The sequence below is a fragment of the Haloarcula sp. JP-L23 genome, assembly GCF_011602445.1.
In the GTDB taxonomy this organism is placed as follows: domain Archaea; phylum Halobacteriota; class Halobacteria; order Halobacteriales; family Haloarculaceae; genus Haloarcula; species Haloarcula pellucida.
Window position 1 is genome coordinate 57,672 of record NZ_CP050018.1, and the last position, 55,027, is coordinate 112,698.

The window sequence follows — 55,027 nt, forward strand, 5'->3', positions numbered from 1 at the left end:
TCGTGGTGCGGAGGGTCGTGAGTCGACCGTAGAGGACAGCATGAACGCCCTCTGTATCTTCAACGCGGACAAAGGAATGTTAGAACGACTGTTCTCGACGCATCCTCCCACGGAGAACCGAATCCAGCGACTCCGAAACTAATCCGTCCCGGATTTTGACTGCGAACACCAGTTCCGATTGAGAGACTGACCACACCGTTGTAGCTTGGCCGGTTATGCATTGATTTTCATTGGTTTCGACAGCGTCCAGGCAGTTGTGACATCAGCGGCGCCCCCTGCCAATACCAGTCTGATTAGTCAATAAGCCCGTTCATTGACCAGGTGATTCGACGAATCCAGTGTGGATACAACAGATCATCCTTGCTGAATAGTTGCTCTGTATCTCGCACGGCGTTCTTGACAGGTAGTGAGTGATTCAACGGACTGATTGATACGTCAGTCCCCTGTATCGTGCGAAGAGATAGAGTCAACTGCCCCGCGCACGGTGGCGCGGGGCTTGTCCGTGAACTCAGCCTCGAACCCGTCAGGGTGGGCGGTGAATCCGCCGTTCGGCGTCGCGGTTCCAGACTTCAGGGCGAGTTGACTGTCGCCCGTCCGCCGAGACGACTGTTGGCCCCGACGGACATACCGCATCTCGATGTTCTTCGCTGCATTGTAATCGGCGTTCGCTTCGTCCCCGCACTTCTGACACCGGAAGTCGTAGCGAGTCTGTCGATTCTTGCCCGCCGTGAAACCACACTCAGCGCACCGCTTCGACGTGTATGCCGACCCAACCGCTTCATTCGTTCCTTGAGGAAGTTGAGACTACACCTGGTTTAGCGGGGTTGTAGTGCGTGGTTTCGGCTGAATCGACGAGTAGAAACTGCTTCAGATCACTCTCTGAACGGCCATTCTTATCATATTTCCAATCAGACGGGCGAATTTCGTCGACTCCCAACAGTGTTACCACTCAGACGCCGCGAAAACCGCGACTGAGGACTTCATTACCCGATTCCAGTCTCCTTCTTCAGCAGCGTCAGCGTATTGTCGGCTGTCACGATCGGCGAGTGCTCGTACTCCCCAGTCAATTCAACCTGGACGAGCAGATCGACTGCCCGCCAGATCGAGTACAGCAGACACGCGAACGCGAAGTAGAAGAACCGAAGCCCGAAATTCTTCGACGTAGTGGCAGCCATGAATCGCTTTATCGACCTGTAGCAACTCTCGATTTCCCACCTGTAGCCATACTCCGTGAGGTGGCCACTGGCCCCATTCGTCATGAACACCGAGTACTGCCGATGATCGTCGTGTTCAGAGTTCTCTTTGCGTCGGTAGATCAGCGTCGTCTCGTGCCACTCGTTCTTCCCGAGATGTAGTTTGCGGTCAGTCTCGTACCGGTCTTGATCGCGCTGGAGCAACCGCTTGGCCTGGGCTTTCTCGCTGGTCTGCATCCGCTTCGGCACGACGTACAACAGCCCACGTCGGCTGATCATCTCCAGAACGTGCTGGCTATCGAACTCCCGGTCCATCAGCACGTTATCGACATGGACGAGCTCTTCAGCCGAATCCAGCAAATCCTCGACGATTTCCAGTCGTGACTCGCCTTTCCGTACCGGGTGGGCATCGAGGACGAGTGGGACAGCGTTACCGACCAGCTGGACTGTCGCCCACTGGTAGGCGTACTCGTCGTTCTTCTCCTTCGTCCCGATGATCTCCTCTTCGTGGCCGGTGCGGTCGCCCGTAAAGGGGTCGGCCTCAGTGATATCGATAGCGACGATGCCTGCGCGGAAGAACTCCTCAGTCTCTGCGACCTCGTCAATGAGTTGCCGAATCGCCTGGCGGTACATCTCGCGAATCTCCGGGATAGAGAGGTCGCGGATGTGGGCGCGATGAGCATGTCCGAGTGGTGTCCGCTCCCGCGTCGACTCGTGGACGAAGCTCCGAGCGCCCTCGTTGGCGGCCAAGTTCTCTCGGAGGCCGAGATAGGTCTGTAAGCTCCAGTAGGCGTTCTCGTGTATCTCACACCCGTCTCCGCGATTGAGCGAGAACGCGGGGAAGACGATACGGCTGGTGTGTTCTGTGATCGGTTCAGTTTTGTGGAGTATGGCTTGATTGTCTGGAGTCGATCCATCCGCGTCATCGTCACGACGTGGGAGGTGGCGTTCTAGTTCGCGGGGGACAGTGACGTCCGCATGATGCGCTTTGATAAGAATCGTTCGAGCCGCTATTTCGACTGTCTCGCGGAGCTCTACGGTAAAGCGCTTGTTCCAACTGCGCCACAGAGTCGACTGGTCTGGAATTATCTCGAAACCCAGCTGCTCGCAGAGGTCAGCGTGGTGGTTGAGATACTTGACGAGGGCTGTTTCGTGTTTCCACCCGTGGATTTCTTTGAGTATGAATACGCGGAACAGCTGTTCCATTTCGTACCGAGTCGGCGAGGAATAGCAGTCATGCGGAGTAAAGTCGAAATAGGCCAACGGAAGCTCACAAACGGAATCTTCTACCGAGTCGTGAGCATCGTGTTCGAACCATACGCTCGCTATAATCCGAATATCTTCCTTGACAGCACCCAGTGAGCTTCTGTCATAGAGTGGTGTTGAATCGTAAGTTGGCCAGGCAGAAGATGGGAGTTGTGCAACGTGGCGGAATACAGACCGCTGTGATGTCCGTGTTGCTGTCACGGCGAAATCCTAAATACTGCGTTTTCAAGAAAACATTCCGGAGTGAAACAGAATTTCGCTATACAGTTCACCGGGATGAATCTGGACACACCATCACAATCAATACGAGGCGAGACAGTCGTTATAGTCGAAAAGAATGCCGGCACGCTCGCGTTATGTGCTTCTGTCTCTCGTTCTTCTTACAGTCGTGTCCACCTCTGTTCTCGTCGACTGGCAGGCAGATAACGTAGAGCAATCACTGAGACCCGACAATACGGCGCTCGTCAGCCCCGACGGGGCGGACAGTTACGTGTGGCCATACACCAGTCGAAGCCGGTCTGTGTCGGGGCGAACCCTTGCGCTCAACGTCGTCGTTCTCGGCGATTCCGAACAGGTCCGACGAGTCCTCGTGACGAGATCGGATGCCGACTGGAATACGACGGAGCCAAACACGACCATCCGAATTTCACCCTGGCGACCAACCCACGGATCCGTCCGGTATACGTACGTGTCGTCCAGTCGGAACACATCGGGCCAATGGGTTCCTCCAGATTACCAGCTACACGTGGGAACGTACTTCGGACAGCGAACCCACCTCAGAGCCTATTCGAGTCGGTCCGGCAATTGGACGGCGATACAGGCCCACACCGAGTACTGGGACTGGTTCCGCGTCCGTCACACAGTCACCGGCGTGCCATCCGGAGCCCGGTTCGTCGAGGAAGACCTGCGCGATGAACCGTTCGTTACCAACGCCACCCGGACCTACCACGGGCATCGAAGTGGTGGCAGTAGTGGTTGGTGGACGGTTATCGGCCTCGCGCCGGCGCTCGTCATAGCTGGCAGCACTATCCGAGGGATTGGCAGATGGACGTTCGGCGATATCGCACTCCCTGGGGGACTTCTCGGCATCGTCTTGGGAGTTCGTGGCTGGGGGCTCGCTACCGAAGCCGTGTTTCCCAGCGTGACACCGAAGTTGTTCGTTGCGATCGGATATCCGATATTAGCAGGTGCCCCACCAGCACTCGTTTCCGTCCTTTCAGCCGACCGCCCAGCTAAGCGTGCCGGGTTACTCACTGCACTCGGGTTCGGCACGGCTCTCGTCTTCGATTTGGCGTTCGTCGGCGTCCGGCAGATCCCGACACAGCACGTCTATCATCGCGTCGCGCTGACATCTGCCATCGTCGTGATCGCGGTCGGTTCTGCACGCGGGCGTAGACGCCTCGTCGGAGTAGGCGTCGTGGCGTGGCTGGCCCTGCTCGCTGCACCACTCCTGGGAATCGCCTAAGTGCTCTGTCGGATGCTCGGTACCCCAGCAGCTCGTGGTTTTCGGATGGCGCGGCATCCGAGTCGCTCACCGCTGCAGGTCGGTCCGCCGAGGTAGACGGTCGAACTGGCGACCGCCAGTGGGGGCGTGAACTCCGGAACAGCTGAATCAGGACGGCTACAGACGGGGATCGCGATGGGACAGTCGAACGGTACGTCGGCCGATCCGGCCGACTCTTCGCGCTTGCCGCATAGGTGAGGGACACCGAGTGGCTAATGACGGTCTCACCGGTCGAGGGGATTGGGCGCATCCGGTCCGGCTGGCGCGCCAGCATTCCCCCCTCAATCAACCGTCGATTATCCGTCCCGTCTGGCGATGGGGGTACGGAGGTGGTAGCCACGCCAGCGGAGTTCGATGCCCGCCCACACCGTCGCCGTACAAGCCAACGCGAACGTGGCGGCCAGTTCCCGCACGCCGAACCACGGTGGCAGGACGTACAGGAGCCCGTTGACGACGACGCTCGGCAGGATTCCTTCGAGAACGGCGAGAGAGCCCTTCGGTACGGCACGAGGTTCAGGGACCACGTCTCGGGCGGCATCGTTCCCCCCATCGCTCGACGCGAGGCCAAGTCTGGTCGCCGTCTCGACTCCCTTGCGGTCCGCTCGTGCGTCGAACCGTTCGACGTCGTAGGCGCCCTTTATTGCCACCGACCAGACGATGTCGTTGTCCTGGTCGAGTTCGAGCACGTGCGCGCCGTTCGAGTCGACGACCATCGTGTGCCCGTTCGAGAGGCGGTCGGCGTCCCGCGGCCAGCGCAGTTCCGCATCCGACCATGACCACGTCTCGCGCCACTCGCCGCCCTGCCGCTCGTACTCGACGATTCGGTTATTCTCCGAGTCGGCGACTAGGACCGCCGGCCCACCGCCTGCGGACGGGATGTAATCGGGATTGTGTTGTTCGTACAGCACCGAGTGGTCGTCATCGGCCCCGAGCGTCCAGCTGCGCTGGAGGCCGTCATCGGGGTCGATGAAGACGATCTGGTCCTGGTTGCGCAGACTGATCATCACCCGCCCGTCCGGCAAAGCCTCGACGTCGTTGAGGTGGGTCCAGTCACCGGGGTAGACACCGCCGCCGGAGCGGTCGAAGTCCGACTGGGCTTCCCACTCCCACTCGATCATCTCCGTCTCCGTGTCGAGGACGAACACGCGGTCGTACGCGATGTCGCCGACCGCAACGTGCCGGTCGTCGACCAGCGCGATAGCGTGCCACTGGTTGCGGTCGCGGGGGTTCGTCCGTTCGTACAGGAGTTCGCGCTCGCCCGTCGTCAGGTTGAGGCGCTCTATGACGTTCCGGTTACACGGCTCGGTGGCGTGACACTCGGCGCGGTCCAGTCGCTCGGTCGCGACGTAGACGATTGATTCAGTCCCTGGGACGCGCTCGACTTCGTTGTAGAAGGCGTACCGGCCGTCGTAGTAGGCGACGGTCCCGTCGGGGTCGAACGCGACGAGGAAGTTGTTGCCGTGCTGGCTGGTCGTGATCACGGTCGTATCGCCCGGCGGGTCGACGGCACGCTCGCCTACCTCGAACGCGTCCGCTGGATCGGTTGCGGTGTCCTCCGCGGCGGCGAACGCCCCGGCGACAGTCGCGAACGAGGAGAGGATCACCGCCAGCATCAGCGCTCTGAGGCCGAGTCGGACGTTCACGACTATCACTGCCGTCCACGGAGCGGGCGACCATAACCGTTCACCTTCATCGCAGTCAACACATGCGACGGCTCAATCGGACGCCCGATACACCACCACACCGTCGTTTTCGTACGCCCGCGCCCACGACGACGATTGCTCGAACGACCGCTCAAGTGTCCCAAACTGTGCGGTCGATTCCCCGCGAATCGTGTACTGACCCTTCGGGACGTATACGTACTCCGGCGAGGCGGAAACCGAGGCTGCCACCGATTCGACACAGGTAACACTTTGACATTGCGAGACCGACTCGTAGGCCGTCAACTGTCTGTCGTACATCCCCGAATCACGCCATTCGACGCCCCATGGGCCGACCAACAGTGTCCGATCCGTCAGTGCCGGCAGCCACTCGGCGGCGTCTCCGAGGACGACGAACGTGGCATCCGATGGCGTCTCATCGGCGACCCACGTCATCGCATCGAGATCGTCGGAATCGAGAAATTGCGGCGTCGACGGATCCGTAGTGAGCGTCATCTCGTGGGCGAGATACGCGCCACCGACAGTGGTCCCGACGACGAGACAGGCCGCCGCGAGAGCCGCTTTCCTGTCGATGGCCTCGCTCACGTATCCGTCAAGCAGTTCTACCCGACGCCCAAGGTCAACTCCGACGGCAGCGACGACGAGCGCACCAGCGAGAAAGACGAATCGAGGCTGAGCGAACAATAGTTCAGCGGCGACGGTCCACGCCAGAAGGAACACGTCTCGGCGTGCGACGTAGAGGTACACTGCACCGGCGAGCGGCAGGAGGGTGAACGAGGCACCATCGAGAATCGTTGGGATGCCACCGCCGATCCCGCCGTGAGTTCCGCCTGCAGCAACGAACACGTCGACACCGTGAGTCGTGATGGCCCAGACGAGCCACGGAGATGCGATAACGGCGCCGCCGACGCCGACGATAGCGCCTGCGACGAACCCCGATTTCGAACGACCGCGGAGTACCCACAGGAGCAGATAGCTGACGACGACGAACAGTGCGTACGTCGGGTGTGCGAGTACCGTTGCACCGAAGGCGACGGTCCCGACAGCGAGCGCACGTTTCGAGCCTGTCTCAAAAACCCGATAGCCGGCATAGAGGGCTGTCAGCGCGTACAGGAGGGCAAATGCGCGAACGACACCGCCGGCCGAGAGGTGCCACTGGAGCAGCTGAGGGTTCACCGCCACGACGACGCTCGCGGCGGCGCCGGCCGGTCGGGAGTCCGTATAGTCACGGCCGAGCAAATACACCGGAACGAGTAACGCAAGGTATCCGACCGAGGGGAGCCACCGCGCCAGCACCACGGGATCGGCACCAAGATCGAGCAGCACCGCGAGTACGTAGAACTGCAACGGTGGATAGGCGAACGGGACACCGTCCGCGGTGTACCCGGGGATCCACGCGGGAAGCCCGTATCCGTGCGCGCTGATCTCGGTGGCGATCTGCACGTAGAGACCAGCACCGTACGCCGGGTACGGGTTCGTCGCAAGGTAGACTGCCACAGCGAGCAGTCCTGCACCCAGCCCGATTCCGAGCCACCGCAGGTCCTCGCGGTCAATTGGGACCCAGCGTCCGAGCACCATTCGCACCTCGCGAGGGGAGAGCTCTCCCGTCTCGGTCGGCGTGGATTCCTCGGTCATGGTCGCTTCACGGTGAGCGGCGAACGAAGTCCGATACGGCCGTCCCACCAGCGGTATTCGAGGACGGCCCAACAGATGCTACTTCCTAGGAGGAGTATGAGCGAGACCAGTTCGATGGAACCAACCCACCGTGGGAACAGATAGGAAATCGCATTCGCTAGTTTCGGTGGAAGTCGAACCGCGAGCGTGCTGTCAGCCAAGTTTTCAGCTGAACCGGGGCCTTTCGCGGGGAGTTCGAGCGAGGCAGCGCTGTGTCCGCCGGCGCTCTCGTCTCCCGTACCGAGCCGTTCGGCCTCGTAGGGAAATCCGATCGACGCGGTCCAGACGACCTCACCGTCACGGTCTACCTCGAAGACACGGTCGCCGTTGGAGTCAGTGACGAGCGTGTGGCCGTTCGGCAGCCGGTCGGCGTCGCGAGGCCATTGCAGTCGCTCGTCGGCCCACGTCCACGACTGGACCCAGTCCCCGTTCTCGCGCTGGTACTCTACCACACGCCCGTTCTCCGAGTCGGCGACCAGCAACGCCGGTCCCCCACGTTCGGGCGGGATGTAGTCGGGGTTGTGCTGTTCGTAAAGGGTGTCATGGTCGCCATCGCTTCCGAGGGTCCACGCCTCGCGGAGGCCACGTTCGATGTCGATAAAGACGACCTGATCCTGGTTCCGGAGGCTCACCATCACCGTTTCCCGACCGTCAATTTCGACGTACTCGACGTCGTTGAGGTGGGTCCAGTCGTCAGGAAACGGGCCGCCACTGTCGATGGCGTAGTCGGATTGTGCGTCCCACTCCCACTCGACAAGCTCGGTCGTCGTATTGACGATGAATACGCGGTCGCGGGCGATATCGGCGACGAGGAGTCGGTCGTCGTCGATCCGGTCGACGTCGTGCCATCGGGTCGAGTGTTTGCCGGGTGTAATCCGGCTATAGACGGTTATTCGCTCACCGGTCGTGAGATTCACCTGCTCGATGCCGTTACGGGTGCAGACTGTCCCGTCACATTCTCCGGGATCAAGATGGTCCGCAAAGACGAACTCGACGGTCGCGTTGGTCCCTGCGACGGGGTCGATATCCCAGTACCGCGTGTGCTCGTTTTCGTAGTAATAGATGCTCCCGTCGGGTGCGAACGCGACGAGTTCCGCTTGCGCCCGCGGCGCATCGTTCTCGTCGGTGACGAACGCGTTCGAGTCGGTCACGATGACGGTCATAGACTCCCGTGACCCGACGACGGGGGACTGGTTCCCCTCTCGAAACGCTTGTTCGACCGACGGGTCACCTGTCACGCGGTCGGCTGTTCGAGTGGCCTCCACGTACCCAGTGACGAGTGCTGCCGCTGAAGAGAGGACGACGAGCGCGAGAACGATGCGAACGGTTCGCCGCGGAGGATCCATTACCGGAGGGTGTCTGTCCCCCGTCTAAAACCTACTGTGTTGTCCCATCACGAGACCTTCGCCGTCGGACGAGAATGACTGTACAGCAGAGCCAAAGCAGCAGGCTGGCTTCGAAGCCGTGGATCTCGGCATCAACCCCGAGTCGGACTGTCGACATCGGATATAACCACGGGACCCCACTGACAGTGAACGAATCCAGAAGAAGGTGGGAACCGTATCCGAACAGAAGCGCCGTTGGTAGTCCCCTATCGTCTGAAATCGGGAGTGACTGTTGGCCTGATGTCCACTTTGTTCCCAGCCAGATGACACCGGTGATCACTGCACCACAAAGGGGAGTGTGAGTAAGCCCACGGTGGACGAAGGGAAATGACCAAGCTGGCGCGAACAGGAGATCGATATCCGGAAGAATTGCACCGACAAGACCTGCTAACGGAGGAGAAGCATCCAGTAGAGATATGAATGCGTATCCGACCAACGCGTGTGTCAACACGGCTGCGAGGACGTACAGGCGGTGTTCGAGCCCAGCTCCGTGAAACGACACGGGCTCAGTTGAACCTGTGACTGTATGAATCCCGGCGTTCCCGTGACGGGGAGAGATTAGTCCCATCGACAGCGGGAATCGAATAGTCGGAATCGATTTATGAACAGGCACACGAATCACAGCGAAGACGAGTGATCAAGGGATGACCCACCTAACTACTCGCCGCCGGGCACTTCTTGGCGCTCTCGGTAGCGGTACGGTCGCTCTCACGGGAGGGTGTTTGCGCCACGTCCGGTCGCTCACTGGGTGGGAATCGTCCCAACAGGTACGGCTTCACATCAAGACGGTACCTGACGATGCTGATCCCTACGCACTGACGCTCGCACGGGCTGTCGCCGACTGGTTCCGTGCCGCCGGAATCGACACGCGGATTACGCCGATGTCGGAGCAAGAGCTGCACCGACAGACGCTGCTGCGCAACGAGTTCGACTTGTGCCTCATGCGTCTCCCCCCTCGATTCAACGACCCGGACGCCCTCTACACGCTTCTCCACTCCCGGTTCGCCGAGGATCCCGGATGGCAGAACCCCTTTGGCTACGCGAATCTCGACGTCGACGACCGTCTGGAAACGCAACGTCGGACGAACGGCTCGCAGCGCCGAAACGCTCTCAGACAACTGCAACTCACAGTCGCGCGAACCCAGCCGTTCACGCTACTGACCGTTCCCGACGACGTTCGTGCGGTTCGAACGACTAACTACTCGAACTGGCGGGCAGCGAGTCTCGGTTCATCCCTGGGCTATCTCTCACTCGACCGCTCGGACGACCTCGACAGTGAAGCCGACGGAACACTCCGAGTGGCCATTACCGATCGACGTGCGACGATAAACCTGAATCCGTTATCCGTCGAATTTCGCCGGACGGGCACGTTGACCGGGCTTGTGTACGACCCCCTTGGATACGTATTCGAGGACCGGCTGATGCCTTGGCTTGCGGAAACGTGGGAGTTCTCTGACGACAGGTCCCCCACTGCACGAGTCACGATCAGAGAGGGAGCGATGTGGCACGACGGCAAAACACTCACCGCAGACGACGTGGCATTCACGTATCGGCTGCTCTCGGATACAACGCTCGGCGTGGATTCAGACGAGGAGACTGCCCCGCTCCCGTCGCCACGCTACCGTGGTCGTAGCAGCCTCGTCGCAAATGTGGACCCGATAGGAGATCGAACGGTCGAATTTCAGTTCGCGGACGTCACACCAAGCGTCGCTCGCCGCGCGTTCACCGTCCCGATCCTCCCCGAACACATCTGGGAAGAGCGGACAGATGTCGCCTCAATCGCAGGCATCCAGACTGGATCGGTCACCGAGGCCCTCGTCACGAATAACATCCCTCCTGTTGGGAGTGGCCCGCTCCAGTTCGTGCGAAACACACCGCGAGAAGAGGTCGTTTTCGAACGGTTCGATGACCACGTGCTGCGCCGGGTAGACAGCCCGACGAACGATCTCGTCGATCAGGCTGGCGACGTAGCGTTCGACACACTCTCCATACAAGTCGTGGGGTCGGACGTGACCGCCGCTGAAATGGTGACCGATGACACTGCCGACGTAACTGGAACGCCCGTGGGATCCGATGTAATCCCCCGTATTGGGCGCAGCTCCGAGTCCGAACTCCTCGTACAACGGTCATCCTCAGCGTACGTCCTGGGGTACAACACGCGTAACCAGCACCTGAATAATCCCCGATTTCGACACACGTTAGCTCGATTGATCGATGGTGAGTATATCACGGATGCCATCGTTGACGGATACGGACGTCCTGCAGTTGGTCCACTCTGGGATACAGAGTGGTACCCCTCGGAGCTTCAGTGGGAGGAAAGGAATCCTATCGCTAACTTCCTGGGATCAGAGGGCGAGATAGATGTCGCACGGGCACGGTCTGCATTCCGCGAGGCAGGGTATCGGTACGAAGACGGAAAGCTCGTCGGAGGGAGAACATGACACTTCTCCACGTCGTTCTGCAGGTGGTCGTCGTCGTTGCACTCCTGCACATCATCGGGCTGTACACCTTCGCACCAGTGCGAGAGTTCCGAAGCCTGCTCGTCGATGCGCAGACAAATGCCCGAGACGTTGCTCCAACAGCGCTGATACTCGGCATCGTACTCCTCGCGAACGGTCTCATCCGGAATGCCGGCGTAGAGCTCTCCTGGCTCATCGGTGTGAACATCACTGGAAGTATCCACGCACTCGAGGGACAGTTCGTCGCGACCGTCCAGTCGTTCGCGACACCGGAACTTACGATGCTGTTTAGTTTCGCGTACATCTTTGGGTACGTGTTCATTCTGACGTTCCCCGTCGTGCTGTACGTCCTCCACGACACGGAACCACTAATGACGACGCTGGTCGCCTACAGCCTGAACTACGCGATTGGTCTCGTGAGCTACGTCCTGTTCGTCGCCTACGGGCCACGAAATTACATACCTGAGATGGTCGAATCGCTCCTGTACACGAGCTGGCCACAGGCGCAGCTCTTGACCAGCCAAGTGAACGTCAATACGAACGTGTTCCCGTCGCTTCACGCTTCACTAGCCGTGACTGTTGCACTGATCGCCTATCGATTCCGGGGCAGGTACGGGAGGTGGCACAACGTAGCTATCGCTCTCGCGACGCTAATTGCGGTGTCCACTATGTATCTGGGCATCCACTGGCTAACCGATGTGATCGGCGGCGTCGTCCTCGCCGTGCTCAGTGTTTCGATAGCTACACGAATAGTAGACGGTAACCGAGATAGAACCGCCATCCGCCCACGTATTCGTCGGCGGCTCCGACGATTATGAGACCATAGCCACGGTTGCCCTCCGTATTCAATCGAGCAGTCAGCGTTACTTGTTTCTGATAGCCGCTGTCGGTTTAGTATGGCCATGGGCGTTCTTGAGTCTCTCCACCAAGCGCTCGTGGATACTACGAACTCCAGGGAAGAATCGCAGGAGACGTTCGAATACAGATGCGTACCGTGCGGAAACACGTTCACTGAACCAAAAACTCGGATGACTCGCGTCACCTGCCCCGAGTGCGGGAGTGCAGATCTTCAACTGGGTGAGTGAATGAACTATTGATCGAGAGTTCATTTGACGTCCCGAGAGCGGCGTTCTGATTGAACACGGTTTATTGCGAGATCCCAAAGGGTTCGATTCCCAAACGCGGTGTGCCGCCAGTAATTCTCTTGGCTGGTGATATTCACGTATGAGGAGTTCTCTACAAGACGTTCAACGATGTGGGTGGCAAGTGATGACAACCTATAGCGACGGCTGTCAGAGAAATATATGACTTGATGGATTTCTCGCGTATCCTCCGTTATTCGACACCGCCAAAAATCCGGGTCGTCCAGGTCTCGTAGCATCGCCTCGGTAACAGGAGTGTTCGTCCGTAGCAGTTCCTTATTCACTACTAACGTATCTCCCGGAACTAACACCTCCCGCTCAAACAGTGTCTCAAGTGTTGTCTGGGGCATAGAACCTAGTTTACTGGTCTGTGAGAGATTGTGTTCTGGTAGTCGTGTGTGATTTGTAATAAATTCTGGAGTCACACGGGTAAGAGAGTTGACCGATCTGCGGGGCGCGGACAGCGACTGTGACAGCTACAATCGAGTATCACCATGAGGTTTCAATGCTTGCACGCCCTCCAGCAGCCGCGAAGTGGGAATCATCCGAGTAGGAAGAGACCCATGCATTGAGACGACCAGTCTCAACTAATCTTCCTTGAGGAAGGGGACTCCGCACTACCGCATCAGTTGAAAAGACAACAGGTCAGACGTTCGCAGCAATCCGTTCCAGATAGTTGTACTCTTGTTCAACGTTCGTAATGACTCGGACGTCTTCCAACGTAGTCGGATCGTATTCAGAAATTAGTTCACAGATGATATGTGCGCCTTCCTTGAACTCGAAGCCGGCAGTCCCAGTCCCGATGACTGGCAGCACCAATGACTCACAGTCGAGCCGCTCAGCTTCAGCGAGGGCAGCACTGGTCGCAGCCCGAATACTCGCAGCCGATGCCTGTCCACTCCCGTAACTCGGCGTCGCAGCCGCGTGAATGAGATAGGCTGCATTGAGGCCGGGAGCATCCGTCACAGCGATGGCTCCGAGAGGCAATGGCGCTTCAGATGCAGCAGTGTCAGCAATCGATCCGGTCGCAGCCGATCGAAGTGCGTCAGCGACAGCACCCTCCATCTGAAGACTGGTTTCCGCCGCACTCACCAGTGAATCAGCCTCCTGTTGAGCGATATCATCGAAAACAATGGAGAACTCCATACAGTTCAGTCATAATTCGGTGTGGGTATAGGTTTGCAACTCTCCGTGATATCCAATTAGACGGAGAGCATCTCGGTACGCTGTCGGTCAGTCAAATCAGAACCGGTTTTTGTTTGCCCTCCCAATTTGTGGATATCCTACTCAAGAACAGCCAGCAGCTGAGTACTCCGATCTCTTCGCAGCAGACGACATGAGTTACATAGTTCGTATCATTGGTGGCGGGCAAGTGGGCCAGCAGATTGCCGACCGGCTCGAATACCGTGGTGACGATGTCTGTATCGTCGAAGAAGACGAGCAACGAGTCGCACTACTCAACGCCGAAGGCTATCAAGTCATACATGGAGACGGGACAGATCTCAGCGTTCTTCGGGCGAGTGACATAGACCGGGCCGATATCGTCATCGCTGCAACGGGCGACGACGACACGAACCTACTCACGACGCAGTTAGTGAAGACGAAGTTCGACGTCGAGACGATTCTTGCGAGAGTGAACGAGCCATCGAACGAAGAACCCTTCGAGGAACTCGGTATACAGACGATTTCCCGTTCGATTGCGACAGCACGGCTCATTGACGGCTATATCGAATCACCGGCACTGACACGCTGGACAGAGGGCCTCGGACGAGAGGGAGATCTCCAGGAAGTCCCGGTGACGAACGACGCGCTCGTCGGGAACACGATCGCAGAGATCGATTCAGAGCTGCCCGATCGGTGTTTCGTGATAGTGGTCGGTGCGGAAGGGGGTGCACACTTCCCTGATCTCGACGAAGTCATCGACAGAGGCCAACACCTGACATTGCTAGGAGACCGCGACGCCGTTCGTAAGGGAATGAAACTCCTCGACCCAGAGCCAAGTACAACAACCGTCTGATGACTCTTGCAACCAGAGTGGACGCTGGTGACTGAACCTCATCCCGATTTGTGCTGCTCGACACGCCGAACGTTCTGGGCGTACTCCCGGTCGGAGTCGTACAGCGGGTCGTTGGGGAACAGCTGCTCGCCCTCGGGAACGGTGACCGTCGGCCACTCGGTGTCGTCGACGGTCGTCTCCAGTTGGTCGACCCACTCGGCGTACACACCCCGCTTTTGCATGTCCTGTAGCCGCTCGAACACGGGGTCGAGGTCTGACAGGTAGTTGTTCCACTCGGCCAGCCAGTCCTCCAGCGTGTCGACGTCGTCGGGCACGCCGGCGTCGGTCAGCGACTCGACGAGCGTCTCGCGCACCTCGTCGACCCACCCACCGAGCGCGTGCCGGTTCTGTGCGTGGAGATCGTCGGCGCGATACGGCGCGATAGCCTCGCGGACGATGTGCTTGTACAGGTCCGGGATCTGTTCGAGCGTGTTCAACTCGCAGGCCCCGGTGCCTTTCCGCTGTTCCCACTCGTCGACGAGCGTGTCGTAGGCCTTCCCACCGGTCCCGGTCTTGTCGGACTCGCTGATGGGCTTGCGTGGCAGGCCGAACTGGTCGACCTGTTCTTTCGTGACGGCCACCTGCTCGATGCACACCCGGTGGTCGAGGTCGCCGCGCTGGTTCAGCCACGCTACCTTTCCGGCCATCGCCGAGGACATGTTGTCGCCCTTCGGGTCGAAATCGGAGAGGTAGCAGATGATGGCCGGTTTGCCGGCGTCGTTGACCCGCTGGACGAACTCGTGGGCGATGGTCAGCGAGAGGTCGCCCTCGCCCTCGACGATGACGTTCGCGCTGAGGTCCGCACACAGCGCGTGGATGTAGTCCGGCAGGCCCTTCTCACACCACAGTTCGACGTGGAAGGGCTGCTGGCTGGCCGTATCGAACTCGATTTGCTCCGCGAGCGACCGGGCGATATCGTCGGCGATGTACTCCGCGACGTCCTCGGGGCCGTCAAAGGAGAGTTCCCCACGGTCGCCGGGCTCGGGCAGCGTCGGGAGGTCGACGCCCGACGGGATGGTCACGTCGCCGACGTCCGCGGTTTCGCGATGCTCGCCGTACTGTGTGATGGTTCGCTGGGCGTGCTTGTTGTCGTAGATGCCACCCAGCGGAATGTAGCCGAGGATGCGCGCGAGCGTGCCCGCCGATTCGAGATAGTCGTAGCACTGGTCCGTGTTCTGGTAGACGTCCCACGAGCAGTTCGTCGGCGGCTCGACCGGGCCCTGGAGGCGGTCCAGTTCGCCGGCGTCGAACTCGACGGGGAGCTGGTCGAGATTGAGTCGAGACTCCTCAGTCGTCGACATGACGATGTAGTAGTGGACGCCACGGATGTGGATGCGGTCCGCATCACGGCCGGCGACGGCCTGCTGCCAGAGGTCCGCGAACCACTCGGCTTTGGCGTGGTCGGCGTCGGTCCCCTTGTACATCGGGTCACGACGCCGGCTTTGGATGAGGAGGTCGTCAGGGTCGACGCCGAGCGCGTCGGCGCGTTGTTTCACGCGCTGGCGCAGCGACGTCGGGTCGTCGCTCACCATCGGTGGACCGGCGACGTCGGTTTTCTCAAAGCGATGCAGCGCATACGCCAATTATCGGGAGAGACGGCATTAAAGCTCCCGACAGTGGGGGTTTGCGGGAGTATCGACTGCTTGGCATCATTGACAAGCTAACCAACAGTCGGGTAGGTGTGGGTAGTTTCGTTGGTTAGTGTCGTGGTCTCGCCGCTGTACAACCGTTTCGACGACACGATTATGCCAGTGACTGGCAGCCCCGGCATCGAGAGAAGGTGGTCGCTGCTCAATATCGACTCGTCGGCGTGTGTCGGCGGTATTCGGCTTCGGAATTACTATTTACCAAAATCAGCGTTCGAATTTACTAATGATCGGTTTCAAAAGAGATAATAGAAGAAATGTTGCGAACCCTCCAACAACTATATGCATTGATTGAGAAATACAGATGCGGGCTGCGAGCCCGTGCCTCTGACAGCTCACGCCACCGTCCGCGTTTCGCCGCTGGCCGTCGGCTATCGCTGGGTTCGGTTCCCAGCGATTTTCCATGGAGTGTTGACTAATGGCAATAGGTCTAAATATTAGCTCTACAACCACCCGATGGGGGCTGTCAGAGGTACTACAGACGGTCAGTGGCCGTGGTGGCTGACCCTGTAGACTCCACTTTCATCGCTACTCATAGTGAATAGCGGCGGACTCCATAGTTCTGACCGACTTCCCTCGTCGAATTGGTAATTGTAGCGTGCGAGATGCAGCGCGCATATTCATCGGTCTCTATCGCCACAGACCACTCACAAAGGAGAGAGATGATTGGTGTTTCAGTCGATGTTCGGGTTCGTGGGATGGAACACGCCAGCCGAGTTCCCCCGGTGGACCCAGGCGTGGAGACCAGTGAACCCTTCCGCACTCTCGAAGTGCCACCCCTCTTCTTCAGTTACTGCCAAGTTGCGCGGGCTGTCTTTGTCAGCAAAGATATTCGGCGGATTCTCCGATTGATCACCGGGCACCAACCACTCGACTGCACCGAGAATGAGATCGTCGTCGTGGGCCGGATCGTGTTGTTCTCCGGGACTGGGGTTGTAGCTTCCGTTGGTGAAGTACACGAGTATACCCGGATCCTCTAGGGTCGTCCCGAATGGTGGTCCATCAGCGAAGTGGAATCCCATTCCGGGGACATATGGAGAGACAGCAAAGTAGCCGTCCGCTCGTGCCGTTTCGATATCCTTGTACTTCCGAGTGACCGCTCGGACTGTGTTGAGCTGCTGGGAGAGGGCGTCCTTCCCACGTTTGGCGCTTGCGGGGCCTGCGACTGATCCGACGACGAGTCCGCCAGCGATTGTTCGAAGTGCGGTTCTCCGGGTCACATTTTGCTGTTCCATTATCGAACCATCCAGTTGATGGTTCTATCCCACCAGCATTGTTATCCTCTCATTTACATCCTCACAAACTGCTCTCAAATTACTCCAGCACACTACGCTGACTACATCCTCTGAATCGGTTATGCTGAACTCAATCGGTCAAGAAATCTGTGACGTGAGAAACTACGAATATCTCTGCGAATCACTATCAGTACATTTTCGGTAGCTGTAGCACAACCAGCGTACGTAATACACCGATAATATGTATTGCGGACACTGCTGAAGTTATCTCCCCTATTTCCCCCAGCGGGTCCGCAGACACCGGTCGTCCATGCCCCCACATGCCATCGAATCTGCCCGCGCCGGGTGTTTCCAGCCCGGCACTGTTCCACAACTCTGGAACCGTTCGACCACAATAGTCAATAGAACCATATGTGTATCTGACAGAAAGTCTGGGCGCGGACACCTTTCCCCCAGAAGGGGTCCGTTGGAGTCACGTCGCGAAGTCGCCCAGTCCGTGCTGGTCGGCCTCGCAAAACTCCTGCTGAATCTGGCACTGGTACCGACACTTCCCACACAGCCACTCGACGCCGAGCGTCAGCTCCGACGTCGCGGCGGTGCGCCGTTTGCACTGACCCGACTCCAGAGACCCGTTGAACATACCGAAATCGCATGTGGAACGACCGTTCTACTCACTCCGATGCTCGATGTCGGCCACCAGTGCCGGCGAGTCCGCTTCCCGGGCGTCGACGAGGTCGCCGTACCGATACGCTTCCCGACAGCCCTTGCAGTACGCGGTCGGACCCTACTGGTCGAGTACAGCGAGTCGGTGCGGCGAGAGGCGGTCGCCGTCTGCGACGACCGCGACCGCGTCGGGCCAGTCGAACTGGCCCGGCACAACGGCCACCCGCTCCGGCACGCCCACGTCGATGTGGTCGCGCTCGACTGGGTGGACTACGCCAGCCTGAGCTAACCAACACTCGCCGGCGTTCCGGCCCCTGTGTTGGTTAGCACGGCGTCGCCGTCGCTACTTTTTTTAGCCCCGCTCCCGCGTAGTATAAATAGGGCCACATGGCCCGCCGAGTCGGTCGATACAACCACTGGACATGGCTTGTCTCGGGCCGACTCATTTCGTACATCCCCATTCCCACTCTCAACGCTCGTGAGCGGCGGCGTCGCCGAAACGCTGATACGCCAGCGTGTTGAATACCCGGGCGAGACGATTCTTACTCATGCCACCAGACTATCCAGCGCCAGCAGTGGACAGTCTCCCGTCCATCGAGGCCATCACCGGCCCCTACGAGCGACTGCTACAGCTCGCCCGCGACCGCCTCGACGGACCCATCCAGACCCGGATTCGGTCGTGGGAAGACGGGGAGTTCGAGCTGCGCGTGTACCACGGCTACGGCCCGCATCCACAGCGGCCCCGGACCACGTACCGACACGTCCTCCGGTATCACGACGGCACCGGCGAGTGGTCCGAGGGACTGGTCGCGGTCGACATCGAGGACCCAATGGACCGAACGCTGATGTACAAGCGCGAACTACCAGCGGATGGCGTCTCCGACGCCGACGCCCCCAGCGAAAAAATTGGGAAGGTCGCAGGGGGCGACTAAGTTCCGCTCGTTCGTCGCGCCCGGTTGTTTCGCTTACAGCGTTCGCAGATTTTTTCGAGGAACGTGCCTTCCGGCACTTCCGCGTTGTCGTTCGCCCGGAACTCGCCCGACCAGAACCGCATGTCGTCGAGCGGTGTGTACGTCGTGTCGCACGCAGCGCAGTATGGCATTTTGTGTGTCACCTCCTGTGGCCTCCTTCGGCCACATTACTTTGTACACACCTACACCATTTAATTGTTTCTGGTGTAAACTTCTATTGTAAGCTAACAACAGCAACTAAGTGCCTCCAGATATTAGTTGTTGTAGATGGCACTGGAAGAACGCGATTTGAACGACACAGACGTGAAAATACTTGATACGCTTTCCGAGGGTCGAGTTACGCCAACGCTGGCGCGAAAACTCCTTGAGCAAGACGGTATCGAGGTCTCTCGGCAATATATAAATCAGCGAATAAAGCGTTTAGAGGAACACGGACATGTCGAAAACCTCCACGATACTGGCGTCTACCAGTTAATCAGCCGGCCAGATATGGATGTCTAAATTTGTCACACTAACCTGTGAGTGGTGCGATGATGAGTACGAGCGCCACCCTGCAAATGCCGACGATTCGCGGTTTTGCTCTCGTGATTGCCAAATATCGAACCGTCAAGAAGAGGGCAACTACGTTAGTGGAGAAGATCACCCTAAGTGGAAAGGCGGTAACGGGAGGGAAACACTCCGAGAACGTGTCTTAGAGCGGGATAATTATACTTGCCAGCGATGTGGTTCAGAATCTGACGATGTTAGAACACAAGCCGAAGTGAACCTTCATTGTCATCATATCATTCCAAAAGCCGCTGGCGGTCCGGATGTTATGGAGAATGCAGTCACCCTGTGTGAGAGATGTCACAAAAGAGTCCACCGAGAGAGATCCAACATCCATGAAACTGCGCCCGAGCTACTGGCCGAGTTACGCGAGGTCGTCTGTGAGTGAGCGTCAGCTGCGAGATTCGGCTGGTTGTGCATCGAGCGGTTCGATGTACGTGAAGCCCCGCGTCGGCGGGTCGGTCGGCGGCGCGACGTCGACGCGCTCCAACGGGGAGAACCAGATACGGCCGGTCTCGACGCCCTCTATCTGGCCGCCGGCGACGATACGGCCGTCTGTCTCGAACCAGATTCGCTGGCCGAACCGCGTCTGTCGTGGCGTCCCGGTGACCGTCCAGTAGCAGGTGTGGCCGTCGGGGACGTTCTCGCGGAGCTTGTGGTCGATCTGTTCGTCGGTCGTGTGGACGAGGACATCCATGTAGTCGTCTGAGTCCATGTGTTGGAACTGGTCGGTGGTGTTGGGGCCGAGGTCGCGTTGCGTCTCGACATCGGCGCTGGTGCTACGGAAAGCGAGCTTCTGGACGGAATAGCCGTCGTGCCACGCGGCGCTGGGGAGGGGCGTCGCCGAGAGGACTGGGTTGGTGTTCGTGTTCGCCTGTCCGTTCTCGTCGACGACGAGGTCGGTGAGGCGACCGCGCCGGCCGTCGTACTCCAGTTCGAGATACGCATCGGCGAACCACATCGCCTCGTGGGCGTCGCGGGCGGCTACGCGGAAGTAGCTCTCCTCCGCGCCGGACTTCGGGATGGTCTGCACCCGGCCGACGAGGTAGACGTCGAACTCGTCGGGCATCGGCTGGTCGTCGGGATACACGTCGGGGAACGTGAAACAGTCCGGGCACGTTTCGTTGGCGTGCAGCCAGTTCTCGCGTGTCTCGAAGGCCTCTCCGCACTTTCGGCACTGGATGGACTGGCGGAGCGTCATCGCACACCACCATCCAGCAGGTCCGCCGCCGAAACGTCGCACTCGATACGCTCGTCGACGTGTTCTTCGCGGAACTCCCGCCAGCGCTCAAGATGCTCGTCCAGCCAGTCGGCGGCCTCGCGGTCGGTCATCGGCTCCGGGAACCACAACACGCCCAGCAGGTCGTGCGGGACGTGGGCGCCGGCTAGCACCGGGTCGTCGGCGTCGGGGTCGAGCAAGTGCGCCGTCCACCCGTCCTCGGCACGGACCATCGGGAGGTCCTCCTCACACCGGGGTTCGAAGCGGATGCTTCCCTCTTCGACCGTTTCGTCGCCGTCGGCAGTCGGGACGTCGACCGTGCGGGTCGCGCGGCCGACGATGTAGCAGTCGTACTCGAAGGGGTCGTGGGTTGTGTCGCTCATGAGTCCATGTACTCCTGTAGGCTGATTTCGGGGCGCTCTCGTGCTGTCCCGCTGTTCTCTTCGGCCGTCTTTGCTTCGTGGCAGTCGTCACAGAGGACCTGTAGATTCGACTCGTCGAACGGGTGGCCGCCCTGCGAGATGGGGGTGATGTGGTCGACGTGGAACTTGCCGTCGGTGAAGTTGAGCCACCCGTATCGCTCGCGGAACTCTGCCCGCACACGCCGCCAGCGGTCGTAGCTGCCCGCCGGATGGTCGCCTTTTTTCGGATGGATGGGCGCAGCGAGTTCGTCGACGCGTTCGCTGGTCTGCCAGTAGGCCCGTTTCGCCATCGTGTAGCTGAGTCCGCAGTGCTGGCACGTGTGTTCATCTCGGTCGAGAACCTTTTCCCGGACCTTATCCCAGAGGAACATCGCCTGCACGGCGTTCGCGATATCCCGACAGCGCTCGGAGCAGTAGTTCCACCGGCCGTCGACAACTGGTTCGTGGCAGACTCGACAGCGGTCGTTCGACGGTTGGGGGAACAGCGTGTCCATCGACTTGTTGAGATTACGGTCCCTCACTGTTCGGCCCCCACGTACTCGGCAATTGTTTCGCCGTCGAAGTGTTCGGTATCGTCCCAGAACGTTGCCTCGCTGGGCGCGGTCGGCTGGTCGCAGTACCCGAGGATGTGTTCGGCGCGCGGGTCGTCGGCCCAGATGTCCTCGGTGGCGTCGACGTCGCTGTGGACGAGGTCCCAGTCGGTGACGTGGTCCAGCGACCCGAAGTCCACGCGCAGGTCGGCCTCGTCGACGGCGTGCTGTCGCTCGTGGCCCGCCGGGACGGTCAGGGCGACCTCCACCGTGTAGGAGAGGCGGACATCGTACTCGTGGCCCGCGAGTTGGTTGGGTTCGAGGTAGCCGCCGACGGCGACGGTCATGCGACATCGACCTCCGCGACGCTCGTCGCCCGTTGATACTGCTGGAACGCTTCGTAGTGGCCCAGACAGACCGGAATCGAAACGAGATGGTCGGCGTCGGATTCCCCGAGTGGAATGCCCATCGGGTCCAGCATCTGGACGACGGTGTGCATCTCACAGTTCGGGTGCGGGGCGGGTTCGCACAGCAGGCACTCGTCCTCCTCGTGTGCGTCTCTCGTGGGTAATTGGTCGGTGGTCGTCATTGAGCAAACTCCGTAATCTGCTGATTCTCGTCTTTCTGGCGCTCGATGCGTCGCTCTCGGTGGCACTCGTCACAGCGGTATTTCGTCCGCCAGTCCGAGTCGTCGATCTCCCGGTAGCCGTCGACGGTCTTGATGGACCGCCAGCAATCCTCGCAGACGTCGACGGCCTCAGGTTTCTTGACATAGGCGTAGGCGAACGGCCCACACGACCCGCCGCAGTCGTCCAACACGTCGTAGACGGTGATGTAGTACTCTTTGACCGTGTAGGCGTACTCGTCGCCGTGGAGATGCCGCCCGCCGTATTCCTCGCGTTTGAACGCGGTCTCGCTGACAGCCAGCTCGTCGCTGTGGTCGTCGTTCCAGTGTTGGGCGATGGACCGCGCCATGTCGACGACACGGTCGTCGGTAAACGTCGTGTCGCAGATACCGCACTCTGCTTTTCGCATCCGGAGGTCGTTAGCCGTCATTCGAGCACCTCACTGGGCTCGTCTTTCCGAACGAACCCCATATCGGACCCACAGTCCGAACACTCGGGGAACGTCGCTTTCACGCGCTCGACGAACGCGTCGGCAGTCTTCTCGGGACCGTCGCTCTCCATCTCGAAGGACTGGCAGCCGTTCGGACATGCGCCGACGACGACCGTCGTCGACTGGTCGGTGTCGTGGCGGTGGTCACTCATCGCCATCACCGCCCTCGGACCAGCCGGTGCGGTCGTCCCAGTCGTGTTCGGCCTCACCGTGTTCAGCGAGTTTTTCGAGTATCTCGCCGAACGACTCGCCCTCGACGACGTGGTCGCACAGTCGACACTGGGCCTCACCGGACTCGGCGACGTCTTCGAGCGTGCCGGCGAGCGCGGCCTCGTCCTCCGTGGGGACACCGTCAGTCATCACTCTCACCACCCTCCGGCGCATCCAGCACCAACAGGCGCTCCAACCCCTCACGCTCGTCGTAGTCGTCTGGCAGTGCCTCGGCCATCGTGAGATTCACAATCAACGACGCGGCGTCGCTGAACACCCTGTCGCGGTTCTCGGGATCGTCGCGGTTGAGGTACTTCACGTAGACGTCGTGGCGGAACTTCGCCCACTCCTCGCCGTCGAGGTGGCTGATGTCGGTGGCTTCGCCCCACGAGTGGTCACAGGCCGTTTCCTCGTGACTGCTGTCGGCCGGGACGTACTGCTCGCAGGGCACGCAGATGAGCATGCCGGGCCACTCAGCGTCGGCTTCAGAAGACAACGGTCTGCACCTCCGTTCTGTCGAAGGTCACAGCCGTCCCACAGCGCGGACAGCGCTCCTCATCGTACTCGTTGCCGTCTGGGTCGTGTGTCTGAGGCTCCTCGAAGAGTCGTTCGCAGCCACCACAGCGGTAGACCTCACGGACGTCGCGGTCGTCGTTGGTCCAGGCCTCGCCGTCGACCTCGAACCGAAGCCGAACCTCGTGGGTCCCGCTGGCGTCGGTACTGACGCCGTGTTGGCAGAGTTGTAGGTCGGGCTGTCGCCGGACGTGCGTGACGAGTGGGGCGAGTTTGGCCCGGCAGCGCTGGCTCTCCTCGGCGTACCAGTACGTATGTCGAATCTGTTGCTCGGTCAGCGCCCCGGCTTCGAGCGCCTTGCGTTCGGTCTCGTCGAGGTCGAGTTCTGCGATTCCGTCGTCGCTCATGCCGAATCCCCCGTGTAGAAGTCGTCGTACTTGCGTCGCCACCGCTCGGGCGTGCCGACGTCGCCCATCACGGTCGCACTGTGGACGTCAGCCCGCCACCGGGCCAGTTCGTACGAGCGCTCGATGCACCGCGTACACGGGTTGAGGTTGTAGTCCATCACTGCCTCTTCCTCGTCGTCGGCGTCGACCGACGCCCACGCGCCCTTCTGGCGGGTGCCACACTCCGGGCCGTCCTCGCGGGTGCCGCGATGGACCTTCCCGGTGTTCGAGGAGATGAACGACGGGCCTGTGTCGCTCATCGTTCCTCCACTGTGCAGTTGAAGTGGTCCGCGAGCGCCTGCATGACGTTGTACGCGTTCGTTGCGGGGAAGTCCGCGAGTGTCACCGTCCGCGTGACCGGCTCCGGGCCGTCGCCAGTCAGCGTCGGTTGGAGTGTCGTGACCGGCCGGACGACTTTCACGCGCTCCTGATCTTCCTCCATCCCCTCGCGAGTGTACTCCTCGATGCGGGGACTGCCGCGCTTGGGGAGGCGAGAGTGGTCAACGTCGGTCATTCAGAACGCCCCCAGCGACGCGTTCGCGTCGTCTTCGTCGTCCGTTTCCCCGCGCTGGCGCCCGCTGTCCCACTCGACGGTCACGTCGGCGGGATCGGTGCCGTCGTCGGTGGCGGCTAGCGCCGTCGCGACGTTGCCCAGCAGTTCGTCGCGGTCCGGTTCCACCCGCTGGAAGACGGTCGTGCCGCCGATGGTTAGCTGCTGTTCGTACTCCCAGTCTTCCATCGGGTCGTCCTCGTTGACGATCTCGTGGCTGAGGACAGCATTCCCGGACCGGTACTCGTCGTACAGGTCGCCGTCGACAGCGTCCAGCACGTCGTTTGGGCTGGCACGACCCTCGCCGACGTCGGGATACCGCTCCCAGACTACGCCATCGCCCTCGACGTTGCTCAGGACCCACGCGCCCGGCACCGGGTAGGCGTCGGGCCCGCGGTAGCGCGTCCAGTCGTAGTCGGCCGCCCAGTCCGCCTCGGGGGCGTCCCAGCGGCCGATAGTTCCGAGTCGATGCTGTTCCTTTGCGTCGGTGTCGCTCATGCTATCAGCTCCTGTCGGGCCCGCTCGGTCACGTCGGGGACCGGCGGGTACTCGCGTATCTTCCGTTGCTCGAACACTCCGTAGTCCTCGTTCTCGACGGTGAGTCGTTCCTTCATGCCCGGTCGCGGCGCGGAGGACTGCTTGAAGTGAAATCGGACCCCTTGCTCGCGACACTGCGTCAGCAGGTCACGCGCCCACGCGTGCTCCATCTCGCGTCGATACTCGCTCGCCCGGCTCTCGCCGCCGACGACCGCCCAGTCGAACCCGCTGAGGTCGACGTCGCCGATGGGCTCGATGAGTGGCTCGAACGACACCCACAGCGTCGCGGCGTCGGCGCTTCGCAACTCGTCGATGCGATGGGTCGTGTCAGGATAGGTGCCTCCGGGGCCACTCCCGACGGAGGTGCCCAGCCAGACGTTGGCCGGCCAGTCGATATCCAGGCCCGCCGCTCGCGACGGGCGTTTGGTCAGCAGTATCCAGACGTGTTCGGGACACTGCCGGGCGACAGCGATGACCTGCCGGATGAACGCCGTCGGTACCTGTTCGTGAAACAGGTCGGACATCGAGCAGACGAACACGCGGCCCGGCCCCGCCGGGAAGTGGTACTCGAAGGGGGCGTCGAGGCGGCCCTCGTGGGTCGTGACGACCTCGGCGGCGTTGGCCTGCGTCCACGGCGCGTCGGAGACGTACTCGGGAGCGTCCTCGCGGGCCGCCTGTTTCTCGCGCGTGTACCGCTCGGCGTAGCAGACGAGCGTGTCCGTCTCGCTGTCGTAGCACTCCGGGCCGGCGCGTGAACAGCCCGTGACGGGATTCCACGTGTAGTCGGTCCAGCTGATGTTGCTCTCTTGCATCAGCCGTCGACCTCCGCGAACGGTGTCTCATCGGCGGGCTTCAGCAGAACGCACGTCATGTCCGTCGGCTCGTCGAAGAACTCGCCAAACTGCGTCACGTCGAAGTCCTCGCTGGGTTCGGTGCCGAACCGGATGCCGCCCTCGTCGGTGCGTTCTCGGGTCGTGTGCCGGGCCTCAACGTCGCCGTCGACGACACGTATCCACGCCCGCCCGCCGACGAGTATCGGCATGAGGTCGGCCACGAGGGCGCCATCGGCGGCGTCGAGGATGGCCCACAGCCGGTCGCCGTCGGTCACGTCGTAGTGGGCCGCCTTCTCCCGACCGCGTTCCCGGTTCCAGCACGCCCGGCACCAGTGGCGGACCGGGACGCCACCGGTCGTCCCGAACACGAGCCCGTGGTCGGTCACGTCGGCGACCTCCCCGAACACCTCACGGTAGGCGTGCTGTTCCGTCTCGAAGGTCTCGCGACAGCCGAAGCACGTCCGACCGCCGGGCTCGTCGGCGTCGTCGGTGCCGTCCGGGCCGGCGATGGTCGGCGTCACTGCTCTTCGACCTCCCGGACCAGTCGCCGGACGACGTCGGCGTTCAGCGTCAGACTGTCGAAACAGCCCTGCATCCGCTGAGTGACGTGGACGCCGCCGTCCTCCAGCACTTCCAGTTTCGTCTCACGTTCGACGCGCTCGCCATCGAAAACGAACTCCTCATCGGCGGTGACGGCCTTCGCGATGCCCTTTTCGAGGTCATCGGTGTCCTCGTCGAACTCGGTGTGGATGTCGGCCATCAGGCATCACCCCCTGCGTCGACGACCTCGCAGTCGATGGTCGCCGCCGCCTCATCAAGGAACTCCCGAAGGCCCTCGGGCGTGAAGTCGACCACCGTGTGGCCGGTGTTCTCCCACTTCTCGACGGTGAACGTGACCTCCACGAAGCCGTCCCGGTAGCCGGGCCGGTCGTGGCATTGGGCGTGATTCTCGATGTCGTAGGCGATGTTCTCGCCGGCCTCGCTCCCCAGCGACGCCGTCTTGCCCGTCCGTGTCTCGAAGGACACCGACGCGCGCTTGAGCGGTGCGTCGTCGCTCATCGGTCGTCACCACCCTCGAACTCGCTGTACATCCGCTGGGCCTGTGTGTAACGGAGCGTGCCGTTCTGCAGTTCGAGTGGTTGCTCGTGGCCGAAGCGAATCGTTATCTCGCCGTCGGGCCAGAACGCCCCGACCATATCGGAGAGGTAATCGGCCGAGTAGAACGCGTACGGGCCGGCCTCGACGTCTGCTGCCACCGGCCACGAGTAGTCGACCGTGCCGTGGCGGTCGACGGCCTCGACGAGGAGTTCCCCGTCCTCGGCGCTCACTCGCACGCCACTCTCGGCGGCGTCGGCAATCCCACCCAGCACACCCCGTGCCTTCGGCGCTGGCAGCGTGACCGAGCGGTCCCAGCCGTCGTCGGGTGTCGGCCAGTCCGGTGCGTCGCGAACCGTCTCGGGGTCGTACGCCGCCGTCTCAGCTCGACCGTGTGGCGACGCGACCGTGGCGGTGTCGTCGCCGCTCCCGTGGCTGACAGTCAGCGTGTACGTGTCGGTGTCGAAGTAGCCCGGCAGGTCCTCGCCGAGACCGTTGACCAGCACGCCGGCCGACAGCGTGGCGTCGGTCTGGCGCACGCACTGGCGTTCGACGTCGACGACGGCCACTTGTGCCGGGTCGACAGCCCGGACGTGGACAGCGTTCTCGCGGATGTCCATCTGGCACTCGTCGACCAGCGCCGATACTGGGTTGATGACCTTCCAGAACCCGTCCGGGCGTAGGTCGGCTTCGGCCGTCCACGCTCGGTTATCGGACCAGCCGTCGGCGTCGATCTCCCGAGTCAGCGTCATCGGCCGTCCTCCAGTTCCTGGCGGACGTTCTCGGCGTCGACACACTGCAGGCACACGTCCTCGGTATGGTAGCTGGACCCGCGGCCGTCGATCCAGAACGTCACGCCGAAGACGGTCGTGAACTCCGCGTCACAGCGGTCGCAGGTCTCGATCCAGTCCCGGACCAGCAGCGAGGGATGGTCGCCGGGCTGCCAGAACCACTTCGGGAACCGGCGGCAGTCGTCACATCGCCACTCGAAGTCGTCCAGTTCCTCGCCCGGACAGATGTGGACGTCCTCGGTCGTCCCGCAGGCCGCACACGCCGGGTCGTCGCCGGGATAGCCCTCGGGCCCGTAGCGGGCGGCGAGTTGGTCACGCAGACGCTCTTGGCGGGCCTCGACGGTGGGTTCGACGTCCCATGCCCGGACGCCCTGCGGATTCCCGCCACACTCGGGACAGCGCGCGAGTCGGGAGGGTTTGTACGGCGCCTCGACCTCGTGGCCGCAGTTGTCGCAGGTCCAGCCCACGATGGGCGTACCGTCGTCGCGACGGCGACGGGGCCACGAGAGGCGCGTCGCCAGTGTCTCAGCCCACTCGGCGATGACCTCAGCGTGACACGCCGGGCCGTCCTCGTCGAGATGCTGGCACCAGCAGCCGAGTGTCTGCCCCGCGAGGTCGGCGACGGCAGCCCGGAAGGCGTCGTCGCGCTGGAGCTTGTCCTCGAACGCCTCGCGGTACTTCGCGACGCTCTCCTCGCGAGTGTACTCATCGAGCGTGAACGGGTTACCCAGCCAGCCACGCTGGCCCGGCTCGGCGACCGAGAGTAGATGGCGGCCGTTCTGCCCGCGGCCGACGTAGACGTCCGTTTCGTCGGCCTTCGTGTGGCCCACAGCGGTCTTACTCTCGGACATCGACAGTCACCTCCGGCCCGTGGTCGACCGAGCACTGCGAGCGCTGGTGGCGCTCGTAGGCCACCTGTGCGGCGTCGACCTCCTCGAACAGTTTCTGTCCCCGGGCTCCACACTGACAGGACCACTTGTACCCGCCGTCGGCGACCTCGACCACACCCGTCGCGTAGTCGAGTAATCGAGACTCGGCGAACTTCCGGCGTTCTTTCTCGGTCTGGGCCTCGTCATACCACCGGTCGGCCTGCTCTTCGAAGGACTCCAGTCGGCGTTGGGCGGCGTCGCGTTCCTCGGCCAGTTCTTCGGCGCGAGCTTCCAGTTTCTCGATACGCCGCTTCAGTCTGCTCTCGGGCGAGTCCGTGAAGTGTTGCTCGTGGCCGGCGGGACAGGTGAACGTCTCGCCGGTGCGTTTGAGTTGCTGTACTAACGCTTCGTCCATCGGGAACGTGCCGCAGTCGTCGGCGACACAGGTGATTCTCGTGATGCTCATTGGTCTGCCTCGTAGCAATCGCTGGTTGTCTGTCGGGTCTGTCTCGTGGCAATTCGCTGGAGATCCGCACTGTCGAGCGCCCACAGCGTCGTCGCACACTGGCAGTCGGCGTCGTTGGACGGCCACGCCCCACAGTCCGGGCAGCTGTCCCGGGGATGCTTCCCGCGAGCGTAGTAGCGCTCGAAGGTGTGGATGGGTGTGAACTCGTGGGCCTCGAACAGCGGGCGACTAGACCGGCCGGCGTCGCGCTCCCAGCCGAACGCGAACACCATGTCCGGGTCGCGTGCGGCCAGCCAGTCCAGTCGGGCGTCGAACAGCGCATGGCCGATGCCCCGGCCGCGCCACGCCGGGTCGACGACGTTCAGCCGAAGCCAGCCGTTGCGCTCGCCGGCTAGCGCGGCGTTCGAGAACGGGCCGTCGGGGAGCATCTCGACGGTCACGTCGTGGGTGTCAATGGTCGCGAACGCCCCGCCGACGGCGACCTCGCCATGCGCGGCGACGAGACCCAGCGCGTCGAGCGGGCGGCCGTCAGCGTCCTCGTCGGGCCAGCCCAGCAGTTCGGCGAGTTCTCGCGGGAGCCTGTTGGCCGCGTACTCGTCGCCGAAGTAGTGGTGCTGCTGGCGCATCAGGAAGAACACGTCTGCGCGGTCCGTGGCCGCCCGAATCGTCCACTCGCGGGTGGGCGACGTGCGGGCGCTGTCGGCGGCCATCATGACTCGGCCTCCGCGGCCTCGTCGATGGCCTGCTGGTCCACGACCTCGTCCTCGCGACCGTGGCCGTTCAGCGCCGACAGCGCTGCCTCCCGGACGGGGTCGGGAACCTCACCCCACCGCCGGAACCCCATCGGGTCGACGTGGCCGGGCCCGGGACAGTAGTGGGCGCAGTCGACGGCCGTGATAGTGCCGTCGTCGGTGACGAACGTCCACTGGAGGCCGTTGTAGTCCTCGATGGCCGGTCGCTCGTCGTTAACCGTCAGGTAGTGCGTCCCGACGTCGACGTGGTCCGCCGGGTCGGGCTCTGGGTCCGGTGCCGGTCGGTCGAGGGCGTCGCCGACGAGATGGCCGTAGCGCGTGTCGTCGCGGTTGACGCTGTTGAGGTCCTCGCGCTCAGACATCCTCGCACACCTCGCTGACGAGTGGGTGTAGCCGACGGCGCTTCCCGCGCAGGCGTTCGGCCGCTTCGGCCCACGACTCGCCGTCGCCGTCGGGCACGCCGGGGTCGTCGACGAGGCCGCCGTAGCGGTCCATCATCGGGATTCCTCCCGGCCGATGGCCCTCGGAGAAAGATTCAAATAGGATGCGGGAGCCCGCCCTCCTGCAATGATAGCAGAACTCGGTTCGTTCGCTGCAACAGGCGCGATACTGATCTCCGTCATCGGGGTTGTGGTTGCAGCGTTGCGGGCCCTCATCAACGCGTAGCGGCACGGTCGGTGGTCCTCCCCCGTTTCGGAGCCACTATCGACACCACACTTTTTGACACGGCGAGCGAATCTAGTTTCCCGTGTCTGAACCTGATCTGCTACAGTGTGCAATGTGCGGCTGGACCGGGGAACAGTCTGACCTCGACAGTACAAACACCGGCTCCGCCTGTCCTGCATGCGGTGAGATATTAATTGACGAGTAGGGCCACACCGGCCAGTCCTAGTGCTCTGGTCGTTCGGCAGTCGGTGCTCAGTAACGCTCATGGGAACAACACCCGGATCTCGTTGAACTCGAACTCGACTGGTTGCCCGCACTCCGGACACTCGACCGGCCGGCCCGGCACGTGGATGCGGTTGTCCTCGTCGACGTACGCGGGCTCGTCCAGTTCGATGGTCTCTAGTTCGTGGTCGCAGAACTCCGGGTCCGACGGGTCGAACTGGTCGCTGGCGGCGACGCCGCACTGGAACTCGACCTCGGTCTCGCCGGCAAGGTGTTTCTCGGCCGGCGGCGTGTAGTCGGCGAGGTCCTGCGACGGCGTCTCAGTCATCGTCCGCAACACCCCCGTCGGCGACGGGCTGTGGCCCCTCAGCGTAGTTGTTCAGCGTCGGTTTCGCGGTCGGCCGCAGGAGCGTCCGGCACAGCGCCTTCGCCAGCGCGACCGGGACGGCGTTGCCGATGAGCTTCGTCTTCCGTTTCTTCGCGTCCACGGGCAGCTCGTAGCCGTTGGGGAAGCCCTGTGCGCGCTTCAACTCCGGCGGCTGGAGCATCCGGAACCCGATATCCAGCCCCCACGGGAGCAGATCGGGGACCGCCAGCGCGTGGCGCTCGGTCGCGGTCACCGTCGGCAGCGGGTCGTCGACGGCCGCCACGTCAGACTGGCCGTTGTAGATGACCAGCGACGGGCTGACGAGGCGACCATCGTGGTTGTTCGCGGTGACGGTGTGTAGTGGCCGGTCGTCGGGTTCGTATGTCGGGTTGCTGAACTCGTCGCGTTGCTTGCCGTCACGCGGGAGGACGAACGCCTGCGGTTCGATGAGGCCGATAGACCCGCTCGTCGTGACCGTCGGGAGTGCCTCCTCGATTGACCGGGCGACGGCGTTGCTGTGCTGGCCGAGGACGTACGGCAGGCACAGGCCCAGACGACCGTCCGCGTCGGCGGGCGTGACCGCCGGGCCGCGAACGAGGAACGGTTCGTCGCGGTCAGTGGCCGCATCCGGGAGGTCCGCAGCGTCGACCGGGTCGTCTCGAAGCGTCCTGATACCCTCGCGGTCCAGCTCGGCGAGGACGTCGGCAAACGGGTCGAGAGCGTCGTCGCAGTGCCGGCGGATGCCCTCGGCAATCCGTCGGAGTGTCTTCGCGGCCGGCGGCGTGTGGACGCGCGGGTGGTCGATATCGCGCGTCCAGATGGACATGCCACGGTCCGACCAGTCGATGATGTCGGCAGCGGGGCGGTGTGGTTCGGTGTCGCCGGCACCGTCGGCGCTGTGGGTCGGCGTCGGCCACGCGGGTTCGTAGTTGAGTCGGCCCATCACGAACAGGCGGTCGCGGGCCTGCAGGTCGCCGTAGTCGGCAGCCGTGAACGTCTCGTGGGCGACCGTGTACCCCTGCGTTCGGAGGGTCCGAAGCCAGTCCTCGAAACAGGAGCCGTCCTTGACCATCGACGGTTCGCCGCCGTCGTCGGGGTACTCCAGCGGCCCCCACCGTCGGAACCCGGGAACGTTTTCGAGCAGGAACTGGTCGGGCCGCAGCAGGTCGAGCCAGTGGGCGACGTGGCGCGGGCTCATCCGCTTCTGGTCGTCGGACGCCATGCCGCCTTTCGCTGGCGAGTGTGGGATGCACGACGGGCCGGCGATGAGGGCGTTCACGCGCTGGCCGTCGACGGCATCCGGCGGGTGCAGCGCCTGCACCTTCGCGTTGTAGACCTCGGCATAGGGATGGTTCGTGCGGTAGGTCTCGACGGCTGGGTCCCAGTGGTTGACCGCGACGAGTTTCAGGTTCGCGTCCAGCCAGTCGACGACTGCCGGGTGCGTACGGTGGACGTCGGCAGGGTCGAGGCCCGTTTCCTCGGCGATGATGGCGCGGTGGTCGTCGATGAACGCCTCGACGAAACCGGTCGTGAAGCCGCCGCCACCGCAGAACAGGTCCACGACGACGAAGCGGTACGAGTTAGTCATAGTTCCTCCGCGATAGTGAACTCGGCCTTACCAGCGAGGTCGCCAGCCGCGTCGGTGACCGTCACCAGAACACCGTGCCACGGGTAGTCCTCGTAGACATCGTCGTCGTAGTCCTCGAACCGGACGACAGGATTGCCCTCGTACACCTGTTTCGCGCCGAGGAGTTCGCCGGTCGGTGCGAACAGCCGAACGACCTCTAAATCGGTCCCGTCCTGGAAGTCCAGATGCGCTCGGAGCGTGCCGTACTCTCCGAGTAGGCCCTCTTCAACGCCGACCGTTACGTCCGAGACGGCGCCGCTGGTCTGGAGGTTCTGTATCGCGTCGCTCAGTCCCCCAGACTCCGAGTCGGTTGAGCACCCAGCCAGTGCGGTGGCCGTGGCGCCGCCAGCCAACGACAGGACCTTCCGGCGGCCGATGGTGTGGTTCATCTCGTCAGTCACGGCACCCCACCTCCACGGTGAAATCCGACTGTATCCACGCGTCTTCGTTCTCTTTGTCGAAGATGAGCACCGGGTCGCCGTCGACCTGCTCGTTGCGCATCGAGATGACGCGGGCGTTGAGCTTCGCCAGTTGTTCAGCCTCGTCCTCGGTGACGGTCGGGCGGTCGGCGGTGGTGCTCATTCGTCGACCACCTCGAACTCGGCCTCGTAGGGCCGGATAGTCACCGAGTTCAGCGTGCCGAACGGCATCTCGAAGCGGGCGCTCCGGGACGTGCCGATGCCGCTGGGGTCCGAGATGTCGGTACACGTCGCCTCGAACTTCGCCACGATGTTGCCGCTCGTCCCGTGTTCGCGAGCGCGGACGAGGACCGTGTCGCCCTCCTCGAACTCGAAGTCCGGTTCGTAGGTGTTCTCAGACATTCGCGACCGCCTCCGTGACGCCGGCTTTCTCTAGCCACTCGTCGTCGACCTCGCTCAGTTTCTCCTTGATGACGTCGCCGATGCGCTCGTCGAGATCGTCCTCGTCCTCGAAGTCCGCGTAGCCGAGCCCGACGAGCTTGCCGTGTTCCTCGAAGTCGCCGTCGTCCTCGTTGAACGTGTGGGTCGCCGCTTCCTCGTTCTTCAGCGGGCGGGTCCGGCGCGTGTCGGTCGTCATGATGGCGCCGACGTGTTCGGGGTCGTCGTCCTCCGTGACGAGGTAGAAGTGCTTTCTCACGACTGGACCACCTCGGTTTCCTGCACGCCCTCGGCGCTGTCGAGTATCTGCGCGAGAGATTCGGCCTCGGAACGACCCTCGGTGCCGACGCTGTAGCAGTCGATGCCCTCGATCTGCACGCGCACGTAGAAGTTGTACGCCCGGTCCAGCGGGGTGTCGGTGCCGTAGACGCTCACGACTGGAGCACCTCCTGTCGATTTCCGGCGTCCCACTCGTCGTAGCAGCCCGAACAGAGATCGAGCCAGTTCAGCTCGGAGTCTTGAACAGCGGCAGCGGGGTCGCGGTGATTGTACTCGTCCCCACACCCATCGCAGATGTAGCCGAGGCGGGCCATCAGTCCTCGGCCTCCTCCGGGTTGACCGTCAGGTCGGTAAACTCGTCCACGGGCGTCGGGTCGCGCATCGGGTGGCGAAGCTCGCCTTTCAGCGACGGCATAACGCCAGTTGTGTCGATGAGCAGGCCGACCGATGGCCCGTTCCAACCGGGCGAGTCTTCGCCGTAGACGACCGTCGTCGCTCCCTTGTCCGTCACGTTGACGACACGCTGGCGCGTGGTCTGTTCCTCGCCGTCTGCGATGAACGAGAGTTCGAACGTATCGCCTTCGGAGATGTCCAGCGCCAGTTCCCCGAACTGTTCATCGCCGGCTTCTTGCACCGTCATGCCTCCGCCTCCCCGCCGTCACCGGCTACCCACTCTCGATGCGCAGCCAGTTCGCGGCGACCGCGAGCGGTCAGCGCGTACTCGTTCGTTCGCCGGTCGGCTGCGGTCTTCTCGACCAACCCCTTCTCGACGAGCGTGTCGAGGTTCGGGTAGAGCCGGCCGTGGTGGATTTCCTGTACGCCGAATGCGTCTTCCAGATGGCTTTTTAGACCGAGGCCGTGCGTCGGCCCCTCGGTCGCTATCGCCACCAGCAGGTCCCGCTGGAACCCGGTGAGGTCGTGTAGCGGGCCGCCGTGTTTGGTCTGTGACATCATATTTTGATGTGTCGTTATTCAACATATATGTTGCGACAGCTCGGAATGTGTTGATATTGCCCCGTATATTTACATCAACGTCACTCGAAATATCGCCACGTACATGTTGATGGACAGCGCTGAGCGGCGTATGCCACGGGCGTTGCTTACTGACGGGGAGCGGGACGCGATTCGCGGCGACGAGATGGATGAGAGCACACGGTCGAGCCACCGCTCACGGATTCGGAAAAAGCTCAACGAGCGAATGGGGGAGGACGCGGACTTGCTCCGGCGCCACGAGCCAGAACTGTTCAATCTACTGCACGAGCAGGTTTGCGAGAAAGTCTACGACCAACGTATCGCAGAGCTTGAGGCACGAATCGACGAATTGGAGGGGCGGCTGGATGAGGGATGAGCGACGCGATTACGGCGAGAGGTCACCAAACTTCGCGAGCAGATAGATGACGACTGACTACTCGTTCTCGAACACCTCGGCCGCGACATCGGCGAACTCGCTGGTCCACTCGGTGTAGTGGGCGATGTCGCCGACGTGGTAGCGCAGGCGCCACTGCCGGTCGCCGACCGACGTCTCGAGGAGCGGTCTGATCCTTCAGCCGACGCCGTCGCAAGCCGAGTTTCAGCACGTGACAGCGACGATGTAAGTCAGTAGGACGCAGTGTTTTCGTCGACCCCCCGGGGGTAAAGGGGATATTGGAGGTCGACGAAAACGATTTAGTGAGAACAGGCTATAGCTGGGCTATGGCCCGTGATTGGGGCATGGTTACAGACGGACCCTCGGGCGGTTGAAGCGCGGCACTCGGAGCGGTCGCGGCCGACTACCTCAACGTTACAGACGGACCCTCGGGCGGTTGAAGCCAGTAGTAGGTGTTCGTGGCGTTCGTGTCGAACGGTTACAGACGGACCCTCGGGCGGTTGAAGCCGATTACAACAATCTATCCTCGAGTCCTTATTGTCGGTTACAGACGGACCCTCGGGCGGTTGAAGCGCCACAACACCTATCGGATGATCGTAGCCACAATCGTTACAGACGGACCCTCGGGCGGTTGAAGCGATTTCGTCCTGCCGGCGGGTGAGCGAGACGGATTGGTTACAGACGGACCCTCGGGCGGTTGAAGCAATCTCTCGTGCCATGTTAGTACAATAACCCCCCAGTTACAGACGGACCCTCGGGCGGTTGAAGCCAGTTCTGTTTGACAAGGCGCTTTCCGAGTTTCTTAGTTACAGACGGACCCTCGGGCGGTTGAAGCGGGTGTCGCTACTGCAAAGACGATGATTCAAAAGGTTACAGACGGACCCTCGGGCGGTTGAAGCGGGAACCGGTCGACAAGCTCGGGGAAAGCGAGGACCGTTACAGACGGACCCTCGGGCGGTTGAAGCCCGACTCGCTCTTGTCGGGATGGATGACCCACCGGTTACAGACGGACCCTCGGGCGGTTGAAGCCTCGGTCCGGCAGTCGTCCGCGCCGTCGTCGTAGAGTTACAGACGGACCCTCGGGCGGTTGAAGCCCGTAGAAGACCATCTCGGCCTCCTCCGTGGCGTGTTACAGACGGACCCTCGGGCGGTTGAAGCTCGACTTCGACGTCGACGACTTGACCGGCGTACTCGTTACAGACGGACCCTCGGGCGGTTGAAGCCCGAGGACGAACAGCACCGCGACAAGGCCCAGCTCGGGTTACAGACGGACCCTCGGGCGGTTGAAGCCCCGACATCGAAGTTCTTGCAGTGTTTGTGACCGCGTTACAGACGGACCCTCGGGCGGTTGAAGCTGATACTGTTCCGCAATCTCCTCCGGAACGGGCTGGTTACAGACGGACCCTCGGGCGGTTGAAGCTGCCATTGTTATATTTGCAAGTCAGTTTCTAACGCTGGTTACAGACGGACCCTCGGGCGGTTGAAGCGGCGGTACGTCTCTGTACTCTTTGACCAACTTGTCGGTTACAGACGGACCCTCGGGCGGTTGAAGCACCAGCTTTGGGCCATAGACTGTTTTCGCAAACGAGTTACAGAGTTACAGACGGACCCTCGGGCGGTTGAAGCATTTGGCTTGTAACGGATTGTGACCGTGTAGAAATCGTTACAGACGGACCCTCGGGCGGTTGAAGCTTGAGGTACGCCGTCTTTCGCCAGTCTTGTTCTGTCGTTACAGACGGACCCTCGGGCGGTTGAAGCATCTAGCTCATCCCCATCAAAGAAGCGTCTGGCTGGTTACAGACGGACCCTCGGGCGGTTGAAGCGCGACGGCGTGAGGGCCATCGACTCAAGCCTCCGGGTTACAGACGGACCCTCGGGCGGTTGAAGCAGGTCATGAGTACCGTCATCGATACAACCGCGCGTTACAGACGGACCCTCGGGCGGTTGAAGCGTCACTCATCGGCACCGCCCCCACCGAGGTGTGAAAGTTACAGACGGACCCTCGGGCGGTTGAAGCAATCTCTGCAAAGCTCTCTTGCTCATTCTGAATGGCCGTTACAGACGGACCCTCGGGCGGTTGAAGCCAGCGCAAAGCCGGCCGCGCCGCCCCGACAAACTTCGTTACAGACGGACCCTCGGGCGGTTGAAGCTTGCTTGATGTGGGTGTGCAGCCGGGCCACGTTGGTTACAGACGGACCCTCGGGCGGTTGAAGCCTTAAGCTGGACTTTGCGCTGGTCCACGAACGTCGGTTACAGACGGACCCTCGGGCGGTTGAAGCAAGACGGCGGTATTGGACCGAGTCACATCGAAATCGGTTACAGACGGACCCTCGGGCGGTTGAAGCGGTCAACTACCCACACCCCCGATGTTGCATCATGAGCGTTACAGACGGACCCTCGGGCGGTTGAAGCAGCTGGTCGGACTGGCCGAGGATCTCGTCCGACAGTTACAGACGGACCCTCGGGCGGTTGAAGCAAGGCTAGACAACTCATTCTCGAAGTTGTCCATCGAGTTACAGACGGACCCTCGGGCGGTTGAAGCGGTCAACTACCCACACCCCCGATGTTGCATCATGAGCGTTACAGACGGACCCTCGGGCGGTTGAAGCAACCGGTCGTCGTCCGGGATTTCGTCCATTGTCTCGTTACAGACGGACCCTCGGGCGGTTGAAGCTGGTAGATGTCGTCAGTCTTCTTCCGCGTCCCGGTTACAGACGGACCCTCGGGCGGTTGAAGCATGCCCGACTCGGAGGACGCTATCGACAAGGGTGTTACAGACGGACCCTCGGGCGGTTGAAGCGACCTCATCTGCGCCCAGACCGGTCGGCAACTCCAGGTTACAGACGGACCCTCGGGCGGTTGAAGCCTGGTACAATGGGCCGCACGTACGAGGACATTGAGTGTTACAGACGGACCCTCGGGCGGTTGAAGCATCCCGATTGTCGAACGGAAGGCCACGAACAAGCGAGTTACAGACGGACCCTCGGGCGGTTGAAGCCGACGAAAAGGAGGACAGTTCGTAATGGCCGACACTAGTTACAGACGGACCCTCGGGCGGTTGAAGCTCGTCAACGTCGCCACGGACTTCAACGTGGTCTGGTTACAGACGGACCCTCGGGCGGTTGAAGCATCGGCTTCAACGGTGGCGGCGGCAACCTGATGAACGTTACAGACGGACCCTCGGGCGGTTGAAGCTCTCCCTCCGACCGTCGTGGCCAGTGGGTCGCCGGTTACAGACGGACCCTTGGGCGGTTGAAGCAGCATCTCCTCGTTGAGCCGGCGAATCTCCTGTTTGTTACAGACGGACTCTCGTGCAGTTGAAACTCGCTGGACAGGACACCACCCAACCATCTATTTGGGTTACAGACGGACTTCCGGACTGTTGTAGCCATCTCTTGTCGATCCGCAAAGCTACCTTCTGAGCCAATACCATCAATCCTCAAGCGTCCAAATCCAGCGATAGCTCTACTTACACTCCGCTACCCTGACCCTTTTGTGTTGGCCGGGAAATGAGTCTGTCGTGACGTATCAACTAAGTACAAGCGGGGTGGGCTGACCGGTGCGGATACTCACACGTCTACAAGCTCGCGCCGACGCCGCCTACGACAACACCTATCATCACAAACTCCGGGGGCGGTTTTGGCAAGCCCTCGAAGGCAGTACGTACGACGGTCTCCACGACGCGAACCAACCCAAGCCGTTCGCATACAGTAACCCGTTCCCGCCAGGCGACATGGAGGAGGGTGACGAGCGAAGCCTCCTCGTCGCCTCCACCGATGAATCCCTCCTCGCCCATATCGCCGAGGACCTCACGCATGACCGGGAACTGAACATCGGCGAGATGCCGTTCCACGTCGACGAGGTCACACCGCTGTCGCCCGACGTCGGCGAACCCGGGGCCAGCGGAACCCTCGAAACCGGCACCGGCGTGCTGGTTCGGATCCCACCGTGGCGCTTCGACGAGTACGACATCGACGTCGACCACGACGAAGCGGAGTTCTGGCGGCCCGAGCATACGATGGAGCCGTTCCGGAACCAGATCGAGGCCAACCTCGACAAGAAACACGGCCTCTACGCACCGGACTACTTGCCCGGGCCCTCGGACGTCGATGGTGACCTCTTCGACGGCTACGAGCTCATCAAGACCTTCGCCATTCCGGTCACGCCGACGCAGGGTCGAGAAGAGACGTGGGTGCTGAGCAAGTGGCGCTTCGACTACACCGTCCGAGATGACGACCACCGTCGCCACCTGAATCTGGCGCTGGACGTCGGGCTCGGCGAGCGCAATTCGCTGGGCTTCGGGTTCATGAATGTGACTGACAAGACCACGATAGGGGGGACTCACTCGAATGCTCTCCCCTGACGAATTCGAGGCGGAGTATGGAGACCGCTTGGATGATGAAATCCCGGAACGGCCGGTTTCGACGCTCCGGGATATCCAGCACCTTTACGGCCGACTTTACACCTTGGCAAACCCCGAAAGCGGGGGGTTTTCCGCATATCTCACCCCCGACGAGTCCCGGGACATCCACGACGAGCCAGAGAGTCTAATCGCGCTCCGCATCAACCTCAATGACAATGAGAGTGCGACACTGGCCGACGATCCGGTCGAAGTGTCGACGCTCACCGATGCGCTTGTCCCTGCAGTCGCACACTGCGACTACGACTCATCTGCGGGCATCGACCACAGCATCACCCACCGGACCGGTCAGAACAAGCCACCGGGAAGAATTGCTGGCTATCTCGTCGATCGCCTCACTCGCTGGGCGACCGACGAAGTGGTCGCTGACGCTGCAGCTGACCATGAGGACGGCTGGATAGTCGACGCACTCGCTGAACTGGGCGAGGATGAGTCACTACCGGAGCGCGTTGAGGCGGCGGTCACAACAAAACTCGACGGGAAGACGACGGCGCTGACGACGGTGAAGGTTCAACCGCCCGACGCCGAGAAATATTTTTATCCAGGCGAACTCGCTACGGAAAGCGCGGAACTGAACCAGACCGACGTGTTTCAGGTTGCGATGCGGGCGCGCAAGCTATCGAAACTCGTCGACAAGAACGCTGCTGACGATTCACAGGGGGAAGCCGTCGACCTCCTCACTGGCGAGGGTACACAGACGGTCGGGATGGCTGAGGACCCGCTCAACTACTTTCTCGGCAAACAACACGAATCGTTCCCAGGGTTGGATCCGGAGGAGGCGTGGAGAGCACACCCCCTTTCTGAGGATAGTGCAGTGATGCTTATCGCCTCCAAGACGTTCGTAAACGCCTGTTCCTATGGTGCGCTGAACATGCGAGTGTATTACCTACCGTACTTTTTTGGCCGGCCGACGGTCGAGAAGGTGCTCGCGCTGTACGACATTCTTTATGCTGTCTACCAGAACGACGATCTGACGCCAGTCGAACAGGCCTATCAGTCCTACACCAGCGATAGCTCCTTTGGGATCGATTCGAGCCACGAACTCCGATTTTATGTCGGCGCAATCCAGTACCAACATGAGAATCGCTTCGATGTGTTCGGCGACACCATCGACGGGTCGCTCATGTATCCCGTCGACCTCTCGAACGCACACGAAGCGGTCGTCGAGAGCCCAGTATTCGACGACGCGGAGTTTCCCCGGACAGCGCCCCTACCAACGCACCCAGACTGGGGCCTCCTTACGGCAGGTACACAGCTCCGGAGCATCGCCACCGGCTGGTACCTAACGCAGACGTTCCCCGACTTGGCATCTGATGAGGAGATCTCGTCCGACGACTACCGCATCAAGGCGCTCGTAAATATTCTCTCTGGGGAGCCACTGCTGGCCGAGGAACTACTCCAGGAGTACACCGAGGCAATCACCAACACCGATGGTGACGACCACCCGTCACTCACCATCGCCTCGCAGTTCGCACAGCTGTCCGCGCTGGCCGAGGCCGGTCTGCTCGACACAAACGACTCGCGCTACGAACCGCTGACCAAAGCACCCACCTACGATTCACCGACTACGATGACACAGACAGACGAGATACGTGCCGACGGCGGCCACGCCGCCCTCGAACGTGAAATGAAACTTGAATCGTTCATTGACGGAACCCCGGCGATACGAGAGGATCCCCGACGAAAGGCGGCATTCCTCCTTGGCGCGCTCATTGGGCATATTTCCGGGTATCAAGAATCGAGCGAAGGCCGCGCGACGACACTCGTTGACCAGCACCCCATCAAGGGGCTGACAGTCCGAAAGTTCAAGCGGACGTTACAGGAGGCGATCGACAAGGACGTCGTCTATTCGCGGGATAACCGAATGAGTTCGACGATGTACGCCGAAGTGGTGGACGAACTCCGCGCAGCCGTCGCGGACAGCGGGACCGACCCCGATGAGTGGGAGATAGACACGACAGATCTCCGGTTTTACTACTCGCTAGGGGTCACATACGGTCTCAACGACTACGAGCCGAACGAGGAATCGAGCGACGAACCGACCGACGACGCAGAGGAGGCCTAATACATGTCAGAGACAACTGGGACTGTGACGAACCGATCCGAAATCGTATTTCTGTACGACGCCGTCGATGCGAACCCCAACGGCAACCCGCTAAGTGGATCAGACCGTCCGCGTATCGACCCGGAGACACAGCAGTGCGTCGTCACCGACGTCCGGCTGAAGCGGTATCTCCGTGATCAACTCGATGACGACGGCCACGGGGTATATATCCGGAGCGTCCAGTCCGATGACGGCAACCAGTACAGTCGCGAGCAACTACTCGGCGACCGACTGCGCGAACTGGACCCCGACGAGTGGGATCTTGATGACCTCGACGATGAAGAACAGGAGGCACTATTCGACGAAGTCTACGGGACATTCCTCAGACACAGCGCCGATGTGCGGTACTTCGGCGCGACCATGAGCGTCGATCTGAAGGGCAAGTACGAGGGATTCGATGACTACCTTCCAGACCACTTTCAGGGTCCGGTCCAGTTCTCGCCGGGTAAGTCGATGCACGCGGTGTCCGAAAACGAGGAGTATAACAGCCTAACAAGTGTCATCGCCACGGGAGAGGGGAAAGAGCAGGGTGGCTTCGACTTGGATGACCACCGAGTGAAGTACGCGCTGATACGCTTTCGTGGGCTCGTCGACGAACACGGGGCCGACGACACGAACCTGACCGAGGCCGACGTGCGGCGACTCGACACACTCTGTTGGCGCGCGTTGAAGAACCAGACGACGAGTAGGAGCAAGATCGGACAGGAACCACGTCTCTATGCCCGAGTCGAGTACGCCGAGGAGAGCTTCCACTTGGGGGATCTCTCTCGTGAATTGCGCGTCGACGAAGATCACTCGAAACCTGACGAACAGCTCCGCTCTATTCGAGACGTGGTTGTCGACGTAGACTCATTCGTCGATCGCCTTGATGAGAACGCCGAGCGAATCGACACGATCCACGTCGCCGGCAGTCCATCGCTACGAATCTCCGCTGACGGGGACGTGACCGACGTTGAAGCGTTCTACGACGAACTGGAGGATGCTCTCGGGCCGGACAGCGTCCACGTTATCGACGTCTACGGCGAGTTCGAGGAGACCCTCCCCGAGACCGCCAGATGACGATGGGCGAGACCAACGCCGACGCTGACGACCAGCCGGTAGGAGAGACGTGTCTCTCCTTCACCGTGCGCGGCGAGTGGGGACACTTCCGCCGCGTCGAGGGCAACATCGTCAAGCAGACCTATCGGCTGATGCCTCGAACGACTATAGCGGGACTGCTTGCGGGCGTCCTCGGCATCGGTCGGGACAACTACTACGACCTGTTTGCTGAGGAAGTCTCGGCCATCGCAATCGAGCCTCGTGGGACACTCAGGACGATGAACATCCCGCAGAACACGCTCTCGACGGCCAAGGCAAACATCGATATGCACCCTTCACGCGGCCATGCCCGCATTGGCCTTCCTGACCCGACCGACCTCCGCCAACAGCATAACTACGAAATGCTGGTGGAGCCCGAGTACCGAATCGACTGCTGGCTCGACGATGAGGAGACCTACGCTAACCTCCGCCGCCGGCTCCGCAACGGCGAGAGCTACTACACACCCAGCCTCGGTCTTTCTGAGTGTCTCGCGTCGATAACGTATCACGGCGAACACAACATAGAATCCGCCGACGCAACCGACCCAGTAGTTGACTCTGCCGTCGTCGAAGCAGTCGACTCCGTCGTGCTTGACCAAGAAACGCCAGTGCGGACCGAGCAGTCGCCAGGATTCATGCGGACGGACGACGGCGGCCGTGTCACGACTGATTTCGTCGCCTACGGGTTCAGTCCCCGGGGCGACCCGCTCACCGTCCGCGACACCGACGCCTGCGTTGTCGGCGGGCGGAAGGTCATGTTCAGTTGAAGATGTTCGAACGAACGGACCGGTACTCACACTATCGGCACAACGGCGAACCGATTCATCTCCTTGATCACCAGCGGGACGTGGCGGAACGTGTCACCTATCTCGCCCCGATGGCAGCTAGGAGCTGTGCCGGTATCCCAGTCTCGGAGCTTGTGCGGCCCGCCGCTCTCGTCCACGACTTCGGTAAGCTCACGACCGCGTTCCAGCGACATCTTGACGGCGAGTCCGTTGACGAACCGAAGAGCCATGCTCCGCTGGCTTCTTTCGCGGCGTTCTACGCGCTCGACGAGATCGGGTATGACCGCGTCGACGCGCTGGTCGGGCTCGTCGCCGTCGCCAAGCACCACGGCGACCTTCCCGACATCGCCGACTACGTCTTCGAGAACACGCATCCAGAACAACAGCGGGGCAGAAAGCGCATCGAGAGGATTCGGTCACAGATCGAAGATATCGACGACAACGCCGCTGCCCTTGCCGATGAAATACTGTCCGAAGCGACCGATGGCGCAGGATCGTGGGACGAGTTCGCGAACCATGTGGCCGGCGAGCAGTTCCTCCTCAATGTACTCGGTCCCGTAACCGGTAGGACTCCAATGAACTCGCAACCGGACGCACTACCCGAGGACTTCTACGATGCGGTGCTTTCGGTCTGGTCGACGCTGACACTCGCCGATAAGACGAGCGCAGCCGCGCTCACTGCTGGAGCAACGCTTGACACCGCTGCGTATGATGGAGATCGACCGTCACTATCCAGTCTCGAAGACAAAATCGCGACCCTCAAGGATTCGCTGGACTCTGATGCGACGGCTGACGAGCGGCGAATCCACGAGCTTCGCGGCGACGCCCATGAAGAAGTAATGGACGCCGTCGGGGAGTTCAGAGACGCTAATGCCTCCGTTGCGTCCATTACGCTTCCAACCGGACTGGGCAAGACACTGACCGGTATCAACGCCGGTCTCGAACTGCTTGCACGGGACGAGACGGACGAGGGACGACTCATCTACGCACTCCCGTTTACCTCGATCATCGACCAAGTCGCAACCGAGTGTCGGGAGGTGTTCGACACAAACGGCCACGACAAGATACTGACGGTCGACCACCACCTAGCAGAGACGGTCATCGACAGGGCTGAGTTCGGTGAGTCGGACCCAGACACAGTTGCACATATTGAGGCTCTCCTCGGGGAAAGCTGGCGCTCCGGGATGGTTGTGACCACATTCGTCCAGCTGTTCGAGAGCCTCGCTGGACCGTCGAACGGGCAGTCGACGAAACTCTCCGCACTTGATGGGAACGTCGTCATCCTCGACGAGCCTCAGGCGCTCCCCGAAGCGTGGTGGCCACTGGCTCGTCGCCTCGTGACTCTGCTGGAAGACCAGTACAGCGTTCGCACTATTGTGATGACTGCGACGCAACCAAAAGTGTTCGAGCAGGATGGGCGAACAACGTACGAACTCGTTGAGCGACCTGATCGGTACTACGAAGCCCTCGACCGGGTTGTGTTCGAACTGGACGAGTCGGCGGCGTCGTTCGTTAACGACGAGCCGACTCCACTCGGTTACGAGACTGCCGCCGCAACGCTACTTTCCAAAACCGACTCTGATGAGTCGGCGCTGGCGATATGCAACACCATCGATAGTGCACGGGAACTGACCGACGCGCTGATTGCAAAGCAGGAGTTCACGTCACTGAACGATGTCTACGACGAGGTACTCGCCGGCTGTGGAACATTGACCTCCGCGGTCGAACCAGCTGCCGTCGTTGCGGCGGTGCGCAGCGCCCGCGATGGAACCGACCCGGTCTTGCTTCATCTTACGACCCGTCACCGCCCGGTCGACAGACAGCTCCTTCTCGATGTGACGAAGGAACTCCATGCTGTGGGCATCCCGGTTGTTGCCGTAACGACCCAGCTTGTCGAGGCTGGCGTGGACATCAGCTTCAACCGTGTATACCGTGACTTCGCGCCGATGAGTAGCATCGTTCAGGCGGCGGGTCGGTGTAACCGATCGTTCGAACGCGATTGCGGGAAGGTGACAGTGTGGCTCCTCGAATCACCAGGAGATCTTCAGCAGCTCCCGTCAACTGCCGTCTATGGTGGTGATGGGGCAGAAAGCCGGCCGAAACTGACCGCACAGGCCATAGCCGCACATCGCAGTGACGGCCAAAGTCAATTCTCCGAGACATCAATGTCATGGAACGTGGTCACCGACTACTTCAAGCGATTGCAGGACCGGAATCCTGGAAATAGGGAGTATGTCGAGTACGTGACAGACGCGAAGGGCGACGAACTCGGTCACCTATCGCTGATACAGTCAGGTAACGCTGTTGATATCGTCGTCGCCCGGACTGGGCCTGAGGAGGAGTTGCTTGGCGAAATCGAAGAAGCCTTCGATGGCTACCAGTTCGATCAACTTGACGAGACCCTGGCGGACACACGAGAACTACAGGTATCCATTCCGCTGTACGACGAAACGAGCGAGGAAGCACGCCGAATCAGCGACTTAAACCCAGTCCATGCCGGCGCGACGCTCCGACAGGTGAAAGCACGGACAGACTCATACGATGCCTTTTCGGCCTTGGCTGGCCTGTCAGTCCCGAGTTCGTCTGTCGACAACAGATTCCTATGACCAACGAGCCACCAGACATCAACACCGACGATACGGATCCGGTCGAGAAACTGCTCTGTTCGGCCCGTGACGAGGCCGTCGACGACCCGTTCCACGTTACCGGCGTAATGATGCAGTACTACGAAGTTTGTGAACGGGAGCTCTGGTTCGCCTCTCGGCATCTCGAAATCGACCGGGACAACGTCAATATCGCCCGAGGTACACAGGTCGATGACACGGCCTACGACGACAAACGTCGTAACGTATCTATCGACGGGACCATCGCTATCGACGTACTGGACGACGGTCGGGTAATGGAGGTGAAACCATCCTCATCGCTCGTCAAGCCGGCAAAACTCCAGTTACTCTATTACCTCTGGTATCTCGACCGAGTCGTCGGCGTCGAACGAGAGGGCGTACTTGCTCATCCGACGGAGCGCAAGCGCGAGACTGTGACACTCACCGATGAGAACGTCAAGTGGGTCGAGAAGGCGATTCGTGGCATCTACGATGTCACTACCAGTGACTCGCCACCACCTGCGGAGGAAAAGCCGTTCTGTGAGTCCTGTGCATACCACGACTTCTGTTGGAGTTGCTAACATGAACGACAACTACCACGTGTTCACCGACGGCCGTCTCGAACGACACAACGACACGATCCGCCTCGTCACCGAGGACGGCGAGAAAAAGTACTTGCCCATCGAGAACGCCGAAGCACTGTTCTTACACGGGCAGATCGACTACAACACTCGGCTCGTCTCCTTTCTCAACGACGTCGGCGTCGCGATACACGTCTTCGGCTGGAACGACTACTACGCGGGTTCGATAATGCCCGAGCGGGGACAGACGTCCGGACAGACGCTGGTCGAACAGGTCAGAGCCTATGACGATTCGACCCGACGGTGTGCCATCGCCCGTCGGTTCATCGAGGGAAGCATCCACAACATGCGAGCGAACGTGAAGTACTACGACGGCCGCGATCACGATTTCGGCGCCGTCATCGACCGCTTAGAAGCCCAAGCCGAATCGCTCTCCGCGGAAATGGATACGAACGAGTTGATGGGGATCGAGGCAACTGCCAGAAAGGCGTACTACTCGATCTTCGACGATGTACTCCCGGACGGGTTCGTCTTCGGAGGGCGACAATACAACCCGCCGGACAACGAAGTAAACAGTCTCATCTCGTTCGGTAACTCACTGGTCTACGCTAACGTCGTTTCGGCGATCCGTGCGACAGCGCTCGACCCAGCTGTGAGCTTCCTACACGAACCCGGCGAGCGGCGGTACTCGCTCGCTCTCGACATCGCGGATCTGTTCAAACCGCTTCTGGCCGACCGGATCATCTTTCGCGTCGTCAACCGTAATCAGCTGCAACTCGACGATTTCGAGTCGGATCTCAACGGCTGCCTGCTCGACGAAAACGGACGGAAAACCTTCTCGAAAGCTTTCGAAGAAAGCCTAGATCAGACCGTCGATCATCCGAGACTGAATAGGAAGGTGAGTTACCAGTACTTGCTCCGGGTCGAGGTGTACAAACTAAAAAAGCACCTGCTCACCGGTGAGGAGTACGTCCCGTTCAAGCGGTGGTGGTAACCGTGGTGTACGCCATCATCGTCTACGACGTACAGGCCGACCGGACCCCGAAATTTCTCAAATATCTCCGGCGGTATCTCACGCACGTACAGAACTCGGTGTTCGAAGGCGAACTCACCGAGGGGACGCTCGTCGAAGTCAAAGAGACACTCCAATCGATGCTCGAAGAGGGGGAGTCCGTGATGGTGTATCGGATGGACTCGGAGAGTTACGTCGAGCGATCCGTGTACGGTGACGATCCAATGGACGACCAACAGTTTCTCTAGGTATTTTCGTCGACCCCCAGGGGTTCAGGGGGTATTGACGGTCGACGAAAATAGTGAAGTGAATTCGGTTGCAACAGCCGCTATGGCCCGCAAATCGGCCATGGTTTCAGACGGACCCTCGTGGGGTTGAAGCACGAGGACGAGGTCGCCGCTCGTCAGTCGGTCCTCGTTTCAGACGGACCCTCGTGGGGTTGAAGCCGGTCCATACCGGCAGTAAGGGGCGGTTACGGCAGTTTCAGACGGACCCTCGTGGGGTTGAAGCGGTATCTTGCTGGCGAGTCCCGCCGCCGCACCCCCGGTTTCAGACGGACCCTCGTGGGGTTGAAGCCGCCGACTCTTTGGGCCAGAGCGAGTGTAGGTCCAGTTTCAGACGGACCCTCGTGGGGTTGAAGCGGGGGCAACGCGACGATGGACACCTTCGACGCCAGTTTCAGACGGACCCTCGTGGGGTTGAAGCAACGACGACACGCCCCCACAGTGGGGAGGGTCCGAGTTTCAGACGGACCCTCGTGGGGTTGAAGCCGGAAGCGTGGTCGTCGAGAGTGTTAACCAACATCGTTTCAGACGGACCCTCGTGGGGTTGAAGCAAGCACGGGCTCTACAGCGACGTCATCCGGGAGGAGTTTCAGACGGACCCTCGTGGGGTTGAAGCGATGAATCCGGGACCGATGCCCCTGTCCACGACTCGTTTCAGACGGACCCTCGTGGGGTTGAAGCCTCGAGACGAAGCGCGCCGAGTTGCAGGAGCGCTAGTTTCAGACGGACCCTCGTGGGGTTGAAGCGAACAGACTGAGGACGGCGACCTGCCCCAGCCGACGAGTTTCAGACGGACCCTCGTGGGGTTGAAGCACCGCTTGATGGGTTCGACGTAGTCCACCTTGACACGTTTCAGACGGACCCTCGTGGGGTTGAAGCTTACAGAGTGCCGTGAGGTTCATCGGGTGGTTATTCGTTTCAGACGGACCCTCGTGGGGTTGAAGCGCCTCCATCTCCGAGGTGTCCACCTGTCGCGCCCGGTTTCAGACGGACCCTCGTGGGGTTGAAGCGATCGGACGCTATCACGTCGAGCGAGAACACACCCGTTTCAGACGGACCCTCGTGGGGTTGAAGCGTTCTCTAATCGGGACTTGTACAACTGCGTTGCTGGTTTCAGACGGACCCTCGTGGGGTTGAAGCAGCGACTGACCGTCGCCGACCTGTTCTTCTTCCAGCGTTTCAGACGGACCCTCGTGGGGTTGAAGCGTGCCCTGGCCCGCCGGCGCGTCGGGACTGCTGGTTTCAGACGGACCCTCGTGGGGTTGAAGCGGCCTCCTGTGGGCGGTGATACGATGAGCTTCGTGTTTCAGACGGACCCTCGTGGGGTTGAAGCATCCACCGCTACCTGACCGAACGCAAGCGACTCGAAGTTTCAGACGGACCCTCGTGGGGTTGAAGCTGGCAGGCCCTCGCCGCCAGCGACGTCGACACTGAGTTTCAGACGGACCCTCGTGGGGTTGAAGCAACGTCGATACGGACGTGCAAGCGCCGGACGTGCAGGTTTCAGACGGACCCTCGTGGGGTTGAAGCGACTGATGCTTTACTTTGTCAAACACGGCTACCAGGTTTCAGACGGACCCTCGTGGGGTTGAAGCAGTGGTGCCGAAACTGCCCAGCTCTCGGTTACGAACGTTTCAGACGGACCCTCGTGGGGTTGAAGCCCGATGAACGGCGACCACGACCAGTACATCAAGACTGTTTCAGACGGACCCTCGTGGGGTTGAAGCCCGTTGGTGGCTACGGTCGCTCGAACGTTGCTGAGAGTTTCAGACGGACCCTCGTGGGGTTGAAGCGCGAAGTCAAAGAGCTCGTGCGCGTCTTCGACGAGGGTTTCAGACGGACCCTCGTGGGGTTGAAGCGGATGATGGCGTCACGTACCTGTTCCCAGAAGAGGGGGTTTCAGACGGACCCTCGTGGGGTTGAAGCTTTCGACGATGTGATTGACCAGTTGCTGGATATAGCGTTTCAGACGGACCCTCGTGGGGTTGAAGCCTCTATCTTCGTCATGCTGTACCTCCGCTATACGCGTGTTTCAGACGGACCCTCGTGGGGTTGAAGCAGCAGGAACTTCAGAAGCGAGTCGAGGCCGCCGCCGGTTTCAGACGGACCCTCGTGGGGTTGAAGCGTCTACAAGGCGCTGCGGGACGTCGACGTCGTCGAGTTTCAGACGGACCCTCGTGGGGTTGAAACATCGCCGAGGGGCAACAGCAGCAGGCCGCCGAGCGCGTTTCAGACGGACCCTCGTGGGGTTGAAGCCTGGCACCCGTCACCGGCCGGCCGGAGATCCTGGGTTTCAGACAGACCCTCGTGGGGATGAACCATCTCCAGCGCGGAGACCTGCTGATGAAGCTCGGACTAATCGAGAAGGTTAACGATGGCTTTTTCGAACTCGTTAGATGGCGCGAGGAACACGTCGACAACGACTGACCTATTCCCGCTCGAACGCCTCACTCGACACCTCGGCCAGTTCACTCGCTTCGATGTGGCTGTACATCTCGCTCGTCGTCGACGGGTCTTCGTGCCGGAGTGCCCGCTGGGCGGCTTCGAACCCGACGTTCCGGTAGAGGAACTCGCCGACGCCGCGCCGCGCGCCGTGGGGAGTGAGGTAGTCCTTGGGCCCGTCGACGTCGATATTGCCATCCTCACAGAGTCGTTTGAGGATGGAACGGACGCCGTTGACCGAGATGGACGGCGGCCGAGCGTCGTGGTCGCGCAGCGCGTCGAGCAGATCGTCGCCGGGCTCGGCGTCGTCGGGGAACTGGCTATGCAGCGACGGCGCGTGCAGCGTCGGGAAGACGGGCCACGAGTCGGCAGGCGGGTCCAGCACCGTCTCCCAGCGCTCGACGGCCGGCTGGGCCTGTTCGGGCAGTTGGAGGTGCTGGCGTTCCTGATTCTTCCCGAGGACGGTGATGCGGTTGTCGCCGAGTTCGACGTCGGACCACGTGATGCCGGTCCGGCGCTCGTCGCGACTGTCACGGACCAGTTCGCTCACACGGGCGCCTGTGTACGCGAGGACGTAGACGAGTGCCCGGTCCCGAACTTCGGTCCGGGCGTCGAGGCCGTCGGCGTCGATGGCGGCGTGGGCCTGTTCGTCGGCGTAGTTGCAGAGTGCCTGTCGCTCGCGAGGACTCCAGAACTGCTGGGTGTCGGTCTGTCCGAGTGAGCGTTCGGGGAGCTTGTCGGTGACGCGCTCGACGATGGCGGGGTTCTCGGTCAGCCACTCCCACTTCTGGCAGTGCGTGAGGAACGCACGGACCAGCGAGTAGTACTGGTGGGCGGTCTCGCCGGTGATACCCGCCTCGCCCGTGGGGTCGGCGGCGCGGGCCTGGGCGCGGCGCGAAAGGTAGTCGGCGTAGCTCTCCATGTGTCGCGGTTCGACCTCGTCGACGTACTCGAGGCGGTCGCAGTGCTGGTCGGCCCACTGCCGAACGACGCGGGCGGCCATGTCGGCGTAGTTGCCCGAACCCTCCAGTTTCGCCTTGTCGGCGACGAAGTGCTCGATAGCCTCGGAGAGGGGTTTGCGGCCGTCAGACGGTGGGTGCTGGTCCTGTGGCATCCGTTCGGCTTACCCGAGGGCGCGCGGGTCCAAAAATCCACCGTGCATTATGTGGTTAATGTACAGTGTGTTGTCGGCGGCGGCGATTCCGTCGATTTCGGCAGATAGTGGAGTTTTCGGTCCAGTTTGGACCGTTTGAGAGTTCCCATAAACCGTATAATGCAATATCCAAACTGACACCTAATCGAGATCGAGGATGATTAACCGTTAGTTCCTCACGGTTCTACACACCACGTTTCCGGAAAGAATCAGCGGGCGATGCTACTCGAAGGCCACCGGAACCACCGAAGCTACTAGAATTCTAGAAGGAAGTGACGTCTGACTGCCCGTCGTCCACACCGGAGACGCTCTGCCGTCGCACCCCGTGCGGCGGGACGATCTCCCCGGACTCCAGGGAGTCGGTGAGCCCAACCACGATGACGCTGTAGACGATCGAGATCCTCATCGCCCTAAAGAGCGAGGGTTCCCGAGCGTTGGGATATTATTGTGCGATAAAACGATGGTTTTCACATCGAATTGTGGGTCAAAGATCGGCTGAGCTCAGAATAATTGCAGTAATCCAGCTTGCAATTGTAGCAACAAAAAGGATTACTGTAATCATAATTAGTCTGTCAAACTCTGGCTGAGTTATCTGTCCGTCAAGAATCGAGTTAAAAAAGTATAGTGTGGTCACCACAAGAGCGAATATAAACACAGTTGTGACCATCGTAGCATAGGGATGGTTGTAGACACCTGTTCGCAGATCTATCATCTTCGAGTAGTCCTTACAAATGTCAAATTCGGGAACTGGCTTGAATCATTCGCCTCAGAGTCGCTTGTCTCTGTCACTTGTAGATTCGCTTCGATATATTGCCATCGTCAAAACTGTTTGTGATTGATGCCGATCCGACTATATCCTTTCCTTGTTCAGTAACGTTCTTGCCGAGCGGCTGTAGGCGCCGCGATAACGCAGCTCGTTCTCCGCTCCCCGATTATAGCCCCCAAAAGAATACAATTCCGACTGTTGTAACGACAGTTAGTATCAGTTGTAACGGTGCACCGACGCGTGCGAAATCCGTGAATTTGTACCCGCCTGGACCGTAGACCATGAGGTTCGTCTGGTAGCCGACGGGGGTCAGTAGCGGTGTGCTGGCCGCGAAGGTCACGGCCATCACGAACGCGAAGGGGTTGACGCCGAGCTGGCCGGCAACCTCGACCCCGATCGGTAGCAACAACACGACGCTGGCGGAGTTGCTGACCATCTCCGTGATGATCGCGGTCCCCAGGTAGAACAGCCCCAGGACCGTGATCACGGGAAGGAGAACGCTGACGGAAACGACAAGGTCGGCGATGAGGGCCGCCGTCCCGGACGCCTCGACCGCGATACCGAGTGGGATGACACCCGCCACCATGAAAATCACCTCCCAGTCGACGGCCTCGTACGCCTCCTCGGGTGTGAGGATACCGGTGAAGAACATCGCTGCGACGCCCGTCAGCGCACTCACCATGAGCGTGAGGACGTCGAGTGCCGCGAGTCCGAGAGCACCGACGAGGATCCCCAGCGCGATGGGGATCTTCGACCGGTCGAAGTCCTCCCATCTGTCCTCGCCCGCGATGGCGACGTTCGTGTCCCTCGCAATGCGATCGAGCACTTGATCCGGCGCCTGGACGAGGATGACGTCGCCGGCCTGCAACCGGACCTCTCGGAGGCGCTGGCGGATCACCTCGTCGCCGCGCCGGATTGCCAGAACTGTCACCTCGTAGTCGCGCTCGAAGTCTGCGACACCGCTGCGCCGACTCGACCATGGCCCGGGTAATAGCACGACTTCGGTGAGTTCGATCTCTTCGTCGGGAGCCTCTTCATCCGTCTCGTCGCCGTCTTCCTCCGTGTCTTCGCTAGCCGCCTCGTCCTCGGCGACAGAGTCGCTGCGCTCCGCGTCGAGCGACTCCCAGCCGTGACGCCGTGGCGAGAAGCCGGGTGGAAGGGACGCATCGTCCTCCGTGGCCGCCTCCATGACCTCCGGTAACAGCTGCAGGTGGTCCTGCTCGATGACCTCCTGGAGGGTTTCCTGTTCGGCCCTGACGGAGAGGACGTCGCCGGCCTGGATCCGTTCCGATCCGAGTCCCCGGGCGAGCGTCCGGTTGCCACGAACGATCTGGAACACGTCGAGATCGAGGTCCCGCTCGCTCAGTTCCCCGACCCGAGAACCGACGAGCGGCGAGTCCTCCATGACGACGACATCGGTGAGGTAGTCGGTCATGCCGAACGCGTCGGTGGGCGACTCCGCCGGCTCGATCCGTGCCGGAGTGAGATATCGACCGACGGTGAGCAAGTACACGATCCCCACGAGCAAGACGATGGCGCCCAGGTGCGTGAACTCGAGCAGCGCGAACGGCTGTGCGTCGGGACCGCCGACCTGGACCCACACCTCGCTCGCCAGGAGGTTCGTTATCGTCCCGACGACGGTGAGCATGCCACCGAGCATCGAGGCGAACGACAGTGGTATCAGGAGCTTCGAGGGCGACGTCTTCGTTTGCCGGGCGAGGTTCATTATCGCAGGTATCAACACGGCGACGACCGAGACGTTGCTGACGACCCCGCCCGGCGGCCCGGAGAGCGTGACCGTGGCGAGCAACTGCCGGAACTCGTTGTCCCCGGCAAACGCGATCAATTTCCGCGTGAGGATCTGGATGACGCCGGTCCGTCGGACGCCTTCACTCAGGACAAACATCGCCAAGACGGTGAGCGTCGCGGGGTTCGAGAATCCCGAGACGCCCTGCTCCGGCGACACGCCGGTCCACTCGCCGAGGAGGATGAGTGCGACAACGAGGCCGACCGCGGTGGCGTCGATCGGAACCGGCTGGGTAACGAAGAGGACGAAGACGATAGCGATGATCGCCAGTACGACGACCACATCGAGCGAAACCGGAAACTGCACAGGGAGTAGCTGTAGCGGCCATCCGGTGCTCAAAGAGAAGGAGGAGAAGACAGCACTCATTTATTTATTGTCTCTGAGGATTGCTTGGATAATTACATAGAATTTGGGTTCTCTCCCGGGTCCAGATGCTCGACCCTACTTTCCAGTCATCCGAACCCCCTCGAACTGCGAATGCTCAGGTGCGACGCCGAGCTATTCGACTGCCTATACGAGACTGAACACCATCGTATGTAAACAGCCTCGGGCGCGGTGGCCGAGGCTTTTTATAAGGATATAAAATAACGATCAAATCTGTTGGCTTTCCCGCAACGTTGACGAATAGAATTCTATACTCACAACAATCAGCTCGCTTTGAAGTTGTTTTATATGATTTTAGTAGATGGAACGAGAGGCCCCCATATGGACACACGACAATCGAGCAACCCTAGCTCCCATCCCCACCGATGGTAAATGTCGCGCTCTCGCTGGCGCAGGTCGTCGTTGCGCTGGCTCTGGTGGTGTTGAACGGCTTTTTTGTCGCTGCAGAGTTCGCCTTCGTACGGATACGAGGGAC

At 61.1% G+C, this 55,027-nt stretch carries 64 protein-coding genes, 1 pseudogene and 2 CRISPR repeat arrays (2 of these 67 only partly in view); of the genes and pseudogenes, 19 read left to right on the forward strand and 46 right to left on the reverse strand.

The window, feature by feature from the left end:
- Positions 1 to 142: the 3' end of a M48 family metallopeptidase gene (locus G9465_RS24595; protein WP_166975983.1), read on the forward strand. Its footprint begins 683 nt before the window's first position; the window shows 142 of its 825 coding nt (coding positions 684-825); its start codon lies off the left edge, out of view; it ends in the stop codon at positions 140 to 142.
- A gap of 293 nt (positions 143 to 435) precedes the next feature.
- On the opposite strand, the pseudogene G9465_RS24600 reads toward G9465_RS24595, so the two are convergent.
- Both G9465_RS24600 and G9465_RS24605 read right to left on the reverse strand, forming a co-directional pair.
- Positions 436 to 774, reverse strand: a pseudogene (locus G9465_RS24600) (zinc ribbon domain-containing protein); the annotation flags it as partial.
- A 209-nt stretch (positions 775 to 983) separates the two neighbouring features.
- Positions 984 to 2,660 (reverse strand): transposase, encoded by a 1,677-nt coding sequence (locus G9465_RS24605; protein WP_166975985.1) that lies wholly within the window; start codon positions 2,658 to 2,660, stop codon positions 984 to 986.
- 544 nt (positions 2,661 to 3,204) lie between these two features.
- Between G9465_RS24605 and G9465_RS24610 the strand changes: the two genes are divergently transcribed.
- A complete protein-coding gene (locus tag G9465_RS24610) occupies positions 3,205 to 3,924 on the forward strand; it encodes a hypothetical protein (RefSeq protein WP_166975987.1) in 720 nt (239 codons plus the stop codon).
- Between the two features lie 335 nt (positions 3,925 to 4,259).
- Here G9465_RS24610 and G9465_RS24615 read toward each other — a convergent pair whose 3' ends face one another.
- The 4 genes from G9465_RS24615 to G9465_RS26535 form a co-directional block, all read right to left on the reverse strand.
- Positions 4,260 to 5,615, reverse strand: a complete 1,356-nt coding sequence (locus G9465_RS24615; RefSeq protein WP_166975989.1) for an arylsulfotransferase family protein — start codon at positions 5,613 to 5,615, stop codon at positions 4,260 to 4,262.
- A gap of 63 nt (positions 5,616 to 5,678) precedes the next feature.
- Positions 5,679 to 7,259, reverse strand: a complete 1,581-nt coding sequence (locus G9465_RS24620; protein WP_227015895.1) for a glycosyltransferase family 39 protein — start codon at positions 7,257 to 7,259, stop codon at positions 5,679 to 5,681.
- Positions 7,256 to 8,644 (reverse strand): aryl-sulfate sulfotransferase, encoded by a 1,389-nt coding sequence (locus tag G9465_RS24625; RefSeq protein ID WP_166975991.1) that lies wholly within the window; start codon positions 8,642 to 8,644, stop codon positions 7,256 to 7,258. The genes G9465_RS24620 and G9465_RS24625 overlap by 4 nt, the downstream gene beginning before the upstream one ends.
- A 31-nt stretch (positions 8,645 to 8,675) precedes the next feature.
- The gene (locus G9465_RS26535; RefSeq protein ID WP_166975993.1) at positions 8,676 to 9,251 is read right to left on the reverse strand and encodes a metal-dependent hydrolase; all 576 of its coding nucleotides are present in this window, start codon (positions 9,249 to 9,251) and stop codon (positions 8,676 to 8,678) included.
- A gap of 154 nt (positions 9,252 to 9,405) precedes the next feature.
- Between G9465_RS26535 and G9465_RS24635 the strand changes: the two genes are divergently transcribed.
- Entirely contained in the window at positions 9,406 to 11,124 is a 1,719-nt protein-coding gene (locus G9465_RS24635) for an ABC transporter substrate-binding protein (protein WP_227015887.1), read from the forward strand.
- Positions 11,121 to 11,960: a phosphatase PAP2 family protein gene (locus G9465_RS24640; RefSeq protein WP_166975997.1), complete on the forward strand. Its 840-nt coding sequence runs from the start codon at positions 11,121 to 11,123 to the stop codon at positions 11,958 to 11,960. The genes G9465_RS24635 and G9465_RS24640 overlap by 4 nt, the downstream gene beginning before the upstream one ends.
- A 969-nt stretch (positions 11,961 to 12,929) precedes the next feature.
- Here G9465_RS24640 and G9465_RS24645 read toward each other — a convergent pair.
- Entirely contained in the window at positions 12,930 to 13,430 is a 501-nt protein-coding gene (locus tag G9465_RS24645) for a macro domain-containing protein (RefSeq protein ID WP_166976000.1), read from the reverse strand.
- Positions 13,431 to 13,620: 190 nt separating this feature from the next.
- Here G9465_RS24645 and G9465_RS24650 point away from each other — a divergent pair, with 190 nt between their 5' ends.
- On the forward strand, positions 13,621 to 14,301 hold the full coding sequence (locus G9465_RS24650) for a TrkA family potassium uptake protein (RefSeq protein ID WP_166976002.1): 681 nt from the start codon (positions 13,621 to 13,623) through the stop codon (positions 14,299 to 14,301).
- Positions 14,302 to 14,339: 38 nt separating this feature from the next.
- On the opposite strand, the gene G9465_RS24655 is transcribed toward G9465_RS24650, so the two are convergent.
- From G9465_RS24655 to G9465_RS24665, 3 genes are all read right to left on the reverse strand, one after another.
- A complete protein-coding gene (locus G9465_RS24655; RefSeq protein WP_166976005.1) occupies positions 14,340 to 15,872 on the reverse strand; it encodes a hypothetical protein in 1,533 nt (510 codons plus the stop codon).
- A 788-nt stretch (positions 15,873 to 16,660) separates the two neighbouring features.
- The gene (locus tag G9465_RS24660) at positions 16,661 to 17,221 is read right to left on the reverse strand and encodes a hypothetical protein (RefSeq protein WP_166976008.1); all 561 of its coding nucleotides are present in this window, start codon (positions 17,219 to 17,221) and stop codon (positions 16,661 to 16,663) included.
- 472 nt (positions 17,222 to 17,693) lie between these two features.
- On the reverse strand, positions 17,694 to 17,861 hold the full coding sequence (locus G9465_RS24665) for a hypothetical protein (protein ID WP_166976010.1): 168 nt from the start codon (positions 17,859 to 17,861) through the stop codon (positions 17,694 to 17,696).
- 39 nt (positions 17,862 to 17,900) lie between these two features.
- Here G9465_RS24665 and G9465_RS24670 point away from each other — a divergent pair, with 39 nt between their 5' ends.
- From G9465_RS24670 to G9465_RS26540, 4 genes are all read left to right on the forward strand, one after another.
- Positions 17,901 to 18,173, forward strand: a complete 273-nt coding sequence (locus G9465_RS24670) for a hypothetical protein (RefSeq protein ID WP_166976013.1) — start codon at positions 17,901 to 17,903, stop codon at positions 18,171 to 18,173.
- Between the two features lie 286 nt (positions 18,174 to 18,459).
- Positions 18,460 to 18,816, forward strand: coding sequence for a hypothetical protein (locus G9465_RS24675; RefSeq protein WP_166976016.1), 357 nt, complete (start codon positions 18,460 to 18,462; stop codon positions 18,814 to 18,816).
- 306 nt (positions 18,817 to 19,122) lie between these two features.
- Entirely contained in the window at positions 19,123 to 19,356 is a 234-nt protein-coding gene (locus tag G9465_RS24680) for a hypothetical protein (RefSeq protein WP_166976019.1), read from the forward strand.
- Positions 19,349 to 19,789: an HNH endonuclease gene (locus G9465_RS26540; RefSeq protein ID WP_166976022.1), complete on the forward strand. Its 441-nt coding sequence runs from the start codon at positions 19,349 to 19,351 to the stop codon at positions 19,787 to 19,789. The genes G9465_RS24680 and G9465_RS26540 overlap by 8 nt, the downstream gene beginning before the upstream one ends.
- Positions 19,790 to 19,792: 3 nt before the next feature.
- On the opposite strand, the gene G9465_RS24690 is transcribed toward G9465_RS26540, so the two are convergent.
- From G9465_RS24690 to G9465_RS24850, 33 genes are all read right to left on the reverse strand, one after another.
- Positions 19,793 to 20,602: a hypothetical protein gene (locus G9465_RS24690; RefSeq protein WP_166976024.1), complete on the reverse strand. Its 810-nt coding sequence runs from the start codon at positions 20,600 to 20,602 to the stop codon at positions 19,793 to 19,795.
- Positions 20,599 to 21,003 (reverse strand): hypothetical protein, encoded by a 405-nt coding sequence (locus G9465_RS24695; protein WP_166976027.1) that lies wholly within the window; start codon positions 21,001 to 21,003, stop codon positions 20,599 to 20,601. The genes G9465_RS24690 and G9465_RS24695 overlap by 4 nt, the downstream gene beginning before the upstream one ends.
- Positions 21,000 to 21,563, reverse strand: a complete 564-nt coding sequence (locus G9465_RS24700) for an HNH endonuclease (RefSeq protein ID WP_227015888.1) — start codon at positions 21,561 to 21,563, stop codon at positions 21,000 to 21,002. The genes G9465_RS24695 and G9465_RS24700 overlap by 4 nt, the downstream gene beginning before the upstream one ends.
- Positions 21,560 to 21,919, reverse strand: a complete 360-nt coding sequence (locus G9465_RS24705) for a hypothetical protein (RefSeq protein ID WP_166976030.1) — start codon at positions 21,917 to 21,919, stop codon at positions 21,560 to 21,562. Before G9465_RS24705 ends, G9465_RS24700 begins: the two co-directional genes overlap by 4 nt.
- The gene (locus tag G9465_RS24710) at positions 21,916 to 22,161 is read right to left on the reverse strand and encodes a hypothetical protein (protein ID WP_166976033.1); all 246 of its coding nucleotides are present in this window, start codon (positions 22,159 to 22,161) and stop codon (positions 21,916 to 21,918) included. Before G9465_RS24710 ends, G9465_RS24705 begins: the two co-directional genes overlap by 4 nt.
- The gene (locus tag G9465_RS24715) at positions 22,158 to 22,628 is read right to left on the reverse strand and encodes a hypothetical protein (RefSeq protein WP_166976036.1); all 471 of its coding nucleotides are present in this window, start codon (positions 22,626 to 22,628) and stop codon (positions 22,158 to 22,160) included. The genes G9465_RS24710 and G9465_RS24715 overlap by 4 nt, the downstream gene beginning before the upstream one ends.
- On the reverse strand, positions 22,625 to 22,840 hold the full coding sequence (locus tag G9465_RS24720; RefSeq protein WP_166976039.1) for a hypothetical protein: 216 nt from the start codon (positions 22,838 to 22,840) through the stop codon (positions 22,625 to 22,627). Before G9465_RS24720 ends, G9465_RS24715 begins: the two co-directional genes overlap by 4 nt.
- Positions 22,833 to 23,048 (reverse strand): hypothetical protein, encoded by a 216-nt coding sequence (locus G9465_RS24725; protein WP_166976042.1) that lies wholly within the window; start codon positions 23,046 to 23,048, stop codon positions 22,833 to 22,835. The genes G9465_RS24720 and G9465_RS24725 overlap by 8 nt, the downstream gene beginning before the upstream one ends.
- Entirely contained in the window at positions 23,041 to 23,394 is a 354-nt protein-coding gene (locus G9465_RS24730; protein ID WP_166976045.1) for a hypothetical protein, read from the reverse strand. Before G9465_RS24730 ends, G9465_RS24725 begins: the two co-directional genes overlap by 8 nt.
- Positions 23,384 to 23,818: a hypothetical protein gene (locus G9465_RS24735; RefSeq protein WP_166976049.1), complete on the reverse strand. Its 435-nt coding sequence runs from the start codon at positions 23,816 to 23,818 to the stop codon at positions 23,384 to 23,386. The genes G9465_RS24730 and G9465_RS24735 overlap by 11 nt, the downstream gene beginning before the upstream one ends.
- Positions 23,815 to 24,117 carry a hypothetical protein gene (locus tag G9465_RS24740; RefSeq protein ID WP_166976052.1) on the reverse strand — a complete coding sequence of 101 codons (303 nt, stop codon included), beginning with the start codon at positions 24,115 to 24,117 and terminating at the stop codon, positions 23,815 to 23,817. Before G9465_RS24740 ends, G9465_RS24735 begins: the two co-directional genes overlap by 4 nt.
- Positions 24,114 to 24,371: a hypothetical protein gene (locus G9465_RS24745; RefSeq protein WP_166976055.1), complete on the reverse strand. Its 258-nt coding sequence runs from the start codon at positions 24,369 to 24,371 to the stop codon at positions 24,114 to 24,116. The genes G9465_RS24740 and G9465_RS24745 overlap by 4 nt, the downstream gene beginning before the upstream one ends.
- The gene (locus tag G9465_RS24750) at positions 24,372 to 24,905 is read right to left on the reverse strand and encodes a hypothetical protein (protein ID WP_166976058.1); all 534 of its coding nucleotides are present in this window, start codon (positions 24,903 to 24,905) and stop codon (positions 24,372 to 24,374) included.
- Complete coding sequence (locus G9465_RS24755) at positions 24,902 to 25,756, reverse strand: DUF5131 family protein (protein WP_166976061.1); 855 nt, start codon at positions 25,754 to 25,756, stop codon at positions 24,902 to 24,904. The genes G9465_RS24750 and G9465_RS24755 overlap by 4 nt, the downstream gene beginning before the upstream one ends.
- On the reverse strand, positions 25,756 to 26,298 hold the full coding sequence (locus tag G9465_RS24760; RefSeq protein WP_166976064.1) for a hypothetical protein: 543 nt from the start codon (positions 26,296 to 26,298) through the stop codon (positions 25,756 to 25,758). Before G9465_RS24760 ends, G9465_RS24755 begins: the two co-directional genes overlap by 1 nt.
- Entirely contained in the window at positions 26,295 to 26,537 is a 243-nt protein-coding gene (locus G9465_RS24765) for a hypothetical protein (RefSeq protein WP_166976067.1), read from the reverse strand. The genes G9465_RS24760 and G9465_RS24765 overlap by 4 nt, the downstream gene beginning before the upstream one ends.
- On the reverse strand, positions 26,537 to 26,836 hold the full coding sequence (locus tag G9465_RS24770; RefSeq protein WP_166976070.1) for a hypothetical protein: 300 nt from the start codon (positions 26,834 to 26,836) through the stop codon (positions 26,537 to 26,539). Before G9465_RS24770 ends, G9465_RS24765 begins: the two co-directional genes overlap by 1 nt.
- Positions 26,833 to 27,624, reverse strand: coding sequence for a hypothetical protein (locus G9465_RS24775; RefSeq protein WP_166976073.1), 792 nt, complete (start codon positions 27,622 to 27,624; stop codon positions 26,833 to 26,835). Before G9465_RS24775 ends, G9465_RS24770 begins: the two co-directional genes overlap by 4 nt.
- Positions 27,621 to 28,514, reverse strand: a complete 894-nt coding sequence (locus tag G9465_RS24780; RefSeq protein WP_166976076.1) for a DUF4326 domain-containing protein — start codon at positions 28,512 to 28,514, stop codon at positions 27,621 to 27,623. Before G9465_RS24780 ends, G9465_RS24775 begins: the two co-directional genes overlap by 4 nt.
- Complete coding sequence (locus tag G9465_RS24785; RefSeq protein ID WP_166976079.1) at positions 28,501 to 28,998, reverse strand: hypothetical protein; 498 nt, start codon at positions 28,996 to 28,998, stop codon at positions 28,501 to 28,503. Before G9465_RS24785 ends, G9465_RS24780 begins: the two co-directional genes overlap by 14 nt.
- Positions 28,995 to 29,711, reverse strand: coding sequence for a GNAT family N-acetyltransferase (locus G9465_RS24790; RefSeq protein ID WP_166976082.1), 717 nt, complete (start codon positions 29,709 to 29,711; stop codon positions 28,995 to 28,997). Before G9465_RS24790 ends, G9465_RS24785 begins: the two co-directional genes overlap by 4 nt.
- The gene (locus G9465_RS24795) at positions 29,708 to 30,112 is read right to left on the reverse strand and encodes a hypothetical protein (protein WP_166976085.1); all 405 of its coding nucleotides are present in this window, start codon (positions 30,110 to 30,112) and stop codon (positions 29,708 to 29,710) included. Before G9465_RS24795 ends, G9465_RS24790 begins: the two co-directional genes overlap by 4 nt.
- A complete protein-coding gene (locus G9465_RS24800) occupies positions 30,105 to 30,248 on the reverse strand; it encodes a hypothetical protein (protein WP_166976088.1) in 144 nt (47 codons plus the stop codon). The genes G9465_RS24795 and G9465_RS24800 overlap by 8 nt, the downstream gene beginning before the upstream one ends.
- Positions 30,249 to 30,678: 430 nt before the next feature.
- On the reverse strand, positions 30,679 to 30,966 hold the full coding sequence (locus G9465_RS24805; protein WP_166976091.1) for a hypothetical protein: 288 nt from the start codon (positions 30,964 to 30,966) through the stop codon (positions 30,679 to 30,681).
- On the reverse strand, positions 30,959 to 32,593 hold the full coding sequence (locus G9465_RS24810; RefSeq protein ID WP_166976094.1) for a DNA cytosine methyltransferase: 1,635 nt from the start codon (positions 32,591 to 32,593) through the stop codon (positions 30,959 to 30,961). The genes G9465_RS24805 and G9465_RS24810 overlap by 8 nt, the downstream gene beginning before the upstream one ends.
- Positions 32,590 to 33,033: a hypothetical protein gene (locus tag G9465_RS24815; RefSeq protein WP_166976097.1), complete on the reverse strand. Its 444-nt coding sequence runs from the start codon at positions 33,031 to 33,033 to the stop codon at positions 32,590 to 32,592. The genes G9465_RS24810 and G9465_RS24815 overlap by 4 nt, the downstream gene beginning before the upstream one ends.
- Positions 33,026 to 33,214 (reverse strand): hypothetical protein, encoded by a 189-nt coding sequence (locus G9465_RS24820; protein WP_166976100.1) that lies wholly within the window; start codon positions 33,212 to 33,214, stop codon positions 33,026 to 33,028. Before G9465_RS24820 ends, G9465_RS24815 begins: the two co-directional genes overlap by 8 nt.
- The gene (locus G9465_RS24825) at positions 33,211 to 33,453 is read right to left on the reverse strand and encodes a hypothetical protein (RefSeq protein ID WP_166976103.1); all 243 of its coding nucleotides are present in this window, start codon (positions 33,451 to 33,453) and stop codon (positions 33,211 to 33,213) included. The genes G9465_RS24820 and G9465_RS24825 overlap by 4 nt, the downstream gene beginning before the upstream one ends.
- Positions 33,446 to 33,748: a hypothetical protein gene (locus G9465_RS24830; protein WP_166976105.1), complete on the reverse strand. Its 303-nt coding sequence runs from the start codon at positions 33,746 to 33,748 to the stop codon at positions 33,446 to 33,448. Before G9465_RS24830 ends, G9465_RS24825 begins: the two co-directional genes overlap by 8 nt.
- Positions 33,745 to 33,924, reverse strand: a complete 180-nt coding sequence (locus G9465_RS24835) for a hypothetical protein (RefSeq protein WP_166976109.1) — start codon at positions 33,922 to 33,924, stop codon at positions 33,745 to 33,747. The genes G9465_RS24830 and G9465_RS24835 overlap by 4 nt, the downstream gene beginning before the upstream one ends.
- Positions 33,921 to 34,082: a hypothetical protein gene (locus G9465_RS24840; protein ID WP_166976112.1), complete on the reverse strand. Its 162-nt coding sequence runs from the start codon at positions 34,080 to 34,082 to the stop codon at positions 33,921 to 33,923. The genes G9465_RS24835 and G9465_RS24840 overlap by 4 nt, the downstream gene beginning before the upstream one ends.
- Complete coding sequence (locus G9465_RS24845; RefSeq protein ID WP_166976115.1) at positions 34,082 to 34,408, reverse strand: hypothetical protein; 327 nt, start codon at positions 34,406 to 34,408, stop codon at positions 34,082 to 34,084. The genes G9465_RS24840 and G9465_RS24845 overlap by 1 nt, the downstream gene beginning before the upstream one ends.
- The gene (locus tag G9465_RS24850) at positions 34,405 to 34,719 is read right to left on the reverse strand and encodes a PadR family transcriptional regulator (protein WP_166976117.1); all 315 of its coding nucleotides are present in this window, start codon (positions 34,717 to 34,719) and stop codon (positions 34,405 to 34,407) included. The genes G9465_RS24845 and G9465_RS24850 overlap by 4 nt, the downstream gene beginning before the upstream one ends.
- A 133-nt stretch (positions 34,720 to 34,852) precedes the next feature.
- Between G9465_RS24850 and G9465_RS24855 the strand changes: the two genes are divergently transcribed.
- From G9465_RS24855 to cas2, 9 genes are all read left to right on the forward strand, one after another.
- Positions 34,853 to 35,116, forward strand: a complete 264-nt coding sequence (locus tag G9465_RS24855) for a hypothetical protein (RefSeq protein WP_166976120.1) — start codon at positions 34,853 to 34,855, stop codon at positions 35,114 to 35,116.
- A gap of 365 nt (positions 35,117 to 35,481) precedes the next feature.
- Positions 35,482 to 38,523: direct repeats of the CRISPR family, unit length 30 nt; unit sequence GTTACAGACGGACCCTCGGGCGGTTGAAGC.
- Between the two features lie 170 nt (positions 38,524 to 38,693).
- The gene (gene cas6, locus G9465_RS24860) at positions 38,694 to 39,497 is read left to right on the forward strand and encodes a CRISPR-associated endoribonuclease Cas6 (protein WP_166976123.1); all 804 of its coding nucleotides are present in this window, start codon (positions 38,694 to 38,696) and stop codon (positions 39,495 to 39,497) included.
- Positions 39,498 to 39,600: 103 nt separating this feature from the next.
- The gene (gene cas8b / locus G9465_RS24865; RefSeq protein WP_349674927.1) at positions 39,601 to 41,619 is read left to right on the forward strand and encodes a type I-B CRISPR-associated protein Cas8b/Csh1; all 2,019 of its coding nucleotides are present in this window, start codon (positions 39,601 to 39,603) and stop codon (positions 41,617 to 41,619) included.
- 3 nt (positions 41,620 to 41,622) lie between these two features.
- The gene (cas7b, locus tag G9465_RS24870) at positions 41,623 to 42,717 is read left to right on the forward strand and encodes a type I-B CRISPR-associated protein Cas7/Csh2 (RefSeq protein ID WP_166976129.1); all 1,095 of its coding nucleotides are present in this window, start codon (positions 41,623 to 41,625) and stop codon (positions 42,715 to 42,717) included.
- A gap of 2 nt (positions 42,718 to 42,719) precedes the next feature.
- Positions 42,720 to 43,502, forward strand: a complete 783-nt coding sequence (gene cas5b, locus G9465_RS24875) for a type I-B CRISPR-associated protein Cas5b (RefSeq protein WP_166976268.1) — start codon at positions 42,720 to 42,722, stop codon at positions 43,500 to 43,502.
- A gap of 2 nt (positions 43,503 to 43,504) precedes the next feature.
- A complete protein-coding gene (locus tag G9465_RS24880; RefSeq protein WP_166976132.1) occupies positions 43,505 to 46,126 on the forward strand; it encodes a CRISPR-associated endonuclease Cas3'' in 2,622 nt (873 codons plus the stop codon).
- The gene (cas4, locus tag G9465_RS24885) at positions 46,123 to 46,704 is read left to right on the forward strand and encodes a CRISPR-associated protein Cas4 (RefSeq protein WP_166976135.1); all 582 of its coding nucleotides are present in this window, start codon (positions 46,123 to 46,125) and stop codon (positions 46,702 to 46,704) included. Before G9465_RS24880 ends, cas4 begins: the two co-directional genes overlap by 4 nt.
- A gap of 1 nt (position 46,705) precedes the next feature.
- Complete coding sequence (gene cas1b / locus G9465_RS24890; RefSeq protein ID WP_166976138.1) at positions 46,706 to 47,698, forward strand: type I-B CRISPR-associated endonuclease Cas1b; 993 nt, start codon at positions 46,706 to 46,708, stop codon at positions 47,696 to 47,698.
- A 2-nt stretch (positions 47,699 to 47,700) separates the two neighbouring features.
- A complete protein-coding gene (gene cas2, locus G9465_RS24895) occupies positions 47,701 to 47,964 on the forward strand; it encodes a CRISPR-associated endonuclease Cas2 (RefSeq protein ID WP_165896692.1) in 264 nt (87 codons plus the stop codon).
- Positions 47,965 to 48,067: 103 nt separating this feature from the next.
- Positions 48,068 to 50,320: a CRISPR direct-repeat array (repeat unit 30 nt; unit sequence GTTTCAGACGGACCCTCGTGGGGTTGAAGC).
- 108 nt (positions 50,321 to 50,428) lie between these two features.
- Here cas2 and G9465_RS24900 read toward each other — a convergent pair.
- The 3 genes from G9465_RS24900 to G9465_RS24910 all read right to left on the reverse strand — a co-directional run bounded on the left by G9465_RS24900 (position 50,429) and on the right by G9465_RS24910 (position 54,534).
- Positions 50,429 to 51,556, reverse strand: a complete 1,128-nt coding sequence (locus G9465_RS24900; protein ID WP_166976141.1) for a site-specific integrase — start codon at positions 51,554 to 51,556, stop codon at positions 50,429 to 50,431.
- Between the two features lie 523 nt (positions 51,557 to 52,079).
- A complete protein-coding gene (locus G9465_RS24905) occupies positions 52,080 to 52,307 on the reverse strand; it encodes a hypothetical protein (protein ID WP_166976145.1) in 228 nt (75 codons plus the stop codon).
- Between the two features lie 220 nt (positions 52,308 to 52,527).
- Positions 52,528 to 54,534, reverse strand: a complete 2,007-nt coding sequence (locus tag G9465_RS24910) for an SLC13 family permease (RefSeq protein ID WP_166976148.1) — start codon at positions 54,532 to 54,534, stop codon at positions 52,528 to 52,530.
- A gap of 383 nt (positions 54,535 to 54,917) precedes the next feature.
- Here G9465_RS24910 and G9465_RS24915 point away from each other — a divergent pair, with 383 nt between their 5' ends.
- Positions 54,918 to 55,027, forward strand: the 5' portion of a protein-coding gene (locus G9465_RS24915; protein ID WP_166976151.1) for a hemolysin family protein. It continues 1,222 nt past the right edge of the window; the window shows 110 of its 1,332 coding nt (coding positions 1-110); the start codon lies at positions 54,918 to 54,920; its stop codon lies off the right edge, out of view.

Bases quoted from the DNA above. Each gene is read 5' to 3' on its own strand.
- G9465_RS24740 (WP_166976052.1), bottom strand. From the start codon at position 24,117: ATGAGCGACACAGGCCCGTCGTTCATCTCCTCGAACACCGGGAAGGTC.
- G9465_RS24695 (WP_166976027.1), bottom strand. From the start codon at position 21,003: ATGAGCGACACAACCCACGACCCCTTCGAGTACGACTGCTACATCGTC.
- G9465_RS24620 (WP_227015895.1), bottom strand. From the start codon at position 7,259: ATGACCGAGGAATCCACGCCGACCGAGACGGGAGAGCTCTCCCCTCGC.
- G9465_RS24660 (WP_166976008.1), bottom strand. From the start codon at position 17,221: ATGGAACAGCAAAATGTGACCCGGAGAACCGCACTTCGAACAATCGCT.
- cas5b (WP_166976268.1), top strand. From the start codon at position 42,720: ATGGGCGAGACCAACGCCGACGCTGACGACCAGCCGGTAGGAGAGACG.
- G9465_RS24785 (WP_166976079.1), bottom strand. From the start codon at position 28,998: ATGAGCATCACGAGAATCACCTGTGTCGCCGACGACTGCGGCACGTTC.
- G9465_RS24665 (WP_166976010.1), bottom strand. From the start codon at position 17,861: ATGTTCAACGGGTCTCTGGAGTCGGGTCAGTGCAAACGGCGCACCGCC.
- G9465_RS24715 (WP_166976036.1), bottom strand. From the start codon at position 22,628: ATGACGGCTAACGACCTCCGGATGCGAAAAGCAGAGTGCGGTATCTGC.
- G9465_RS24775 (WP_166976073.1), bottom strand. From the start codon at position 27,624: ATGACGCTGACTCGGGAGATCGACGCCGACGGCTGGTCCGATAACCGA.
- cas1b (WP_166976138.1), top strand. From the start codon at position 46,706: ATGAACGACAACTACCACGTGTTCACCGACGGCCGTCTCGAACGACAC.
- G9465_RS24750 (WP_166976058.1), bottom strand. From the start codon at position 24,905: ATGAGCGACACCGACGCAAAGGAACAGCATCGACTCGGAACTATCGGC.
- G9465_RS24765 (WP_166976067.1), bottom strand. From the start codon at position 26,537: ATGGCCGACATCCACACCGAGTTCGACGAGGACACCGATGACCTCGAA.
- G9465_RS24845 (WP_166976115.1), bottom strand. From the start codon at position 34,408: ATGACGGTGCAAGAAGCCGGCGATGAACAGTTCGGGGAACTGGCGCTG.
- G9465_RS24840 (WP_166976112.1), bottom strand. From the start codon at position 34,082: ATGGCCCGCCTCGGCTACATCTGCGATGGGTGTGGGGACGAGTACAAT.
- G9465_RS24805 (WP_166976091.1), bottom strand. From the start codon at position 30,966: ATGACTGAGACGCCGTCGCAGGACCTCGCCGACTACACGCCGCCGGCC.
- G9465_RS24745 (WP_166976055.1), bottom strand. From the start codon at position 24,371: ATGACCGACGTTGACCACTCTCGCCTCCCCAAGCGCGGCAGTCCCCGC.
- G9465_RS24880 (WP_166976132.1), top strand. From the start codon at position 43,505: ATGTTCGAACGAACGGACCGGTACTCACACTATCGGCACAACGGCGAA.
- G9465_RS24910 (WP_166976148.1), bottom strand. From the start codon at position 54,534: ATGAGTGCTGTCTTCTCCTCCTTCTCTTTGAGCACCGGATGGCCGCTA.
- G9465_RS24705 (WP_166976030.1), bottom strand. From the start codon at position 21,919: ATGACCGTCGCCGTCGGCGGCTACCTCGAACCCAACCAACTCGCGGGC.
- G9465_RS24710 (WP_166976033.1), bottom strand. From the start codon at position 22,161: ATGACGACCACCGACCAATTACCCACGAGAGACGCACACGAGGAGGAC.
- G9465_RS24640 (WP_166975997.1), top strand. From the start codon at position 11,121: ATGACACTTCTCCACGTCGTTCTGCAGGTGGTCGTCGTCGTTGCACTC.
- G9465_RS24755 (WP_166976061.1), bottom strand. From the start codon at position 25,756: ATGCAAGAGAGCAACATCAGCTGGACCGACTACACGTGGAATCCCGTC.
- G9465_RS24720 (WP_166976039.1), bottom strand. From the start codon at position 22,840: ATGAGTGACCACCGCCACGACACCGACCAGTCGACGACGGTCGTCGTC.
- G9465_RS24790 (WP_166976082.1), bottom strand. From the start codon at position 29,711: ATGATGGCCGCCGACAGCGCCCGCACGTCGCCCACCCGCGAGTGGACG.
- G9465_RS24800 (WP_166976088.1), bottom strand. From the start codon at position 30,248: ATGATGGACCGCTACGGCGGCCTCGTCGACGACCCCGGCGTGCCCGAC.
- G9465_RS24680 (WP_166976019.1), top strand. From the start codon at position 19,123: ATGGCACTGGAAGAACGCGATTTGAACGACACAGACGTGAAAATACTT.
- G9465_RS24690 (WP_166976024.1), bottom strand. From the start codon at position 20,602: ATGACGCTCCGCCAGTCCATCCAGTGCCGAAAGTGCGGAGAGGCCTTC.
- G9465_RS26535 (WP_166975993.1), bottom strand. From the start codon at position 9,251: ATGGGACTAATCTCTCCCCGTCACGGGAACGCCGGGATTCATACAGTC.
- G9465_RS24900 (WP_166976141.1), bottom strand. From the start codon at position 51,556: ATGCCACAGGACCAGCACCCACCGTCTGACGGCCGCAAACCCCTCTCC.
- G9465_RS24725 (WP_166976042.1), bottom strand. From the start codon at position 23,048: ATGACTGACGGTGTCCCCACGGAGGACGAGGCCGCGCTCGCCGGCACG.
- G9465_RS24850 (WP_166976117.1), bottom strand. From the start codon at position 34,719: ATGTCACAGACCAAACACGGCGGCCCGCTACACGACCTCACCGGGTTC.
- G9465_RS24855 (WP_166976120.1), top strand. From the start codon at position 34,853: ATGCCACGGGCGTTGCTTACTGACGGGGAGCGGGACGCGATTCGCGGC.
- G9465_RS24780 (WP_166976076.1), bottom strand. From the start codon at position 28,514: ATGTCCGAGAGTAAGACCGCTGTGGGCCACACGAAGGCCGACGAAACG.
- G9465_RS24825 (WP_166976103.1), bottom strand. From the start codon at position 33,453: ATGTCTGAGAACACCTACGAACCGGACTTCGAGTTCGAGGAGGGCGAC.
- G9465_RS24770 (WP_166976070.1), bottom strand. From the start codon at position 26,836: ATGAGCGACGACGCACCGCTCAAGCGCGCGTCGGTGTCCTTCGAGACA.
- G9465_RS24810 (WP_166976094.1), bottom strand. From the start codon at position 32,593: ATGACTAACTCGTACCGCTTCGTCGTCGTGGACCTGTTCTGCGGTGGC.
- G9465_RS24655 (WP_166976005.1), bottom strand. From the start codon at position 15,872: ATGGTGAGCGACGACCCGACGTCGCTGCGCCAGCGCGTGAAACAACGC.
- G9465_RS24650 (WP_166976002.1), top strand. From the start codon at position 13,621: ATGAGTTACATAGTTCGTATCATTGGTGGCGGGCAAGTGGGCCAGCAG.
- G9465_RS26540 (WP_166976022.1), top strand. From the start codon at position 19,349: ATGTCTAAATTTGTCACACTAACCTGTGAGTGGTGCGATGATGAGTAC.
- G9465_RS24670 (WP_166976013.1), top strand. From the start codon at position 17,901: ATGCTCGATGTCGGCCACCAGTGCCGGCGAGTCCGCTTCCCGGGCGTC.
- G9465_RS24905 (WP_166976145.1), bottom strand. From the start codon at position 52,307: ATGATAGATCTGCGAACAGGTGTCTACAACCATCCCTATGCTACGATG.
- G9465_RS24820 (WP_166976100.1), bottom strand. From the start codon at position 33,214: ATGAGCACCACCGCCGACCGCCCGACCGTCACCGAGGACGAGGCTGAA.
- G9465_RS24625 (WP_166975991.1), bottom strand. From the start codon at position 8,644: ATGGATCCTCCGCGGCGAACCGTTCGCATCGTTCTCGCGCTCGTCGTC.
- G9465_RS24645 (WP_166976000.1), bottom strand. From the start codon at position 13,430: ATGGAGTTCTCCATTGTTTTCGATGATATCGCTCAACAGGAGGCTGAT.
- cas4 (WP_166976135.1), top strand. From the start codon at position 46,123: ATGACCAACGAGCCACCAGACATCAACACCGACGATACGGATCCGGTC.
- cas7b (WP_166976129.1), top strand. From the start codon at position 41,623: ATGTCAGAGACAACTGGGACTGTGACGAACCGATCCGAAATCGTATTT.
- G9465_RS24735 (WP_166976049.1), bottom strand. From the start codon at position 23,818: ATGAGCGACGACGGAATCGCAGAACTCGACCTCGACGAGACCGAACGC.
- G9465_RS24795 (WP_166976085.1), bottom strand. From the start codon at position 30,112: ATGTCTGAGCGCGAGGACCTCAACAGCGTCAACCGCGACGACACGCGC.